Origin of the sequence: Glycomyces tenuis DSM 44171 (genome assembly GCF_000427885.1) — a bacterium.
Classification (GTDB): Bacteria; Actinomycetota; Actinomycetes; order Mycobacteriales; family Micromonosporaceae; genus Glycomyces; species Glycomyces tenuis.
Map to the genome: position 1 here is coordinate 1 of NZ_ATYW01000014.1, position 56712 is coordinate 56712.

Genomic DNA, 56712 nt, shown 5'->3' on the forward strand with positions numbered 1-56712 from the left:
CGGTGCCTGGATGTGCCGAACCAGTCGACGCAGAACGGGACGCAGGTGCAGATCTACGACTGCTGGAGCGGGTCGAATCAGCAGTGGACCTATACCGATGCCGGTGAGCTGACGGTCTATTCGGGGTCCTCGCGCAAGTGTCTGGACGCCGAGGGCGCAGGGACGGCGAACGGGACCTTGGCGATCATCTGGGACTGCCACGGCGGGTCGAACCAGCGTTGGAATCTCAATGCGAACGGTTCGATCACCAACGTCCAGTCCGGGTTGTGTCTGGACGTGTCGGGCTACGGCACGGCGAACGGGTCGCTGGTCCACCTGTGGTCCTGCCACGGGGGCACCAACCAACAATGGACCCACGGATAAGCATCGAAGGACAGTGATCTCTCATGTCATGGCTCGACCGCACCGGCACCCGCCGCACGGTCCTGGCCACCGGAGCGGGAATGCTCGCAGCGTCGGCTGTGGGCATCCCCGCGACCGGGGCCCAGGCCCAGCAGACCTTCACCAATCCGGCGATCTGGCAGGACTTCGCCGACGTCGACGTCATCCGCGTCGGCGACACCTTCTACCTGTCGGCCTCCACGATGCACTACTCGCCGGGAGCCCCGGTGCTGCGCTCGTGGGACCTGGTCAACTGGGAGTTCGCCGGCCATTCGGTGCCCCGGCTCGACTTCGGGTCCAAATACGACCTGAACGGCGGACGCGGCTACGTCCGCGGCATCTGGGCCTCCTCGATCGGCTACCGCCCCAGCGAGGGCCGGTACTACTGGATCGGCCAGATCGACTTCGCGAGCACCTACGTCTACACCGCCCCGGCCGCCGAAGGACCGTGGACGCGGCACGCGCAGATCGGGCGGTCGTACTTCGACGCGGGCCTGCTGTTCGACGACGACGACGCCGTCTACGTCGCTTACGGCAACACCGAGATCCGCGTCGCCCAGCTCAACGCCGGAGCGACAGGTCAGATCCGCGACCAGGCGGTCTTCCAGACCCCGGACCCGCCGGGCGTGCTCGAGGGCTCCCGGTTCTACAAGATCGGCGGGAACTACTACATCTTCCTGACCCGCCCCGCCAACGGCCAGTACATCCTCAAATCGACCTCCGGGCCGTGGGGGCCGTACGAGATGCGCCAGGTGCTGCTGAACCTGCCCGGCCCGATCGACGGCGGCGGCGTGCCCCACCAGGGCGGCCTGGTCGACACCCCGAACGGGGACTGGTACTACATGGCCTTCACCGACGCCTATCCCGGCGGCCGGATGCCGACGCTCGCGCCGATCACGTGGAGCTGGGACGGATGGCCCCAGCTCCAGACCGTGAACGGCGCGTGGGGGAGGGAGTACCCCTTCCCGAACCTGACGCCGCGCCCGACCGAACCGCTGACCGGCGTCGACACCTTCGACGGGGCGGCCCTGGCGCCGAAGTGGGAGTGGAACCACAACCCCGACGACGGCCGCTGGTCGACCGGCGACGGGCTGCGTCTGCAGACCGCCACGGTCACGAACGACCTGTACTGGGCGCGGAACACGCTCACGCACCGGATCCAGGGGCCCACGTCGATGGCCACGGTCGAGCTCGACGTCTCGGGCATGGCGAACGGGGACCGGTCGGGGCTGGCGATGCTGCGCGACTCCTCGGCCTGGATCGGCGTCGAACGCGAGGGCGGCGCGAACCGCGTGGTCATGGTGAACGGCATCGAGATGGACTCCGACTGGAACACGATCTCGACCGGTACCGAAGCCGCCGCCACCGGCCTGTCCGGCGGCACGGTGTGGCTGCGCGTCGAGGCCGACATCCGGCCCGGCTCGGGCCGCCAGGCCCTGTTCTCCTACAGCGCCGACGGGACCGACTTCACCCGTCTGGGACCGGGCTTCACGCTGAAGAACGCCTGGCAGTTCTTCATGGGCTACCGCTTCGCCGTGTTCAACTACGCGACCCGGTCCCTCGGCGGCGCCGTGACCGTCAGAAGCTTCACCGTCGCCACGCCCGACGGATCGGGCTCGTCCTATCCGGAGCCCGGGGTGTCCTACCACATGGTGGCGCAGCACAGCGGGAAGGCGGCCGACATCGAGGGCGTCTCCACCGCGCCCGGGGCGACCCTGATCCAGTGGTCGGTCCACGGCGGAACGAACCAGCAGTTCGACTTCCTCGACTCCGGCGGAGGCTACTGGCGCATCCGGGCCCGGCACAGCGGCCTGGTGCTCCAAGTGTCCGGCAACGGCACCGGCGCCGACATCACCCAGCAGCCCGACACCGGCGCCGCGAGCCAGCAGTGGGAGGTCGTCGACCACGGCGGCGGCACGGTCAGCCTGGTCAACCGTGCCAGCGGCCTTGCGATGGACGTCTGGAACATCTCGACGGCCGACGGCGCCCGCATCTCGCAATGGAACTACACCGCCGGCGCTCACCAGCGCTTCGCGCTGCAACGCGCCTGAGACCGCCCCGTGAGGGGTGCCGCCGAGGCCGGGAGCCCGCGTCCCGAGCCGCGGCGACCGGCGGCCCGCCGTACCGAGGCGGGCCGCCGAAACCGGGCCGACCGACCCTCACCTCTCGGCCGGCCCGGCCGATCCATCGACTTCTGAGAAAGGAGGCCTCACCGATGAGACGGACACTCCATGCCGCTTTGACGGCGGCACTGCTGCTGCCGCTCGCCGTCGCCGTACTGTTCCCGACCGCGGCCAAGGCCGACAACCCGATCATCCAGACCGTCTACACCGCCGACCCGGCACCGCTGGTGCACGACGGTCGCGTCTACCTCTACACCGGACATGACGAGGACGGCTCGACATGGTTCGACATGCGAGAGTGGCGCGTCTGGTCGTCCGACGACATGGTGAACTGGACCGACCACGGATCCCCGATGAGCATCGAGACCTTCGCCTGGGCGAGGCAGGACGCCTGGGCGGGCCATACCGTCGAGCGGAACGGCAAGTTCTACTGGTACGTCCCGGTCGTCAACGACGCGACCGGCCGGATGGCGATCGGCGTAGGCGTCGCCGACAGCCCCACCGGCCCGTTCGAAGACGCCCTCGGCCACCCGCTGGTCGAGAACGGCGAGATCGACCCGGCGGTCTTCATCGACGACGACGGCCAGGCCTACCTGTACTGGGGCAACCCGAACCTGTGGTACGTCGAACTCAACGAGGACATGGTGTCCTATTCCGGCGGCGTGAACCAGATCCCGCTCACCACCGAGGGCTTCGGCGAGCGGACCGGCGACAGCGAGCGGCCGACCCTCTACGAGGAAGGACCCTGGGTCTACCAGCGCGACGGCCTGTACTACATGGTGTACGCCGCCGAATGCTGCTCCGAGCACATCGCCTATTCGACGGCGCCCGGGCCCACCGGGCCGTGGACGTACCGGGGCACGGTCATGCCCACCCAGGGAAGCAGCTTCACCAACCATCCCGGCATCATCGACTACAAGGGAGGGTCGTACTTCTTCTACCACAACGGTGCCCTGCCCGGAGGCGGCGGCTTCACCCGCTCGGTCGCCGTCGAGCAGTTCGAGTACAACGCCGACGGCACGATCCCGACCATCGACATGACCGCGGCCGGGGCGCCGCAGAACGGCGTGTTCGATCCCTACGTCCGCCAAGAGGCCGAGACGATCGCCTGGTCGAGCGGCATCGAGACCGAGCCTTCCAGCGAGGGCGGCATGAACATCGGTTGGATCGAGAACGGTGACTACATCAAGGTCGAAGGCGTCGACTTCGGTGCGGGCGCGGCGACGTTCAACGCGAGCGCGGCCTCGGCCGGCGGTGGCGGCACGGTCGAACTCCGCCTCGACGGCCCCGAGGGCGCGCTCGTCGGGAGCTGCGACGTTCCGGTCACGGGCGGCTGGCAGACCTGGCAGGCGGTGACCTGCCCGGTGAGCGGCGCGATCGGGAAGCACGACCTGTATCTGCGGTTCACCGGCGGCAGCGGGCACCTGTTCAACGTGGACTGGTGGCGGTTCGAGCCGTCCGGGAGCGGCGGCGGCACCGGCGGCGAGGTCCTCGGGCTCGGCGCCGAGAAATGCCTCGACGTGCCGGATCAGTCGATCGAGCCCGGCACCCAGGTGCGCCTCTGGGACTGCTCGGGCGGTCCCGGCCAGCAGTGGAGCTACACCCCGGCGGGGGAGTTGAGCGTCTACTCGGGCGGCGACCGGCGGTGCCTGGACGCTTCGGAAGGCGGGACCGGCGACGGCACCGAGGTCATCATCTGGACCTGCCACGGTGGCGACAACCAGCAGTGGGACATGCGCTCCGACGGCTCCATCGTCGGCGTGGCGTCGGGCCTGTGCCTGGACGTGTCCGGGGCCTCGACCGCCAACGGCGCCCTGGTCCAGCTGTGGACCTGCCACGGCGGGAGCAACCAGCGATGGGACCTGCGATGAGACGCGGCACCGCGCGGCGCCGAAAGCATCGGATCCGGGCGTGACGACTTCAATCGAGTGAGGGAAAGAGCGGGTAGTCCGGGTCACCGGACTACCCGCTCGATTTCGTCATGAGCGGTCGCGCCGCGCCGCTCGCGGCCTCACTCCAGTGCCCACTGCTGATTGGACCCGCCGTGGCAGGTCCACAGGATCACCTGGGTGCCGTTGGCGGTTCCCGCGCCGTCGGCGTCGAGGCACAGGCCGGACTGGACGCCGGTGATCGAGCCGTCGGCGTTCACCCGCCACTGCTGGTTGGCTCCGCCGTGGCAGTCCCAGATGTGCACCCGCGTGCCGGGATCGGTGCCGTAGCCCTCGGCGTCCAGGCACTTGCCCCCGTACACCCGCAACTCGCCGGCATCGGTGGAGGCCCACTGCTGGTTGGCCCTGCCGTGGCAGTCCCACAGCTGCACCGCCGCGCCGTTGCTCTGCGAGGCGCCGGAGACGTCCAGGCACTTCCCGGCGGCGACGTTCGCCACCTCGCCGCTCGGGCCGGGCTCGGGCGGCTCGAAGTCGCCGAGCTGGGTGAAGAAGTTCCATATTTCGCCCTTGACCCAGCTGTTGGCGCCGCTCTCGCAGCCGGTGCACCCGTCGACCGGCCCCTGCTGGTGCCCGCCGTCGAAGGCGGCCCAGACCACCGGATAGCCTTCCTGGCAGCCGGAATAGGCCGTGGTGATGTGGGTGCCGGAGCCCGAGGCGGGCTCGGGCGGGTTCTGCGGGGTGCAGCCGTTGTTGCCCACGAACCTGTCGCGCATCGCCCGCGCCTGGGGCATGCTGTCGGTGACGCCCTGGATGCCCATGTAGGCGACCGGTTGGCCGCCGCCGTTGCATCCGCTGACCGGTCCGGGGACGGCGATGGCCGCGACCGCGCGGAACTCGTTCGGCCGCGCGCACGCGAGCGCGTAACTCATGGCGCCGCCGTAGCTGAACCCCAGTGAGAAGCGCTGCGACTGGTCGACGCACAGGGTGCTCTCGATTCGCTGGATCATGGCGTCGATGAAGGCCACGTCCCTGCCGCCCGTGTCGGGCCAGGCGTTGTCGATGCCCTGGGGCGCGACGAAGATCGCGGTGCCGTTCGCCTGCGCTTTGAGCCCGTAGTGGGCGTAGACGGCGCCGTCGCTGCCGCCCCCGGCGACCTGCTCGGCGGTGCCGCCCCACCAGTGGAGCCCGAAGATCAGCCGGTGCGCGTAGGTGTTGTCGTAGTTGTCGGGGACATCCAGGATGAAGCTGCGGTTGGTGCCGTTGACATTGATGTTGTGCGTGCCGCTCGACAGGTTCGGCGAGGTGCCGCATCCGGCGCTCTCGTTCGTCTCCTGCGCGGAGGCGCCGTTCGCGGTCGCCACGACGGCGAACGCCGTGGCCGCGATCGCGATCAAGGCGAGGATCCTCGATCGTATGCGCCGCCGCGGTCGCGGCACTGTCCGGGAGTATTCGTCTGGAGGCATTGTGGACTCCTTTTCCTTGTCGAACTGGGTGTGACACCCCTGGCGGGGTGGTCTCAGGCGCGTTGCAGGTTGAACTGCTGGTTGGCATCGCCTGTGAGGGTCCATTGGGAGATGCGGGCGCCGTCGTCGGTCGAGGCCTCCCACACGTCCATGGCCAGGCCGCTGGCGCGGTTGACCAGGCTGATGGTGCCGGCGCCGTGGTCGACGAGCTCCCATTGCTGGGCGGCGACTCCGGTGTCGGCCTGCTGGGTGATGTCGGCGCCGGTGCCGTTGCCCGCCGTCTGGAGGACCAGGCCGGAGTGGCGGGCGCGGACGCGGTAGTAGCCGCCGGATTCGAGGAACTCGAACTGCTGGTTGGTTCCGCCGTTCGCCGTCCATTGGAGGAGCGCGGCCCCGGCTCTGGTGGAGGCGCCCTCGATGTCGGCGGCCTTGCCCGAATGCTGCGCCACCAAGCGGTAGAACATGCCCGGCTCCACCGGTCCACCGCTGGGGGCGGTCTCCGTGGGCCGCCTGGCCAGCGCCATCGCCTGGCCGAGGTCCGGAAGCGGCTTGAGCCGGTAGGTGTAGGCGTAGTCGCGGTTGGCGAACAGCTTGTACTGGTCGTGGGGTTGCGCGCCCCAGCTGTTGTCGCCGCCGACGCCCGTCTGCTTGTAGTTCAGCCGCAGCACGACTTCCCCGCGGGGGCGCAACTGGTAGTCGTGCCGGGTGCCGACCGAGAGGTCCTCGGGGGTGAAGTGGGACGCGTTCACCTCCAGCAGCGGCTCGCCGACCGCGAGGAGGCCGCGGCCGCCGCCGTCGACGAGGGCCGCCCAGCGGACGTCGGTCTTGTTGCCGTTCTCCTGGGGCCGGATGTAGCCGGTCCACTGGTCCGTCACCGTCGAGGAGTGGACGCCGACATCGGTGCCGTTGTTGCGGTCCCAGTGGTTCTCCTCAGGGCCGCGACCGTAGTAGCGCAGTTGCTCCAGGGCACTGGGCAGGAACAGGATCGTGCCGACCTCGGGGATGTACGGCAGGCTGCCCGAGCCCGGGTGCAACGTATTGTCCACTTTGATCTCACCGTTGCCGTAGACCGTGTAGACCGTGGTGTAGGTCGACTGCACGCTCGTCGGCAGCGTGCCCTCGACGGCGATCCGCACGGAGCGGTCGGAGGGCCGTTCGACGCCGAACTCGGTCACGGTCCGGTCGGCGCCCGCTCTTCGCCAGGTGCCGTTGCGGTTCGGGTGGCCGTTGCCGCGGTCGTTGTCGGTGGGCGCCCGCCAGAAGTTCGGGATCGGGCCGGAGTCCACCAGTCGCATGCCCATCGCCTCGTACGCGGTGATCACGCCGGTGCTCTTGGAGATCGTGACGGTGAAGTCGGCGCCGGTCACGGTGACGCCGTCGGCGGTCTCCGAGGCGGCCAGCGTCGGCACCTCCGGGAGCGGGATCGGCTCGACCGGCGGGCTGTCGAAGTCGACCGGAAGCTGCTGCGCCGCGACTTCGAATCCGGCGTCGGCCCACCGCGTGGCGGAGGTGAGCTTGAACGACAACCGCAGGAAGTGCTCTTCCCCCGGGGCCGGGTCGGCCGGGCGCTGGAAGGGCACCTGGATCGTCTTGTCCGACAGCGGAGGGACGTCGAGCTGCTCGGGGGTGAGGGTGCCGCTCTGGACGGCTTCGCCGTCGGCGAGCAGCGACCACTCGCCGTCGAATTCGCTCACGTTGGTGAACAGGTGCTCGTTGGCGATCCGGACGGCGCCCCCGGCGATGTCGGCGCCTGCGGAGACGTTGATCGCCTGGTAGATCCGCTTGACTTCGGCGGCCTTGCCGGTCGGCTCCCGCTCGGTCGAGACGATGCCGTTGGCGCAGAAGTTGCCGTCGTTGGGGTCGTCGCCCCAGTCGCCGCCGTAGGCGAGGTAGCTCGCCCCGCCGCCGAGCGGGACCGGCCACCGCAGGCTCTGGTCCGCGAAGTCCCAGATGAACCCGCCCTGCAGGACCGGGTACTCCCGGATGACGTCCCAGTACTCCTTGAAGTTGCCGTTGGAGTTGCCCATCCCGTGGGAGTACTCGATGAGGATGTACGGCCGCCTGTCCCCGGTGTCCAGGGCGCGGTCCCGGATGCCGGAGGGCGTGTTGTACATCTGCGAGCGGACATCGCTGACCTGGGGCCGGTTGTCGCCCTCGTATTGGATGACGCGCGTCGGGTCCGCCGAGCGGATCCAGTCGCGCATCGCGACGAAGTTGTCGCCTCCGCCGGCCTCGTTGCCGAGGGACCAGATGACGACCGAAGGGTGGTTCTTGTCGCGGTGGAGCATCTGCGCCGCCCGGTCGATCACGGGCGCGGTCCACGCCGGATCTGAGGCGGGGTAGTCGTCCCGGACGCCGTGGGTCTCGAGATTGGCCTCGTCGATGACGTAGAGGCCGTACTCGTCGGCGAGGTCGTACCAGTCGGGGTGGTTCGGGTAGTGCGCGGTGCGGACCGCGTTGATATTGAGCCGCTTCATCAACGCGATGTCGCGGACCATGTCCTCGCGGGTCAGCGCCTGCCCGTGGTCGGGGTCGTTCTCATGGCGGTTGGTGCCGCGCAGGGAGACCGGCCGCCCGTTGATCCGCATCAGACCGTCGACGATCGCGAATTCGCGGAAGCCGATCCGCGCCGACACGATCTGGACGGCCGTGCCCGACGGGTCGCGCAGCTGGAGCACCGCCGTGTACAGGTGCGGATGCTCGGCCGACCAGAGCCTCGGGCCTTGGACGGCCTTGGCGCCCTGGGCGGTCGCGTCCCGTCCGGGCTGGACCGATCCGATGTCCACCTGCGTTCGCAGCGGCTCGGACCAGACGGGCTGCCGGTCGTGGTCGTAGAGCTGCGTCTCGACCGTGTAGGTTCCCGAGTGTCCGCCTTCGCCGTTGCGGACGGCCGCCGTGACCGCGAGGTCCGCATTGGTGAAGCCGTCCCGCAGCGGGGTGTCGAGTTTGAAGTCGCGCAGGTGCACGGTCGGGAGGGTGTAGAGGAAGACCGGTCGGAAGATGCCCGAGAGCCGGATCATGTCCTGGTCTTCCATCCAGTCGCCGTCCGGGAAGCGATAGACCTCCACGGCGATGAGGTTGGTCCCCGCGTGGACATGGTCGGTGACGTCGAATTCGGACGGCGTGTACGAGCCCTCGCGGTAGCCGACCTTGGTGCCGTTGACCCACAGGTAGAAGCCGGACTTGACGCCTTCGAAATGGAGGAGGACGCGGCGGCCCTGCCAGGCGGACGGCAGCTCGAACGTGCGCCGGTACTGGCCGACCGGGTTGAACCGCGTCGGGGCGAACGGCGGCTGGGCGTTCTCGTGCTCGCCGTTGGCGCCCCACCACGGATAGGTGAAGTTGGTGTAGATCGGGAAGTCGTAGCCGTCGAGCTGCCAGTTGGACGGCACCTGGACGGTGGCCCAGGAGTCGTCGTCGAGGTCGGTCCGCCAGAAGTCGGTGTCGCGGTCGGACGGGCGGTCGACGTGCTGGAAGCGCCAGTCGCCGTCGAGACCGAGTCGGTGCGGCGAGTCGGTCCGGTCCGCGTTCAGCGCCTGTTGGAGGTCGGCGTACGGCATGAACGTGGCATGCGCCGGTTCCGCGCCCACCGCGAAGATCCCGATGTTGTTGTTCCACTCCGGGTAGCCGTTCGGCGGATCGGTCCACGCCGGTGCGGTCTCCCCGGTCTCGGGCGACGCGGCCTCTTCGGGTTCCGCCGCCGCGGGCGTCGCCGCCAAGGGAAGTGAAGCGCTCCCAAAAGCGGCGAGACCGCCTCCGAGGACCGTCCGGCGCTGCACCCGCCGGTCTTGTTCAGGTGGGTTGGGCATCGTCTGCTCCTAACCGGATCAGGTGTGCTGGAGGGTGAATCGCTGGTTGGGATCGGCGGTGTAGTGCCATTGGGAGATGCGGGCGCCGTCGTCGGCGGAGGCCGACCAGACGTCCATGGCCAGGCCGCTGGCGCGGTTGACCAGGCTGACGGTGCCGTCGCCGTGGTCGATGACCTCCCACTGCTGGGCGGCGACTCCGGTGTCGGCCTGTTGGGTGATGTCGGCGCCGGTGCCGTTGCCCGCCGTCTGGAGGACCAGGCCGGAGTGGCGGGCCCGAATCCGGTAGTGGCCGTCTCCGGAGTCGAGGAAGTCGAACTGCTGGTTGGTCCCGCCGTGGAGCGACCACTGGATCAGGGCCGCGCCGGCGGCGGTGGAGGCGCCCTCGATGTCGGCCGCCTTCCCCGAGTGCTGCGCCACCAGCCGGTAGTGCACGCCCGGCTCCACCACCGATCCCGTTCCGAGCGAGGTCGCCCGGTAGGTGCGACCGAATTGGGCGGCGAACTCGATCAGACCGGATTCGAGCTCCTCGGCCTGGACCGAATCGCCACTGCTCTCGTCGACCAGTTCGTAGTCGCCGGTGAACATGCGGCTGCGGACCTTGACGGTGCCGTCCCGGTCGGCCTCGAGGGTGAACTCGTCGATCCGGCCGCCGCTCCAAGTGGCGCCGACGGTGTAGCCGCCGCGCCCGCGCAGGCCCGCGACGTTCCCGGTCGGCCAGGCGGAGTGCAGCGCGGGCAGCAGATGCAGCTCGCCGCTGTGGCTTTGCAGCAGCATCTCGGCGATCCCCGAGGTTGCGCCGAAGTTGCCGTCGATCTGGAACGGCGGGTGCAGGTCGAACATGTTGGGCGCGAGCCGCTCGGGGGTCACGAGCAGACGGATCAGGTCGTGCGCCCTGGTGCCCTCCTCCATGCGCGCCCAGTAGTTGATCTTCCAGGCCAGCGACCAGCCGGTGCCCTCGTCGCCGCGCAGCTCCAAGGTGCGGCGGGCGGCCTCGAACAGCTCAGGGGTGCCGCGCTTGGTGATCTGGTTGCTCGGATGCAGGCCGTAGAGATGCGAGATGTGCCGGTGGTGCGGGTCGGTCTCGATCCAGTCGTGGAGGAACTCCATGATGTTGCCGCGCGAGCCGATCCGCATCGGGGTCAGCCGGTCCCGGGCGGACAGGACCTGGCCGCGGAAGTCCGCGTCGACGCCGAGGACCTCGCTGGCACCGGCGCAGCCGTCGAACAGGTCCCGCAGGATCTGGTTGTCCATGGTGGGCCCGGCGCACACGGTCGCATCCGGGTGGTGGAGCATTTCCGGCGAGTTCGACGGGTTGGTCACCAGTCGGCCCGAGTTCGGATCCTCGACCAGGGTCTCCAGGAAGAACTGGGCCGCGCCTTTCATCGCGGGGTAGTTCGCCTCCAAGAACTGGAGGTCGCCGGTGAACCGGTAGTGGTCCCAGATCATGGTGGCGAGCCATGCCCCGCCGGTCTGCCACATGCCCCACCTGGCGTCGTCGACCACTGAGGACCCGCGCCAGCCGTCGGTGTTGTGGTGCGTGACCCAGCCGCCGGCTCCGTACTGGACGTCGGCGGTTCGGGCACCGGTGACCGTGAGGTCGTCGATCATCTCGAACACCGGCTCGAAGCACTCGGACAGGTTCGTCGAGTCGGCCGGCCAGTAGTTCATCGGCAGGTTGGCGTTGAGGGTGTACTTCGACTCCCACGCCGGGGTCATCGAGTCGTTCCACAGGCCCTGCAGGTTGGCCGGCTGGGTGCCGGGCCGCGAGGAGGCGATGAGCAGGTACCGGCCGTATTGGAACAGCAGGGCCGAGAACTGCGGGTCGTTGACGGTGTCGTGCCGGGAGATGCGGACGTCGGTCGTCTGGTCCGCCGCGGGGGTGCGGCCGAGGTCGATGGTGGTGCGGTCGAACAGCTCCCGATAGTCGGCCACGTGCCGGGAGCGGAGGTCGTCGTACGGGGCGTCCGTCGCGGAGTCGAGGTGGCCCCAGGCGATCGCCTGGTAGTCCCCGTTCACGTTCTGGTAGTCGACATAGCTCGTCCCGATTGAGATCAGCAGGGTCACGGTGTCCGCGCCGGAGACCTGGAGCGTGCCGCCGGAGCTGGATGCGCTCCCGCCTTGGACGACGGCCCGCGCCAGCGCGAGGAACCTGACCGAGCCGGCGATGCCGCGGTGGTCGCCCGATTTCCCGTCGAGGGCGATGGTGCGGGAGTCGGGGCTGGACTTCGACGCGTTCTGCGGGGTGTCGAATGTGGCGGTGAACGAGATCCGGCCGGTGGTGTCGGTGCCGAGGCGCACGGCGATGACCTGGTCGGTGGCCGTGGCGATGACCTCGCGCTGGTAGCGCACCCCGTTCGCGAGGTAGCTGACGCCGGTGGTGGCGGTGGTCAGGTCGAGCCACCGCTCGTACTCGGAGCTCCCGCCGATGCCGGGGAAGGCGAGGTCGAGGTTGCCGACGGGCTGGTAGGCGAGCTGGCCGGCGGGCCTGCCGAGCATGGTCTGGTTGATGAGGTCCTGGGCCTGGCTCCACTGGTCGGCGAAGACCAGTTGGCGGATCTGCTGGAGGGCGTCGGCCCCGGCGGGGTTGCCGTAGTCGTGCGGCCCGCCGGCCCAGAGCGTGTCCTCGTTGAGTTGGAGGCGTTCGGTATCGGTGTTGCCGAACACCATCGCGCCGAGTCGGCCGTTGCCCACCGGCAGCGCGCGCAGCCAGTCCGAGCCGGCCGATTCGTCATACCACAGCGCCAGGTCGTCGGCGGCCTCCACTGCGGGAGGCGCGGCCGATGCGGTGCCGGGGGAGGAGGCCCATTGGAGTGGAAGCGCCGCGACTCCGGCCGCTCCGTACTTGAACAATCGCCTTCGCGGCAGCTCTGCCATGTCGATCCTCCGGGGAGGCCGCCAACGCGGCCGTCACGATTTGTATCGACGACAGTCTATAAAGATTAGATCTATAGAGTCAAGACTGCGAATATTTGCCTGTATTAAAGTACTCTCCGAGAAGGAGGCGAGGTGAAACATCAGATCTATGACGCGGCACCCCACCGGAGCGTCATCGTGCGAGCCGGTCGGTCCCCCGTCCGCTTCGGCGGACGATCCAGGCCTCGGTGATGTGGGTGAACATCGCTTCGGCGGCCCCGCTCGGGTCGTGGTCGGCGATGCGCTCGTAGATGCGGCGGTGCCCGCGATTGGACGCCACGCACAGGGCGCGCTCGGTCCGGCCCACGTACCGGGCGGTGCTGGCCGCCTGGCTCTGCAGCGATCGCACGACGGCTCGGGCGATGCGGTTGCCCGAGGCCCGCATGACGGTGTCGTGGAAGTCCCGATCGTGCTCGTGGTAGGACGCCGTGTCGTCGACGAGCCGGTCCATCTGGTCGACCAGCTCGCACAGGCGGTCGAGCACCTCCTGGTCGGCGACTCGGGCGGCGACGTTGGCCATGTCGGACTCCAGCAGGCGCCGGGTGACGACGAGGTCGTCGAGCACCGTCAGGCCCTCGTCCTCGTCGATGCTCGCACCGAGGACGAGTTCGTCGAGCATGTTCCACGACGCCGAGGGCAGCACCATGGTCCCCGTGCCCTGGCGGATCTGGACCAGCCCCTTCTCCTGCAGGCTCTTCACGGCCTCCCGGACGACGGTCCGGCTCACCGAGAACGCCTGGCACAGCGCCGGCTCGGGCGGCAGCGCGCTGTCCGCCGGGTACTGCCCGCGGACGATCCGCTGCACCAGTTCGGCGGTGACCGCCTTGGCCAGATTCGTCGGCCGGCTCGCCCACGCCGGGGGCACAGGATCGCCCGCGTCGGATTGCCGCAATGCCGCCATGTTCTCTCCGCTCGCCTTCCACCGCAGGCAGGAGTCCTGGCCCGCTCGGTCAGTATACGTCATTTCATTGACATCAGACGTCATACGAGTTATGTTCACGCTATACGGCAGCGGTCGGGCGACCGGCCACCCCTTGGGAGTGATCCGCAATGAAGCAGCGAGCACTATCGGCGATCGCCGTGATCACGGCACTGGCATCGGCCGGCTGCGGCAGCGCCGCCGACCCCGGCTCCGACTCCGGCGGCTCGGGCGACAAGCTCGTCGTCTGGGATTGGAAGTCCGGCGACGAGGCCGCGGCCTCCTACATCGAGCGGGCGAAGGCCGACTTCGCCGAGCGGCATCCGGACGTCGAAGTCGAGTTCGTGGCCCAGCCGTTCGACCAGTACTACAACCTGCTGGGGACGGCCATCCAGTCCGGTGAGGGCCCCGACGTCATGATGTTCAACGGCGGCGGCCAGCTCCGGGACCGCGTCGACGCCCTCCTCCCGCTCGACGACTACGTCGCCGACGACCGCGAGCGGCTCGCCGGCTGGGAGGCGTTCAGCCAGGACGGCCACGTCTACGCGGCGCCGGTGACCTTGCAGGGCCACCCGATCTACTACAACAAGGCCCTCTACGAGCAGGCCGGTCTCGATCCGGAGGCCCCGGCGACCACTTGGGACGACCTGGCCGACGACTGCGAGGCCATCACCGACGCCACCGGCGCGGCCTGCTTCGCCCAGGGCAACAAAGAGGGCTACGGCATCCAGTTCTGGCTCTCCGGGCTGGGCTCGGGCGTGCTCACCGACGCCGAGTACGAGGCCTGGATCGCCGGCGAGCGGGACTGGACCTCGCCGAACGTGAGACGGGTCTTCGAGCTGTGGCAGGAGGCGGGCGAGACGGGCCTGTTCAACGACGGCGCGAACTCGACGGCGATGTTCAACGACATGTTCGCGGTCTTCGAGTCCGGCGAAGCGGCTCATGTCATCGGCCTGATGTCCGATGTCGGCCACTGGAAGGAGTTCAACGAGTTCCTCGGCGCCGAGAACGTCGGCGTCATGCCGGCGCCGGTCGTCAATCCCGAGTCGGCCCCGAGCCTGCCCTACGACGGCGGCATCGGCTACGGCGTCGCCGAGTGGACCGACGACCCGGAGCTCGCCGCCGACCTGGTCCGGTCGCTGACCTCGTCCGGCGCGCTCGAGGCGTTCTACGCCGACGCCGGTGCGATCGCCTCCGACACCACCATCGACGCCTCCGACGCCGGCCCGGCCGCTTCGGCGATCGTCGCCCAGATTCCGGACGGCGAGCCCGCTCTGCACGTCGCACTGTCCTCCGAGACACTCGAGTTGCTGGGACGGCTCTCCCAGCAGCTCCTGAGCGGATCGATCACCGTAGACGACGCCCTCGGCCAACTGGCCGAGAACGACCAGGCGGACTGAGCACATGCCCATCGGAAGCCCCCCGTCCTCGGTCCGCACCGCCACGGTCGGGCGGCCCGAGGGCCGGGGGGACGCGCAGGCTCCGAAAGCGCGGAAGCTGCGGGGCTCGCGCCGTCCCCTCGCCGACCGCCTCGCGCCGTACGTCCTCGTGGCGCCCGCGGTGCTCATCATCGCCGGGCTGCGGCTGTACCCGCTGGCGCTGGGCGTCAACTTCTCCTTCACCGGCGACGGCGACCGGAACGGGCAAGCGGTCGGGTTCGACAACTACGCGACCCTGTTCGACGACCCGCTGTTCCGCCAGGCGCTCCAGAACGTCGGCCTCCTGGTCCTGCTCCTGCCGGTCGCGGTGGCGATCCCGGGCGCGCTGGCGACGTTCATCTACCTGCGCGTGCCCGGCCATCGGCTCTACCGCAGCGTCTACTTCTTCCCGGCCGTGCTCTCGCCGGTGATCGTCGGCGCGATCTTCAACCTGCTGCTGGCCTACGACGGCACGGCCAACACCGTGCTCGGACTCGTCGGCCTCGGGCCGGTCGACTGGCTCGGCGATCCGGACGTCGCCATGGTCACGGTCGTGGGCGTCCACGTGTGGGCGACCTTCGGCATGGCGCTGGTGGTGTTCCTCGCCGGTTTCGCCACCCTGGACGCCTCGCTCATCGACGCCGCGCGGATCGACGGCGCCTCCCTGCCGCAGGTCATCCGGCACGTCATCGTCCCCGGCCTGTCCCGCACGATCCAATTCGTCTTCGTGACCACGATGATAGGGCTGCTGACGTCGATGTTCGGCCTGCTCTACGTCATGACCGGCGGCGGCCCCGAGGGCTCGACCTATCTGCCCGAGTACTACATCTGGGTCCAAGCCGGCCAGATGAACCGGCCCGCGCTCGCCTCGGCCGCCTCCACCGTCCTCTTCGGCATCATGCTCGTGGTGGGTCTGCTCCAGGCCGCGGTCCTGCGCCGCTCGGGGAGGGAGGACTGATGTCCCGCGCCCGCATCGCCCGATGGCTCATCGTGATTCCCATGGCGGCGCTCGCGCTGGCCACGGTCTACCCGCTGGTGTTCACCGCCAACGTCGCCTCCAAGACCCGGCACGAGTACGTCCTCGACCGCTTCTCGGCGGCCGAATCCCTGCGGTGGGACAACTTCGAGGCCGCGTGGAGCAGCGCCGGCATGGCGCGCTACTTCCTCAACTCGGTCGTCGTCGTGGCCGCCGCGGTCGCACTGCTGCTCCTGGTCGGATCGATGGCGGGGTTCGCATTGAGCCAGTTGCGGTTCCGCGGCTCGCGGGCGCTGTTCCTCGGCTGCCTCGCGGCGCTCTTCATCCCCTTCCAGGTGATCATGGTCCCGCTCGCCCGCACCATGGGCCAGACCGGCCTCATCGACACCTACCCCGGCCTGGTCCTCGCCTACACCGCGCAGTTCCTCCCCTTCACCGTCTTCTTGATGACCAGCTACTACACGGGCATCCCGGCCGAGATCATCGACGCCGCCCGGATCGACGGCAACTCGGTCTACGGCGTCTACCGGCGGATCATGCTGCCGCTCGGCCGGCCGGCGCTGCTGTCGGTGGGCATCCTCAACGCGCTGTTCTGCTGGAACGACGTGCTCATCGCGCTGCTGGTGATGCCCTCGGCCGAGCACCGCACCCTCATGGTCGGCGTCACCTCGCTGCGCGGCCAGTACTCCGCCGACATCCCGACCTTCGCAGCCGGAGTGCTCATCGCCGCGCTCCCGGTCCTGCTGCTCTACCTCTTCTTCCAACGCCAGATCACCGCGGGCGTCACCGTCGGCTCCACGAAGGGGTGACATGAAGATCACCGGGTACCGCACGTTGACCACCGTCCAGGAATGGGGCCGGCCCGTCGGCGACGCCAACGGCGTCATCGCCGACGGGACCGTCACCGTGCCGATCGTCCTGGTCGACACCGACGAGGGCGTCACCGGCGTCGGACTGGGATCGCACGTCGGCCTGGAGACCCTCTTCGCCGCCGTCGAGGGCGAGGACCCGCGCTCGGTGGCCTTCCTGTACGACCGCATGCTGCGATACACCTTCAAGACCGGCCACGCCGGGGCCCTGTTCGGCACCATCGGCGCGCTCGACACCGCCTTGTGGGACATCAAGGCGCAGGCGGCCGGACAACCGCTGTGGCTCCTCCTGGGCGGCCGCGACCGGATCGTCCCCGCCTACGCCTCGGGCCTCGACATCGCTCTGAGCGACGACGAACTGGTCGCGGCCTACCGCGACTACGCCGAGCGCGGCCTGCGCGCGGCCAAGCTCAAGGGCGGCCTCGACGTCGACCGGGACCGCTCACGGCTGAGCCTGGTGCGAGAGGTGCTCACCGAGGCCGCCAAGGGGGAGCGCCCGAGCCTCATGCTCGACGCGAACGAGTGCTGGACCCGCAAGCAGGCGGTCCGCCACATCCGCGAACTGGAGCGTTCCATCGACCTCACATGGGTGGAGGAACCCGTCCGACGCTGGGACGCCGAGGGCATGGCCGTCGTCCAGCGCGGCGTCCGGGCGTCGGTTGCCAGCGGCGAGAACCTCACCGGCCTCGAGCAGTACCGCCCGCTCCTGGCGGCGGGTGCGGTCGACATCGTCCAGACCTCGGCGGTATGGGGGGTCACCCACTTCCTGCGGGTCGCGGCCCTCGCCAACGCCCACGAGCTCCCCGTCAGCCTCATCGGCAACACCCCGGTGGGGCTGCTCCACGCGGCCGCGTCCGTCCCCAACCACCTCGCCGGCGAACTGCAGGGCCTCCTACCGCCGGTCGGCGTCTCGCTCGACCTGCACGTCGAGGGCGGCGCCTTCGTCCTCGGCGACGCACCGGGCCTGGGCGTCCGAATCGACGAGCGGACGATCGCCGCACTCGAACCCCGTCCGAGCGAACCCGACCCCGACGGACCCGCCATCCGACCGGAGACCGCGGGGCGGCGGCTGCACGCCGCCCCGCCGCCCGGCACCGACGCACCGAACCTCAACGAAACACGAGAGGAAAGACCATGAGACACTCACCCCCGAGTCGCGTACGCGCCGCCGCTCTGGCCGCGGCCGGCCTCCTGGCGGCCACCGGATCATTCGTCGGCCTGGCCGCCGACCCGGTGTACGCCCAGGCGGCCGAATACACGTTCTTCGTCGCTCCGAATGGCGATGACAGCGGCCCCGGCACCGTTGATCAACCATTGGAGACCCTCGAAGAGGCCCAGGAGCGGGCTCGCGCGGCCGCCGCCAACGGCGACGGCGACGTCGAGGTCAACCTCCTGGACGGGACGTTCCGGCTCGGCTCCCCGCTGCGATTCGACGCCGCCGATTCCGGCCGCGAGGGGCACACCGTGACCTGGCGGGCCGCCCCCGACGCCGCCCCCGTGGTGACCGGCGCCCAAGCCGTCACCGGCTGGGTCCTCGACGACGCCGGGGCGAACGTCTACCGGGCCGACGTCGGCACCGGCTTCGACACCAGGCAGCTCTACGTCGACGGCGTCCTGGCGCGCCGCGCCGGCCTCAACCTGTCCCCATCGGACATCTCGCTCAATTCGAACGGGTTCACCGTCCAGAACCAGAACCTCGGCTGGCTCTCCGGCCTGCCGGACCAGCAGCGCATCGAGCTCGTGGCGCACCTGACATGGACCACCCGGATCACCCCGGTGGACCACATCTCCGGCTCGACGGTCACGATGCAGCAGCCCGCCTGGGACAACAACACCTGGGGATACGACACGATCCAGAACTCGTACGTCGGCCCGCGGTTCTCCCTGAGCAACGCTCGTCGATTCCTCGACGAAGCCGGTGAGTGGTACCTGGACGCGAACGCCGGAACGCTGTACTACAAGCCGCTGCAGGGCCAGGACCTGGCGAACACGAGCGTCGAGATGCCCCGGCTCGAATCCCTGATCGAAATCGGCGGCACCTACGACCAGCCGGTCCGCGACCTCGAGTTCCAAGGGCTGACCTTCACCGGCACCTCCTGGCTCCACCCCAGCTCGTCCGACGGCTACGCGAACCAGCAGACCGGCACCTTCATGACCGGACACCAGCCCACCCGGCCCGGCGACGCGTTCAACTCGTGCTCGCGCGGCTGCTACGGATTCGAAGGCTCCCGCAACAACTGGTCGCAGACGCCCGCGGCGGTACAGGTCTCGGCGGCCGAAGGCATCGCCTTCGAAGGCAACACCTTCGTGAACCTCGGCTCGATCGGGCTCGGCATCGGCAATGACGCGAACGCCCACGCCACCGGCGTCGGCCTCGGCGCCCACGACGTCTCCGTCACCGGCAACACCTTCACCGAGAGCGCCGGCGGCGGCATCGTGGTCGGCGGCGTCCGCCCCGACGCCCACCACCCCTCCGACCGGCGCATGGTCAACCGGGACATCCTCATCAGCGAGAACAGCATCTACTCGACGGCGCTCGAGTACCTCGACAACGACGCGATCCTGGCCACCTACGTCACCGGGCTCATGATCGACCACAACTACATCGCCGACATGCCTTACAGCGGCATCGGCATCGGCTACGGGTGGGGTGCCAACGACGCCGGCGGCAGCCAGGAGTACCTCAACCGCGGCCTGTACGACTTCCAGCCGATCTACGACACGCCCACGACCCACACCGACGTCCACGTCGTCGGCAACCACCTGGTCGACACCGTGAACACGCTGTGGGACGCGGGCTGCATCTACTCACTCTCGGCGCACCCGAACAGCACGATCGAAGGGAACTTCTGCGACGGCACCGGCCAGCTCGGCATGTACTTCGACGAAGGCTCACGCTACTTCAACGTGACCGGCAACGTCATGATGGACACCGCCGGGCAATGGGCCCACGCGAACATCAACGGGGGCCACAACACCGGTGACCTCACCCTCACCGGGAACTACTCGACCAGTCCCGACATCACCGGCATCCCCGACGGCGAACGCGGCAACACCGTCCAGAACAACACCGTCTTCTCCGCCGGCGACATCCCGGCCGGGGCCGCCGAGATCATGGCGAACGCGGGCCCGACCGACGGCGGCCCCACGCCCGGCTCCGGTGAACTGCGCGGCGTGGGATCGAACCGGTGCCTGGACGTGCCGAACCAGTCGACCGAGAACGGCACGCAGCTGCACATCTGGGACTGCCACGGCGGAGCCAACCAGCAATGGACCCACACCGCGTCCGGCGAGCTGACGGTCTACTCCGGAGGTTCGCGCAAGTGCCTGGACGCCGAGGGCGCCGGGACGGCCAACGGCACGGCGGTGATCATCTGGAACTGCCATGGAGGGACCAACCAGCGTTGGGAGCTGGGCGCCGACGGCTCGGTCGCCAACGTCGCCTCCGGGCTGTGCCTGGACGTCTCGGCCTACGGCACCGCCAACGGCTCCCTGGTCCACCTGTGGTCCTGCCACGGAGGCGCCAACCAGCAATGGACCCTCACCTGACGATCGGGCCGAGGCTCGACCTCCGATCGAGCGGCGTCAGCGGTAATAGCGGTAGACGGCCTGGGCGACGCATGCCGGTTTGGGGCTGTGCTCGAGTTCCACGGTGAAGTCCAGCACCAGCTGGGCGCCGCCGTTGATCTGCTCGGCATCGACGACGTCGGCGTGCAGGCGGATGCGCTCGCCGACGCGCACCGGGGCGGGGAAGCGCACCCGGTTCAGCCCGTAGTTGACGCTCGCGGTGACGCCGTCGATCTCGAGGAGCTCGCCGAACATGGGGATGATCAGGGCCAGTGTCAGGTAGCCGTGTGCGATGGCGCCGCCGAACGGTCCGTCGGCGGCGCGCACCGGGTCGGTGTGGATCCATTGGTGGTCGTCGGTGGCGTCGGCGAACAGGTGCACCCGGTCTTGGGCGACCTCCCTCCAGCCGGTGCTGCCGAGGCCGGTTCCGGCCAGGGCGATGATCTCGGTGATGCCGTCGACTCGGCGGCTCATCGGTACTCCTCTCGCAGTGCTCTTCTGAGGATCTTCCCGGTGGCGGAGCGGGGCAGCTCCACGGCGAAGACCACGGACTTCGGGATCTTGTATCCGGCGAGCCTGCCGCGCAGGAAGCCCAGCAGCGCCGCGGCGTCCGCGTGGCCGGCGCGGGCGGGGACGACGATGGCCCTGCCGACTTCGCCCCAGGTGTCGTCGGGCACGCCGATCACCGCGCAGTCGGCCACGTCGGGGTGCTCACCCAGCGCCGTCTCGACTTCGGCGGGGGAGACGTTCTCGCCGCCGGAGACGATCATGTCCTTCGCCCGGTCGACGATGGACACGTAGCCCTCGTCGTCGACGGTGGCGATGTCGCCGGTGCGGAACCAGCCTTCGTCCAGCGTCGGTGCGGTGTCGTCGGAGCGCCCCCAGTACTCGCGCATCACGTTGGGGCCGGACACCACCACCTCGCCCCGACGGCCGGTCCCGACCGGTCGTGACCGGCCGTCGACGACGCGGGCGTCGGTGAAGAAGTGCGGCACGCCCGCCGTTCCGGCTTTGCGCGCGCAGTCGTCGCCGGACAGGAAGAGCACGCCCGGTGAGGTCTCGGTCATGCCGTATCCCTGGCTGAAGGCGACTCCGCGGTCGAGATAGGCGGCGATCGTGGTCGCCGGGACCGGCGCACCGCCGCAACTGACCTGGCGGAGGCTCGACAGGTCGGCGGCGCCCCACGTCTCGGACCGTGCGATCGCGTCGAACATGACCGGGACGCCGAACATGTACGTGACACGGTGGGCGCCGATGAGCTTCAGGGCGCGGTCGGGGTCGAACGTCTCCTCCAGGATCACTGTGCCGCCCTTGAGCAGTGTCGGCAGGCAGGTCATGTTCAGGCCCGCGGTGTGGAACAGCGGCGCGACGCACAAGGTGACCTCGTCGGAGGCGAGGTCGATGTCGACGAGGACGTTGACCGCGTTCCAGGTGACGTTGCCGTGCGTGAGCAGTGCGCCCTTGGGGCGGCCGGTGGTGCCCGAGGTGTACATGATCATGAAGGGGTCGTCGAGTGCGACCGTCTCGTCGATCGGCGTCGCCGCCGAGCCCGCCAGCAGCTCGTCGTAGCCCAGGGAACCCGTGCCGTCGGAACCGATCGCGATCGAGTGGCGCACGGTGCCCGATGCGATCGCCGCGGTGGGTCCGTGGATCAGCACCGTGCTGCCCGAGTCCGCCAGGCAGTGTTCGAGCTCCGGCGCGGCCAGGCGGGTGTTCAGGGGAACGAAGATCGCGCCGAGCGCGCCGCCGGCGAAGAGCGTCTCGATGAAGGTGCGGTGGTTCGGTCCGAGGTAGGCGATCCGGTCGCCGCGCCGGACGCCGAGATCTCGCAGCGCGTTCGCCAGCCGCCGCACCCGTTCGTTCAAGGCGGCGTAGGTGCAGTGCCCCTCCGAGTCGATGACGGCGGTCTTGCCTGGTGTCTTGCGCGCCCGACGTGCCGCCCATGACCCGATGCCGAAGTCGCGCATGGCTCATCCTCTCTCGGATCCGGGCAGGCCGAGGAGCCGGGCGGCGTTCTCCTTGAGGATCAGCGGCTGGACCTCGGGCTTGAGGTCGAGCTCGGCGAAGTCGGCCAGCCACCGCTCCGGGGTGAGCAGCGGGTAGTCCGATCCGAAGAGCATTTTGCGCTTGAGCAGCGAGTCGGCATAGCGCACCAGGATCGGCGGGAAGTACTTCGGCGACCAGCCAGACAGGTCGATGTAGACCGAAGGCTTGTGGACGGCGACGGCGAGCGCCTCCTCCTGCCAGGGAAAGGACGGATGGGCGAGCACGATGGTCAGATCCGGGAAGTCGGCCGCCACGTCGTCGAGCAGCATCGGGTTCGAGTACCGCAGCCGGATGCCGCCGCCGCCGGGCAGGCCGGCCCCGATGCCCGTCTGCCCGGTGTGGAAGACGGCGGGGAGCCCGAGCTCCTCGAGCGCCTCGTACAGCGGATAGGCCATGCGGTCGGACGGGTCGAACCGTTGCAGGCTCGGGTGGAACTTGAATCCTCGGACGCCGTGGTCGGCCGCGAGGCGGCGGGCCGTCGCCACTCCCGCGGCGCCTCGCCACGGGTCCACGCTGCCGAAGGGGATCAGCACGTCGGGATGGCGGCCGCAGGCCTCGGCCACCTCCTCGCTCGCGATCGGCGGTCGGCCGGTGGCGTGCTCGGCGTCGACGGTGAAGACCACCGCCGCCATGCGGCGTTCGCGATAGTAGGCGGCGATCCGGTCGATCGTCGGGCTCCGCTCCTCGGCCGACGAGAAGTGCGCGGTGGACGCCGCCATCAGATCGTCCGGCAGCGAGGTGTGCCCGCTCTCGGAGATCTCCGCGTGGACGTGCATGTCGATCGCGTCGAGGCCGTCGATCTCCATGGTCACGCCTCAGGGCCCTCGACGGCGGGGACGCCGTACGACTCGGCCGCGGCGTCGAAGGCGGCCGGCCACACGGCCGCGATCGCGTCCGCGTCCCACCCGCCGCCCCGGTAGGCCGTCACCGATTCCCGCGGATGCGACCACAGCGACAACCGGTCGCCACCGATGCCGATGGCCTGGCCCGTGACGGCGGCCGCGGCCTCGGACATCAGGAAGACCGGGAGCCCCGCGGCGTCCTCAGGCGTCCCGAAGCCGGCCCCGGCGCGGAGCCATGCCGGCAGCGGTTCGTGGCGCTCCTCCCATGCGCGCACGTACGGCTCGAAGACGGGGATGTGCTCGGTCATCGACGTCGCCGCCACCGGGATCAGGGCGTTGACCGCGATCCGGTCCCGCGCGCACTCCATGGCCCAGGTGCGGACCATGCCGACGATCGCCGCCTTCGCGGCCGAGTAGTTGGTCTGCCCGACGTTGCCGCGCTGCCCGGCCGGCGAGCCGACCACGATGATCCGCCCGCCCTCGCCTTGCTCCCGCATCCGCCGCACCGCCGCGCGCACGCAGGTGAAGGTGCCGCGCAGGTGCACGTCGAGGACCGTGTCGAAGTCCTCGTCGGACATCTTCCACAGGATGCGGTCGCGCAGCACGCCGGCGTTCGCGATCAGCCCGTCCAAGCGGCCGAACTCCTTGAACGCCCGCTCCGCGAGCGCCTCGGCCACCGCCGTGGCGCCGACGGCTCCGGGCGCGGCGACGGCCCGGCCGCCGGCTTCGGCCGCCACGCCTTCGGCCGCGGCCTCGTCGACGTCGTTGACCACGACCGCGGCGCCGGCCTCGGCCAGTGCCAGCGCGTACGCCCGCCCCAAGCCCTGCCCCGCGCCGGTGACGACCACGGCCTTGCCCGTCAGATCCATCAGTGCTCTCCTTCGTCCTCTTCGGGAATGGTCTCGAGTGTTTCGAAGGCGATGGCCCGGGCGGCGGGCTCCAGCTCGGCATGGAGCCTGCGGAAGAGCCGCTGTGCGCGCTCGGCGGGCCAGTCGGCGGGCAGGTGCCGAACGGGCAGGCGGGGGTCCCGCCGCAGGATCTGCAGCCACTCGGCGGTCAACAAGAGCTGGCGGGCCAACGCGTCGGAGGTCTCGGCCTCGGGCGGATCCGGTGCCCACCGGTCGATGAACCGGTGGTACGTCTTCGCGAGCCCCTCGACGTCCCAGGCGCTGTCGACCAGCTCGTCCACGTCGGTGGGGGCGACCGCTCGGGCCTGGAACACCTTGACGTGCTCGGCGGCCTCGATGCCGTCGAGCAGGCCGTTGACGTCCATCGGCGACGGTGCGATCCAGAGCCCGCCCTGGAGGCCGCCGAATCCGGCCCACAGCAGCCGGGAGCGAAGGAGGTGCCGCTGCCGCCGCTGCGACTCGGGCACGGTGAACCCGAGCAGCGTCCAGGTGCCGTCCCAGTGGTCGTTGGCGACCCCGATCCTCCATATCCGGACCTCGCCGTCATCGAGGATCTCCCGTGAGCGTGGCGTGAGCCCCAGGTAGACCTTGCGCCCGCGCCGATGCCTTCGCAGCAGGCCGTGTTCGGCCATCCGGCTCAACGTCGATCGGGCGGCGTGCTCGGCGATCCCGACGCGGGCGAGCACCTCCAGGACGCTGCCGGTGGAGACCCACACGCCCCGCCCGAGCAGGTGACCGCCGAAGAAGGTGAGCAGCAGCCCCTGCGGACGAACCTCGCTGATGTCACTCGTCATGAAATCATTATAGGTAAATCCTTGACTGTCGTCACATATTTACATAGATTAATTTCTATCGACCGGCCCTCGCCCGGAGCCCGACCGCCATCCCAACCGGAGGCACGCCATGTCTCGGATCGAATCGCCTACGGGGTCCCAGCTCCGCCGCGCGGTCTTCTCCAGCTACCTCGGCAGCCTGATCGAGTTCTACGACTTCCTGCTGTACGCCACCGCCGCCGCCGTCGTCTTCAACCGGGTCTTCTTCTCCGAGATGGAGCCTGTGGTCGGCACCGTGGCCAGCTTCGGCACTCTCGCCGCCGGGTACCTGGCCCGACCGCTCGGCGGCGTTCTCTTCGGGCACTTCGGCGACCGCCTGGGCCGCAAGCGGATGCTCGTCATCACCATGACCACCATGGGCGTCGCCAGCACCCTCATCGGGGCGCTGCCGAGCTCTGAGCAGGTCGGTGCCCTGGCGCCGCTCCTCCTGGTGGCCCTGCGCATCGTGCAGGGCATGGCGCTCGGCGGCGAATGGGGCGGCGCGGTGCTGCTCACCGCCGAACACGCCTCCTCCCGCCGCGGCCTGTGGGCGTCCTTCACCAATGCCGGCGCGCCGAGCGGCATGGTCGTCTCGACCGCAGTGCTGGCCCTGGTCGCCGCCGGCACGACCGAGGCGCAGTTCCTGGCATGGGGCTGGCGGATCCCGTTCCTGGCCAGCGTCGCCCTCCTCGCGCTCGGCCTGTTCGTGCGGCTGAAGGTCGCCGAGACCCCCGTGTACTCGCGGTCCGCCCCGGCCGAATCGGAACGATGGCCGCTGTTTGAAGTGCTCAGGCGGCATCCGCGGAACCTCGCGCTGGCCGTGGGCATCGGCTTCGGCGTGTTCGTCGCCCAGTCCACGCTCACCGTGTTCGTCATCGCCTACGCCGTCGAGGCCGGCTTCGACCGAGGCACTGTGCTGAACGCCCTCGCGCTCTCCTCCGCGCTCGCGGTGGTCGGCATTCTCGGGTATTCGGCCTGGTCGGACCGGGTCGGCAGACGCCCGATCGTGCTGGTCGGCGCACTGGTCATGGCGGCGGCCGCGTTCGCGCTGTTCCCCATGATCGACACCGGTTCCGTCGTCATGCTCACCATCGCCGTGGTCCTCGGACAGGCCGTCGTCCACCCGATGATGTACGGGCCGCTGGCCGCGCTCTACAGCGAGATGTTCGCCACCCGCACCCGCTACACCGGCGCCTCGCTCGGCTACCAGATCTCCTCGACCGGGGCGGGCGCCACGCCCCTCGCGTTCGCCGCGCTGCTCGGCGCGGGCGCGAGCCCTTTCGTGCTCGCCGTGCTCATCGCCGCGTGCTGCCTGATCACGGCGGTGTGCATCTGGGTGGCCGCCGAGACGCATCAGACCGACTTGACCCGGACAACCGCATAGCGACTCCATACACACCGCTGCCGATCGTCACGGATACGACGAATGACCTCGTCGGGTACGGGGGCAAGCCCGACACGAAAGGAAGTCAAGCACCATGAAACGAACCAGAACCGCCTTCGCGGCCGTCCTCAGCGGACTGCTGCTCGCGGCGGCGGGGGTCGCGTTCGCGCCCTCGGCCGCCGCCGCCTCGCTGACGGAGGTGACCGACTTCGGCGACAACCCCGGCAACCTGCGAATGCACATCTACGTGCCGGACTCCCGCCCGGACGACCCCGCGGTCCTCGTGGCCATGCACGGGTGCGGCGGCTCGGGCACCGGGTTCTACTCCGGCTCGGAGTTCGCCTCGCTCGCCGATCAGTACGGCTTCATCGTCATCTACCCCACCGCCACGAAGCAGACGGCGATGGGCAACTGCTTCGATGTGTGGTCGGAGGCCTCCAAACGCCGCGGCGGTGGCAGCGACCCGGCATCCATCGTCTCGATGGTCACTTATGCCGAGCAGCAGTACGGCGCCGATCCGCAGCGGGTCTACGTCACCGGCAGCTCCTCCGGCGGCATGGAGACCAACGCCCTCCTCGCCCTCTACCCGGACGTGTTCGCGGCCGGATCGGTGTTCATGGGCGTGCCCTTCGCCTGCTTCGAGAACGAGGCGGACTTCCCGCCCCAGACCAGCCAATGCGTGAACGGCGGCAAGGACGAGACGCCACAGGAATGGGGCGAGGCAGTGCGGCAGGCGTACCCGGGCTACAGCGGCCCGCGGCCGCGAGTGCAGCTGTGGCACGGCGACCAGGACCCGCTCGTGCCGTACCAGCTCCTGCAGGAAGAGGTCGACCAGTGGACGAACGTGTTCGGGCTCAGTCAGAACCCGACGTCCACCGACCAGCCTGGGCCGAACTGGAACCGCCGCAACTTCGCCGACGCGAGCGGCACCGTGCAGGTCGAGGCCATCACCGCCGTCGGCGCCGGACACAGCCTGCCGCAGGGCGGCATGGCACGGCTCGCCATCGAGTTCTTCGGCCTCGACCAGGCGCCGCCGGACGACGGCACCACCACCCCGCCCGACGACGAGACCACGCCGCCCGCCGGAGACTGCACCGCGACCATTCAGGTCGTCAACGACTGGGGCTCGGGCTGGCAGGGCGATGTCGACATCACCGCCGGAGCTGGCGACATCGACGGTTGGACCCTCACCTGGACGTGGCCCGGCGGGCAGTCCATCTCCAGCAGTTGGAACGCGCAGGTGGCCACCAGCGGGTCCACAGTGACCGCCAGCGATGTGGGATGGAACGGTTCGATCGCGGGCGGCCAGACCAGAAGCGCCGCCTGGGGCTTCATCGGTTCGGGTTCGTCCGCGGCTCCGGCGGTGTCCTGTACCGCCAGGTGATCACGGCCAGGGTGCCCTGCCGTGAACCCCGTAGCGGCCGAGTCGGCCTGTTCCGGGGCGAGGGCCTTCTGGTTCGGTGCGAAGCGCTGAAACCGCCGCATCGACCAGAAGGCCCTCGACGCCGCGTTCGCGGTGGAGGCCTCTTCGACCTCCGGGCGCGGCCCCGGCTGGGCGCCGGTGATCGTCCCGTCGGCGCTCAGCCGCCACCGCTGGTGGGCATCGCGGTCCCGTTGGCTGACCCCTTCTCCTCCGTTTCCGGACGCCGCCGCGAACCAAGCGCGGCGGCCATGACGGCGGTGAGCCGCAACAGGGCTTGACTTCGCCCCTGGGGCAAGGTCGAACATGGGGGAGGATTGAGCCGTGTTCGAGCATTCCGAGAACGGGCGTCGCCGGGCCGCTCGCCCGCTCGCCGCGTTGTCAGGCCCAGCTCCGACACACCCGGATCTGGAAGCCTTTCCGCCCTCCCGGCGGCGCTTGCGAGCTGTGCACCGGCACTGCGAGCGAACGAGCGGTCTCGGGCACCCGCCCCACCCGGGATGCCCGGACACGGCCTGGACAGGAAACCGAGGAGGACCATGACAGGTGATCTGACGGCGGGGGAGTTCGCGACGATGACCGGGCTTTCGGCGAAGGCGCTGCGCCTGTACGCCGAGCGCGGCATTCTCACGCCGGCCTCGGTCGACCCCGTATCCGGGTACCGTTCCTACGCCCGCTCCCAACTGCGGCACGGGATCACGACGGACCTGCTGCGACGTGCCCAGGTGCCGCTGGCCGAGCTCGTCGCCGCCTCGGACTTCGACTTCGAGGACTGGCGCGGCACGGTCGACCTGCGGCGAGGTCTCGAGGACTTCTACCTCGCCGTGGCCGAGCTGGTGAGCGCGTTCGATCCAGCCGGCTTCGTCGCCCACAGCGTCCCGGCCGGCGCCGCCGACTGGGTCGGCGCCGTCGTCGACCTCGACATCCCCGACGACGTCGAGGCCAAGGTCGAGTCCTTCGCCGCGCTCGCGGTCGACGTCCCGGCCGTGCTGACCGCTCTGGACGAGGCCCTGGTCGGGGTCGGCGTCGAGCCCGCGGAGTCGTTCTGGACCGGGGTCCCGGACTCGGCCGCCAGGAACGGCGCTGGTCAGATGTTGCTCGCGCTCCCGGTGCCCGACTCGCTCGCCCCGGCCGTGCGTGCACACCTGGCGGCGCGCGTCCGCGCCGACACCGGGCGGGACCTCGCCGTGATCGGCGGGACGCTGCCGCGACGCGTCGAGGTCACCTTCACCGGTGCCGACGCCGGCGACCTGACGCCGGAGCAGGAAGCCGCCAAGGGATACCTCCACCTCCTCGCCTTCGAGGACCACGTGCGGCGCCACGGGCTCAGGCCCATCGGGCCCAGCGCCCGGCAGGTCGGCAGTCGCGCGGCGCTGGCCGCCGGCGCGAGCGCCGCCGACGACCCGGTCAGCGTCTTCGACGCCCACCCTCCCGAGAGCGGGAAGACGGCCGAGCCGAGGCGCTGACCGCGTTCACCGGTCTCGCCGCTTTCCGGATCATGGCCCGCGGGGACCTGGCGCGCCTCGGGGGACGACCGTCCGTCGGCATGAACGTCACCGGTTCTCCTCGTCGAAGCGGGAGCGTGCGCGCTCGACTTCGGGAAGCCGCTCGGAACTCCAGGCCAGGAGCGCGTCGATCAGGTCTTGCAGCGTCTTGCCGAGCGGTGAGATGCGGTACTCGACGGCGACGGGGCGCGTATTCACGATCACGCGCGTGACCATCCCGTTGCGCTCCAGTCGGCGCAGCGCCGTCGTGAGCGACTTCTGGGTCACCGCGGGGATCGCCCGGCGCAGCTCGTTGAAGCGCAGCGACCGCCCGCAGAGCTGGTCGAGTATCTGCAACGACCACTTGTCGAGGGTCTGATCGAGCAATTCGCGGTGCGCGGCGGACAGTCGCGCGCCCGGGGAGGTTTCGGCCATGAAACCTAGTCTAGTTGAAGTTCCCTTCGTTCACTAGATATACATCAGATACCTGCAATCGCGAGCGAAGGAGCTTTCATGACAGTCAAGTTGCTGACCCCCGAGGGCATGTTCCGGCCCGTGCCCTACCACCACGTCTCCGTGAGCACCGGCACCCGTCACATTCACGTGGCCGGCCAGATCGCGCGCGACGGCGAGGGCGACCGGGTCGCCGCCGGCGACCTGCCCGGGCAGATGGCGCAGGCCCTGCGCAATACCGCCCGTGGCCTCGCCGGCGCCGGAGCGGGCTTCGCTGATGTCGTACGGCTCAGATTCTTCGTCACCGACTGGGAGCCCGAGAAGTACGGGGAATTCATGGCCGGCATCGAGCGGGTCGCCGAGGAGCTCGGGATGCCCCGGCCCTTGCCGCCGCTGTCGGTCATCGGCGTCGACTACCTGTTCGAGCCGGACGTCCTGGTCGAGGTCGAGGCGTACGCCGTGCTCGACTGACGGCGGTGCGAGGCGGCCCCGCGTTCACCGAATGCAGGGCCGCCCGCGGGTGCTCTCTGGCCCCGAGCCGTCGCGCAATGCCATCGAGCCGACGGCAGTGGCCGGGGCGCCGGCCCGAATGCCCGGTCAGATTGTCCGGTCGGGTCCGCGGAGAACGGTCGCGCGCCGTGTGCCGGTACGCCGGGTAGGTGTGATGTAGCCGGTGTCGCCGCCTCGCCTCGTCGTGCGGGGCGATCGGGAGGTTCCGGCGCAGCCGCTCGACGAGGTCCGGATTGGAGATGAAGGCGCGGCCGAAGCTGATCAGGTCGGCCCCCGAGCCCAACCGGCGTTCGGCCGCGGCCTTGTCGGCCTGCGGGAGTTCGCCGGGACGCGAAGGGGTGACGATCAAGGTGCCGGACCAGGCGTCGCAAAGGCCGACCAGGACCTCCTCGTCGGCCGCCGCCTCCAGGTGCACGTACACCAGACCGAGCGGCGCGAGCGCGATCTGCTGACCGGACGCGTCGTGGAACTCCTCCGCACCAGGGACACTCTGGACGGCCTCATCGGACACAATCGCAGGTACTCGGCCGCGAGGGAGAGCGGGCGCTCCGCCGCTTCCGTGGCCGGGTTGTCCTGCGGGCGCCTCTGGCCACGCTGACCGCCATCGCGGTGCGGCGGGTGGAAAGCCGATTGCGGTCGAGGGGCCCGGCATGTGAGGCTCGGGAGGTGCAGATGCATCCCGACCAATTGGACGTGTCGCCCTCCACGGTCCGGAAGCTGGTCGACGTGCAGTTCCCACAATGGCGGGGCCTGCCTGTCAGCCGCGTCGCCTCGCAGGGAACGGTCAACGCCGTCTTCCGCATCGGCGACGAACTCGCCGCCAGGTTCCCGCTGGAACCAGGAGATCCCGACCAGACCCGCCGGTGGCTCGAAACGGAGGCCGTCGCGGCGCGGGAACTGCTGGGCAGCACCCGATTCGCCACCCCCGAACCGGTCGCGATCGGCGCACCGGGGGCGGAGTATCCGCTCCCGTGGTCGGTGCAGACCTGGGTGCCGGGCGACATCGCCGACCGGGCCGACCCCGGCGGGTCGGTCGCGTTCGCGCGGGACCTGGCCGAGTTCATACGCGGCGTGCGCTCGATCCCGACCCGCGGCCGGGTCTTCACCGGACACGGCCGCGGTGGCGACCTCAAGGCCCACGACGCGTGGATGGCGACCTGCTTCGAGCGCAGTGAGCGGCTGCTCGACGTGCCGCGGCTGCGCCGCATCTGGGCGGCCCTGCGGGAGCTGCCGCGCGGCGCGACCGAGGACGTCATGAACCACAAGGACCTCATCCCCGGCAACGTGGTGGTGTCCGACGGGCGCCTGGCCGGAGTGCTCGACGTCGGTGGGCTCGGCCCGGCCGACCCCGCCCTGGACCTGGTCGGCGCCTGGCATCTGCTCCAGACCGAGCCGCGTCGTGCGTTCCGCGGGGCCCTGGGCTGCGGCGATCTCGAATGGGAACGCGGCAAGGCCTGGGCGTTCCAGCAGTCCATGGGAGTCGTCTGGTACTACGTCGACAGCAACCCGGCCATGAGCCGCATGGGCCGTCGCACACTGGAACGCATCGCGGCCGAGACTTCCTGAGAGGACATCTGCGATATAGCGGCGCAGCGTCGACGGCAGACCATCGCGCAACTCCACTGGTGCCGCCGCCTGCGCCTCCGCTGGGAACGACGCAGTGACCTCCACCAAGCCTTCCACGAACTCGGCTGCGCCCTCATCTGCCGGCGCCGCCTCCAGAAGAGTTAGGAACTTTAAGCCGGTCAGTTCCGTTGCCGGTACAAACTGACCAGCATGCCGTAGCGGTCGTCGCCTTCCGAGGCCGGTTGCAGGTTCTCGACGGCCGTCTCGAGTATGGTGCGCAGTTGTTCGGCTTGCTCCGAGGTGAGCCGTACGTGGCGAAGCAGCAGCAGCGGTTCGTCTTCGGCGGCCACGACCCTGGCGTCGACCGCCGATGCGCTCGTGCTCGACCTGCGCGAATGCCTGGGCGGTGACCCGGACACGGTCGCCCTGGTGTGCAGCTACCTGTTCGACGAGCGCGTCCACCTCAACGACGTGTACGAGCGGGAGGGGGACCGGGCCACCCAGTCGTGGACCCAGCCCTATGTTCCAGGAAGACGGTTCGGCGCTGGAGAAGCTCAAGGTCTCGGCCGCGTAGCGGACAGCGTCCCTTGCAAGTGATCTTCGTCCTGCTGTCTCTCGCAAATGGAACATCGGGATCTTCGCGGCTGGTCACCCGATGGGGCTCGTTCCCAGCGGTCGCCACCGGTGAGCGTGGCGGCCAGGGGCGCGCCACCGGCATCGGTGATGAGGTGGTGCCGGAGCCCGGCGGCCCCGATCTGCCGGGCTCCGAGCGGTGTCGGGCCGCCACGCAGCGCTCTCAGGTGGGAGGAACCGACCACGGCCCGTTCCAGGTCGAGTCGGCCTGACCGGCCGCTCGCGGACCGGCAGCAGCGGCTCGATCACCGCCCGCAGCTCATCATCGACGATCCACGGGCCCTGACTTCGCCGCTGCCGCGGCCCACGCCTCCCACACCTCATGTCATCGAAAGCGAGCCGAAGGCGAAGAAGTTGCGAGTGTTAAGCGGCCTGCTGCGGCTTCCACCAGGCGAGATTGGCGGCCACATCGGCCAACGCCTCGATGATCTCCCAGGCCTCGACGATCTTGCCGTCGTCGATTCGCCAGATGTCGATCACCGCGATGCCCGAGCGGACGTTCGGGAGCGAACGACGCGAGTAGAGCATCACGAAGTCGCCGTCCTCCATCACCTGGAGCGGCTCGATCTGCATGTCGGCGATAGGAGCCAGGCGGGCGCCGGCCAGCCACTCCTCCTTGGTCGAAGAGGTCGAGTCCGGCTTGTGGTGGACGAAGTCGTCGCTCAGATATGGCGCGAGAGCGTCGATGTCGCCCGCGGCGACGACGCGTTCGAGTGCTTCCTGGATCAGTTCCTTGTTTCCTGTGGTCATGTCCGCAAGTATTTCTGCGGCTCGGTTCGCCGTCAATGAACTCGCATTTCATGGCGCTCCGCCGTGAGCGCACTATCCTTGACCGCCATGTACTCGGTCGGGAACCTCCTGCGGCAGTGGCGCCATCGTCGCGGGCTCAGCCAATTCGATCTGGCGATAGCCGCGGACGTATCGGCCCGCCACGTCAGCCTGGTCGAGACCGGCAAGTCCAAGCCGAGCGCCGAGATGGTGCTCCGGCTCGCCCACCACCTCGACGTGCCCCTGCGGGACCGCAACCTGCTGCTCCTCGCGGCGGGCTTCGCGCCCAAGTACGCCGAGCAGCCGCTCCACGCCGACGCCCTCGCCGCCGCCCGCAAGGCGGTCGAGCGGGTGCTCCAGTCGCACGAGCCGTACCCGGCGCTGGTCCTCGACCGCCGCTGGAACATCGTGCGGGCGAACCGGGCGGTCGACGCGTTCTTCGCCGCTGTCGACCCCGACCTGCTGCGGCCTCCGATCAACATGCTGCGATTGGGCCTCGATCCGCGCGGACTCGCCCGCATGGCCGGCAACATGTCCCAGGTCCGTTCGGTGCTCCGCAACCGCATCACGCGCCAGCTGGCGGCCGCACCCGATTCCGAGCTGACCGCGCTGTACGAGGAGCTGCTCGGACCCGAGACGGCAGAGGATTCCGGCGAGATCCTGGAGTCGGACGTGGTGATCCCGATGGCCGTGCGGCTGGACGGCCGGGAGCTTCGACTGTTCTCGACCGTCACCACCTTCGGCACCCCGCTGGACATCACACTGGACGAGTTGACCATCGAGTCCTACTACCCGGCGGACGACGAGACCGCCGCCTACTTCAACGAATCTCGGAGCGACTGATCCTCCCCAGAAGGAGCCCTCATCGGAGTCCACGAGGCATTCCTCTGCCTCGATGCGCACTGTCCTGTCGGCGCCGCCTCGGAAAAGTCAGGGCCTTTCAAGTGGCGCGGGCCGATGCTTCGCCGACTCGATCCACGCAGGGGAGCCGCTCGCCGGTGTCGAGTCGCCCGGACGCTGCCGCCCACCCGCCGGTGGCGCAGCCTGACACAGGCCGCGTCGCTGAGCGTGATGCGGGTCAGCCCACCCGGGGCCGCGCTGTCCGCAAGGGGGCGCACGCGGCCGAGAAGCGCCGCTTGACCGCGCATTGGCGCAGGTCTGGTCGGCGTCGCGGGGCGAGTGGCGCCTCCTCCGGCCGGCCTGAGGCGCCGGCGTGGAGTGGGTGCACCCGGTTTCAGGGCCGAGGAGTACAGAAAGCGATTGACGGTCCGGTGGTGCCGCGGTTAGGTTCGGCCGATGCCAATGCCTCCGTCTCAGGATGTACTTGAAGCCTTCGCCGCGGTCGGCGAGCCGCATCTGCTCCAAGGCGGGCAGGGCAAGACTTGGCGGGTCGGCTCCGTCGTGTTGAAGCCAGCGGGCCTGGCAGCGGAGAGTCGGTGGCAGGCTTCGACCCTGGACGCGCTTCCCGACACCGACCGAGTCCGTATCGCTCGCCCGGTGCGCGCGGTCTCCGGCGACTGGCTGCACCAGGGCTGGGAAGCCTGGCACCACCTCGCCGGCCGCACCGATCCGACGCGATGTGATGCGGCCATCGAGGCCGGAGCGGTGTTCCACGAGCTGCTCGCCGCCGTACCGCGTCCGGACTTTCTCGACATCCGGGACAACTGGTGGAGCCGCGGCGATCGTATCGCGTGGGATCTGACCGCCGTCGCAGAAGCGCCGGTCATCAGGCGACTGATGAAGGCCCGAGAGCGGGTTTCGCTTGGGGAGCAATTGGTCCACGGAGACCTGCTCGGCAATGTCCTCTACGAGCCGGGACTGCCTCCGGCGATCATCGACTGGGCGCCCTACTGGCGTTCGCCTGCATGGGCCGCGGCGGTGGCGGTGATCGACGCGTTGTGCTGGCACGGCGCCGACAACGAGCTCCTCGAACGCTGGTCGCATCTCGCGGAATGGCCGCAGATGCTGTTGCGGGCCCTGCTATACCGCATGATCACCGACCTCGAGGCCTCCCGGGCGGCAGGCAGCGGTTGGCAGCCCCATCCGGCCTACGAACCAGTCGTGAAACTGGTTCTCACCCGCGCCGAGCTGGAATAGTCGTATCTCCTCGGCCGAGCGTCGGCCGGACATCAATGAAGCGCGTGAAATCATGCTCCTGTGGCAGATATGGCCAGTGCGGCGAATGAGATGATGGTTGAACGGTTTTCAATCACGCCCGAGATGCCCGGCGCCCACGAAGTGACCTGTACAGTTGCGCCTAAGGGCTGAGACCGGGGGCGGCACTGGAGGAAGCGAAATCTTGAAGACAACCGGAATCAGAAGCGAAGCACGACCATGGCGATAGCCGATCACGACGCCTACATCGCCGCAGCGCCCGAGCCGTTCCGGCCATCGCTGAACCGCTTGCGCGCGCTCTTGGCCGGCGCGCTGCCGGAGGCGGAGGAGATCGTGGCCTACAACATGCCGGGGTTCCGTATCAACGGCTCCGTCGTCGCGAGCTATGCGGCGTTCAGCAAGCAGTGCGGTCTGTATCTCCTTCCCAGTGTCATCGCCGATCATGCCGAGGAGATCGCGGCCCTCGGCTTCAAGGCGACCAAGACCGGCATCACATTCTCGCCGCGGAAACCGATTCCGGACGAGCTCGTCGAACGGCTGGTGCGGGCGTCGCGAAAGGCCGCCCGGGCCTGACCGCTCCGAGTACGATTAAGGGTTGTCCCTAGGTTGGTAAGCAGCCCAGTCGGGTCGGGTGTGGCTGAAAGGTTGTTGCCGCGATGGTGGCTTTGCAGGACTGGCCGCCCGGTCCGGCGAGGCGCTCCGGAATCTACCGGGGAAGGCGTCGAGGCTGCGCCTCTGGGAGTTCTTCGGTCAGGCTCGCCCTAGCAGCGAGTCAATGGCCGCAGCCGCGTTCGGCTCAATGCGGCTCGGTGCCGGACCGCCCGGCCAGGTGCGCCCGCGGTCGATCCAAATGGTGCTCAACCCCGCCGACTGCCCTCCACCGACGTCGGCTTTCGCACTGTCGCCGATCATCCAACCGCCGAGCGCGAGGTCGGCGCCGCACCGGCTCGCGGCAATGGCGAACAACTCCGTCATGGGCTTCTTAATCCCCTCGGCGCCCGACACCGCCCAACCATCGACGACCACGCTCAGCTGCGCGTGCATGATAGTGGCGACCTGCGTGTCCTCACGACCGTTGGTCACGATGCCGATCCGCCACCCGCGTTCTCGCAGCCGTGCGAGCCCTGCTTGGACACCAGGGTCGGGCTTGATCAATGACGGCTTCTCGGTCCGGTACCGCGCCCAGAGCTCCTCAACGCTCTCGCGCAGTCCGAACCGCTCCCTGACGGCCGCGAAATAGCGGTCCTTGGGGGTCAACCCGTCGCCATCCTCAGCGACCAACCACTCAATCGCCCCGGACCCGAGTCCATGCCGAGCAACCAGGCCTTCGGCCCACCGACGGTGCGCATCGGCCCGATCGACCAGTGTGTTGTCGAGGTCAAAGAGCGCGAGCAGTTGTGTCACATGAGGCATCCTAGACTGCTGACCATGTTCGGCCACTGGACACTGGGCTTGACGCTGCAATCCCCTGGGGCTCATGGGATCATGCGAAAGTGGCAGGTGTGATCAGCGTAGTGGATGGGGAAATGGTCGAGCTGTTCAGCGGATTGAACGCCCGGCAGTTTGCGAAGCCGGTACGCCGGCTGCGGCGCACAGGCGCCGACCCGGCGCTCAAGGGTCGTCCATGGGGACTGGCCTTCGAAGACAGGATGCTGCTGGTCGTCGTCTACTGACGCGCCAACCTGACCAGGCGACAGATCGCTGCCCTGTTCGGCACCTCGAAGTCCGCCGCCGACCGGATCATCGACGACCTGGCGCCGAAGCTCGCGCTCCGACCGCGACAGCGGCACTCATCCGAGGCAGTCCTGATCGTGGACGGCACGCTGGTGCCCACTCGCGACACACCCTTGGTGGCGAAGTCGAAGAACTACCGCTCCTCCACCAACCATCAAGTGCTCATCCACGCCGACACTCGACCGGTCGTCGCCGTCGGCGCACCACTGCCGGGCAACCGCAACGACTGCAAGGCGATCGGTGAAGGCGTCCACGACGAGCACGTGCATGACCGCGATGCCGACCGGCGGCCGATACGGCACGCTCGGCCTCTGATCGGAGGCGCCGAGTGCCGGTCGAGTTGCGGAGCGAAAATTTCGGTGCTTTCTCGGGCGGACGGGGCTCGTGGGATCCACAGAGCGACACGGTTGCTGAGGATTGCAACCGGGCGGCCGGCGCCGAGCGCGCCCTGTGGAGGACACTGTCCCTGACCTCAAGCTCAGGCATTGCCGCCTGCGGAAAGACTCGATGAGCACGTGGCGGACCGGCTCATCGCCCGGCTTCGCCTCACTGTTCCCCGCGCCGAAGCCGCAGCCGCCTCATCGCTCAGAGTTCCGCACCGGTCACCTGAAGAGATTCATTGACATCACAGCCTGACGCAATTAAGCTCTGGAAATTATCGGTAACAAGCTCGAAAATTTCGGTCGATGTCACGGTGTGATCGTGCACATCGGGCCGGGCGCTCGGGTGGAATACGGAACGATCTCAAGGAGGAGAGCCATGTCAGGCGCGTTCGGGCGGATGCCCATTGGAGCGACTCGTCGCGAGTTCATCGGTGTCTCGATCGCCGCGTCCAGCATGGTCGCGCTCGCGGCGTGCAGCAGTGACGACGGCAGCGAGGTGGACATCGACGAGCAGTCGAAGGGAGCGATGGACGACTTCGCCGCGGACACGCAGTTCACCGCGACGGAGCCGTTCACCCTCTCGCTGCTGTGGACGGAGTGGCCCGAACTCCCGATCAAGGACTCGTGGACGTTCTTCGACGAGGTGGAGCAGCGCACGAACGTGAAGTTCGAGCTCACGACCATCCCGTTCAGCGACGCGGTGGAGAAGCGAAGCCTCCTGATCAGCGCGGGGGACGCGCCCCAGGTCATCCCGCTGATCTACACGGGCGACGAGACCTCGTTCGTCTCCTCGGGCGCGATCCTCCCGATCAGCGACTATGTCGAGCACATGCCGAACTTCCAGAAGTACGTGGAGGAGTGGGACCTCGCGGACATGGTCGACAACCTGAAGCAGGCCGACGGCAAGTACTACATGCTGCCCGGCCTCCAAGAGGTCTCGGTGCCGGTCTTCACGCTGATCATCCGCAAGGACGTCTTCGAATCCGTCGCCGGAGGCATTCCCGAGACCTGGGACGAGATGCGCGAGGCCCTGGTCAAGATCAAAGCGGAGTACCCCGACTCCACGCCCCTCGCCGACGGGTTCGAGGCGCAGTCGATGCTGAACTACGCCTCGCACGCGTGGGGGGCGCGGGCCGGATGGGGCTTCGGACCCGGCATGGTCGACGACGGCGGCGGCAAGCTCGAGTACACCGCCGTCACCGAGGGCTACAAGCAGATGGTCGAGTACTTCCGCGGCCTCGTGGCGGACGGCCTGCTCGACACCGACTCGCTCACGGCGGCGAACGACGGCAGTGGCGGCGGGAGCGTGGCGGAGAAGTTCGCGAACGAGACCGTGTTCGCGGCATCCGGATCGAACGGGACGGCGATCGAGTTCGCGCAGGCCCTGAACGAGACGGTCGGCGAGGGCAACTACGAGGTCCTCCAGATCGCTCCGCCCGGCGGCCCGGCCGGCCAGGTGGTCGAACCGCGCAACTTCTGGAACGGGTTCATGCTCAACTCCGAGATCACCGAATCCGAGCATTTCCTCGCGACACTCCAGTTCCTCGACTGGCTCTACTACAACCCCGAGGCCCGCGAGCTGCTCCGGTGGGGCGTGCTCGACGAGACGTACACGAAGGACGCCGACGGCAAGATCGAACTCAAACCGGAGTACTCCCTCAACGCCTTCAACATCAACCCGGACGGGGAGACGGACATCCAGGAGGATCTCGGCTGGTCGAACTCCGTGTTCGCCGACTCGACCGAGTCGCGCGCCCTCAAGGAGTCGTACAACCCGTCGGAGTTCGTGGCGTACATCGACGCCGTGCTCTCCACCCGCACGCCGCGCGACCCCTATCCGCCGGCGCCGCTCGACGAGCTGGAGCTCGAGCAGTCGTCGCTCCTCGCCACGCCGCTCAAGGACACGGTCGACACGAACACGTTGAAGTTCATCACCGGCGACCGCGACATCGCCGAATGGGACGACTACGTGGCCGAGCTCGAAGCCCAGGGCCTCGCGGAATACGTCGACCTCATGAACGCCGCTCGCGACCGCTTCGAGGAGGAGAACTCCTGATCCGCCTGTCGGGGCGCCGCCCCCGACGCGGACGGGAGGGAGTGCACATGCCCCTCACGCAAGACGAGCAGTCCCCGTGGCGGACGACCCTCGAATCGCCCGATGACGCCGCATCCGACAGGCCCGTGAGCAGCCCTGCGACGACGCAGCCCGGCCCGCGCCGGCTGTCGAAGCGGAAGCGGAAGACCTGGCGAGAGGCGTTCCGACGAGACTGGCAGCTCTACAGTCTCGCCCTGCTGCCCCTGATCTTCCTCGCGATCTTCAAGTACGGTCCCATGATCGGAAACGTCATCGCGTTCCGGAGGTTCCGCCCCGGCGGGAACATCTTCGGCGACGAGTGGGTCGGCCTCCGATACATCGAGCTGTTCATCAACGACCCGACGTTCTGGCACGTGTTCGCGAACACGGCGATCCTGGGCGGACTGACCCTCGTGGTCGGCTTCCCGCTCCCCATCGTGCTCGCGCTCATGCTGAACGAGGTGCGGAAGAAGTACTTCAAGAAGATCGTGCAGTCGATCTCCTACCTGCCGCACTTCCTCTCGGTCGTCATCGTCGTCGGCATGCTCATGCAGCTCCTGTCGTTGCAGGGGACGGTCAACCAGATCATCGCCGCGTTCGGCGGCGAGGGCATCCCGTTCCTGCAGCGGCCCGAGTGGTTCCGCGCCGTCTACGTCGGATCCGAAGTGTGGCAGACCGTCGGCTGGGGGACCATCCTCTACCTGGCGGCGCTCACCACGGTCGACGACTCCCTGTACGAGGCGGCGAGGATCGACGGGGCGGGCCGGTGGCGCCAGACCTGGCACGTCACGATCCCCGGCATCCGCCCGATGATGATCACGCTCCTGATCCTCAACATCGGGACGTTCCTCAACGTCGGCTTCGAGAAGGTGCTGCTGCTGTACAACCCGCTGACGTACGAGACGGCCGACGTCATCTCGACGTACCTCTACCGGGTCGGCCTCGTGTCGAACAATCTCAGTTATGCGGCGGCGATCGGCCTGTTCCAGGCGCTGATCGGCCTCGTGATGGTGCTTTCCGCGAACCTGATCTCGCGGCGGATGGTGGGGACGAGCCTGTGGTGAACGATGTGATCTCGAAGAGCGAGGCGAAGCCGGCGGGCGGGAGGCCGCGGCGGACGAAGGAGTCGACCGGCGTGCGCGCCTTCGGCGCCGTCAACGCGACCCTGCTGGTCCTCCTGTGCGTGCTCATGCTGTACCCGTTCATCACGGTCCTCGCCCAGTCGTTCAGCTCGGCGGGAGCGATCAACGCTGGCAAGGTGAGCTTCTGGCCCGTCGGCTTCAACGTCGACACCTACGCCGCCGTGATGTCCGACGGCACGTTCTGGCGCAACTACGGCAACACCGTGCTCTACACCGCGGTCGGGACGACGATCGCCATGGTCCTCACCACGACCTACGCGTACGTCCTGTCGAAGAAGCACCTCAAGGGCCGGAACGTCCTCATCGGAATCGCCGTGTTCACGATGTTCTTCAACGGCGGCCTCGTGCCGAACTACGTCCTCATCTCGTCGCTCGGGATGAAGAACACCATGTGGGCGATCGTGCTTCCCAATGCGATCTCGGTGTTCAACCTCCTGGTCATGAAGTCGTTCTTCGAGAACCTGCCGAAGGACCTCGAGGAGGCCGCGCAGATCGACGGACTCGGCTGGTACGGCATCTTCGGGCGGATCGTGCTGCCCCTGTCGAAGGCGGTCATCGCCACGATGGTGCTCTTCTACTCGGTCCAGTACTGGAACGACTGGTTCGCCGCGTTCCTCTACCTCGACAAGAGCGAGCTGTTCCCCGTCACGCTGTTCCTGAGGAACCTCATCGCGGGGGCCTCCACCACGGCCTCCGAAGGCGCGGCGGCCGCGGGGACGACGACCGCGCTGGTCTCCACGAACATCCAGGCGGTGACGATGGTCCTCACCGTCATCCCCATCCTGTGCGTCTACCCCTTCGTGCAGCGCTACTTCGTGTCGGGCGTCATGCTGGGATCGGTCAAGGGATGACGGGGACCGGCATGAACACGACACCCGCCGACGAGATCGGCTCGGGCCCGCTCTCCCGCTTGGCCGCGGCGGTCTACCGGCATCTCGTTCTCGGAGTGTTCCTCGCGGTCTGCGGCCTGCCGACCCTGCTGCTCTGGATCCTGCTGTCTCCCGAGCCCTCGAACGTCGCGCTCTTCGTCGGCGCGCTCCTGCCCGCCGCGCCCGCGCTCTCGGCGGCGTTGTACGCGCAGCGGGCATGGTCGACCGAGCCGGACCTGAGCCCGGCGCGGCCGCTGCTCCGCGGGCTGCGGCTGAACCTGCGGGACACGCTTTCCTGGTGGGTCCCCGTGCTCGCGTGCACGACGGTGCTCGCCGTGAACGTCCTCTTCGCCGATCGGGTCGCCGGAGGCGAGATCCTGCGGCCCGTGTGCGTCGTGCTCATGGTGGTGCTCGCCGTGTGGTCGGGACACCTGCTCGTGGTGACCTCCTTCTTCTCCTTCCGCGCCCGGGACGTGCTCCGCGTGGGGGCGGCCGAGTTCTTCCTCTCCTGGAAGTCGTCCCTCGGCATCCTCTCGCTCCTCGTCGTGGCGACGGCCACCGTGGTCCTGAGCTCCGAGGCGCTGCTGCTCCTCCTGGGATGGGCGTTCGCCGCCGCGCTGTGGCTGGTCGTCCGGCCGGTCATCGCTGACATCACCGAACGATTCACGATTCACGACTGACGTCGACGGCGTTCGAGGCTTGCGACGTTAGACTTTCGCGATGGCCCCCATTGACGCAAGCGCTTCCCAAGGCGACGCTCCGCAAGGCGAACCCCTCACCATCGCGCAGATCGCCGAACTCGCCGGGGTCTCGACGGCCACGGTCTCCAAAGTGGTGAACGGGCGCGTCGACGTCGCACTCGAGACCAGGGGGCTGATCGAGGAGCTCATCCGCCGCCACGGCTATCGGAGGCAGAAGCGCCCCAGCAAACCGACGGCGCTGCTCGAAGTGGTCTTCCATGAGCTGCGCGGCCTGTACGGCATCGAGATCCTCAACGGCGTCCACCCGGTGGCGCGGCAGCACGGTCTCGGCGTCGTGGTCTCCGAGCTGGAGGGCCGGCACACGCCCGGACGGGGATGGGTCGAGGAGGTGCTGGCCCGTCGGCCGACCGGCGTGCTCTCGGTGTTCGCCGGGCCGACCGTCGACCAGAGCGAGCAGCTGGACAGCCGCGGGATACCGCTCGTGTTCGTCGATCCCACCGGCGAGCCGAGCCACCGCTTTCCCTCGGTGGGCGCGAGCAACTGGAACGGCGGACTCGCCGCCACGCGGCACCTGCTCGAACTCGGCCACCGCCGCATCGCCGTGATCACCGGTCCTGAGCACATGATCGCCAGTCGCGCCCGACTGGACGGCTACCGGGCAGCCATGGACCTGGTCGGCGTTCCCGTCGATCCGGGCCTGATGCGCGTCGGCGATTTCGAGATCGCGAGCGGGCGGGAGCTGGCCCGCGAGCTGCTGCGCCTGAGCGAGCCGCCGACGGCGGTGTTCGCCTGCAACGACGGCATGGCCCTCGGGGTGTACCAGGCCGCGACCGAGGCGGGGCTGCGCATCCCCGACGACCTCAGCGTCGTCGGCTTCGACGACCTGCCGCTGGCCGAATGGCACATTCCTCCGCTCACCACCGTCCGCCAGCCGCTCCACGAGATGGCCGCCGCGGCCGCGAACATGGTCGTCGCCGTCGCCGAGGGAAAGGCATTGCACCGGCACCGCGTCGAACTGTCCACTGAACTGATCGAGCGCGCCAGCACGGCCCCGCCTCGCCGGACGGCGTTCCGGTAGACGGCGTGGCCGTGGCCGTCGGCGGGGTGCCGCCGACCGGTGCGGCGGCCCGGCAGGGCCCGCTCGCAATAGTCGAAGTACGCCGCGTTTCCCGGGGAGAGGCGGTGGTCGGCACGGACGTCGCAGAGCAGCCGGACGACGACGATGAAGCGCAGGGAAAGGCTCACCGGCGGCCGAGGTCGGTGCGGTTCGCGGCCGCCGGTGAGCGCGCTGCCCGGCGGGTGCCGCCGCCTTCAGTTCAATGCGGCGAGCACGGCGGAGTACGCCTCCTTCTTCTGGTAGTCGCCGTCGAAGAGCAGCGGCGTCTCGTCGGATCGCCAGGAGTACTTGTCGGTGATGCCCCAGACGGTGATGCCGGTGCACCGGTCGACGGCCATGCACGCCTCGGTGACGGTCCGGTACACCTCGGCCTGAGCCGACCCCGAGCCGCCGACGTCGAGCTCGGTGATCTCCACGTCCACGCCCAGGTCGGCGAAGCGCTGGAGGTTCGCCTGGTAGGTCGACAGGTCCGCGCCGGTGGACAAGTGCGACTGGAAGCCGACGCAGTCGATCGGGACGCCGCGTGCCAGGAAGTCGGCGACCATGTCGTAGATCGCGGTGCTCTTGGCGTTGATCGCGTCGGTGCCGTAGTCGTTGTAGCACAGTTTCGCGTTCGGATCGGCCTGGTCGGCCGCCCAGAACGCCTCCTCGATCCAGCCGTCCCCGAGCTGCTGCTGGAGGTTCGACTGGCGGCGCGAGCCGTCCCACTCGAAGGCCTCGTTGACCACGTCCCACGAGGAGATGTCCCCCGCGTAATGGCCCGCGACCCCGGCGATGTGGTCGAGCATCGCCTGCCGCAGATCGTCGCCGGTCAGGCCCTGGACCCAGCCGGGCTGCTGGGCGTGCCACACGAGCGTGTGGCCGCGCACCTCCATGCCGTTGGCCTGGGCGTGGGCGACGAGCTGGTCGCCGCCGGAGAAGTTGAACTGGCCCCGGTTCGGTTCGGTGGCGTCCCATTTCATGACGTTCTCGGCCACGATCGAGTTGAACTCGGCGTTCAAGGTGTCGACGTACCCGGATTCGCCGAGGTGGTTCGGGACGACGGCGGCGCCGAAGTAGCGGCCGGACTCGGCCGCCGAGGCGCCGAGCGTGTCCGCGGCCTGGGCGTTGTTGGTGAATGTGAGCGCGGCGGCGACGGCCAGGCCGGCGGCCGCCGCGGTGGCGAACGCCGCCCGGACGCGGCCGCGGGCGCCCCGTGCGAGGTGATCGTTGAACATTGATGCTCCTTTCGGATTGCGGTGGTCTCGAAGCGAGGGCGCTGTCCGGTCAGCCGAGTTCGGATTCCCAGACGATGCCCTCGCCCGAGGCGTCTTCGGGCAGGCGGTCGCGAGCGGCGGTGTCGCCGTACAGGCTCCAGCGCATCCAGTCCAGGCTGGTCGCGACGGCCTGGTCGTAGGTCGGGCCGTCCCAGATGAACTCGTCGTGGCCGACCCCGGTGTGGGTCATGAACGCCTTGACCGGCGGCAGTTCGTCGTAGGCCTGGCGGGCCAGGGCGTAGTCGCAGATCGGGTCCTGGTCGCCGTGGACGAACAGGACCTTCGCCGACACCTGCGGCGCCGGGTCGCCCATGTCGACGCAGGCGAACGGGATGGCGGCGACGACGCGGTCGTCGGGCCAGGCGGTGAGCAGGCCGTGGGTGGTCATGCCGCCCAGGGAGTGTCCGGCGACGCCGACTCCCGCGGCGGTGTCGATGCGACCGGCGAAGGCCGCGTCGGACTCGTTCAACGCCAGCGTGCGGGTGATGACCTCGGAGACGTCCATGGACTGGTTGCCGTTGTAGACGTCGCCGATGTCGCCCTCGGTGCCGGTGGAGGTGGTCGGGAAGACCGGCGCGGGCACGATGAACCCGGCCTCGGCCAGCGGAAGGATGTGCGGTGCGTAGCTCCCGGGGTTGCCGCCGAGCCCGTGGCTCCATTCGACGACGGGGAAGGGGCCGTCGGCGATCGGCGCGTCGTCGACGGGGACGCCGGTCGGCTCGCCCGTGGACGGGTAGAAGACCCGCGTCACCAGGCGGCGGTCGCCGCGGTTCCATTCGTATTGGCGCACGCCGATGCCGAACGGCTCGGTCGGTGCGGTCTGCCGGGGCGTCGCCGGCTCGGCGTGCGCGGAGGCGAGGACGGTGCCGGTGGCGGCCGCGGCGCCGGCCGCGGCCGCGAGGCCGAGGAATGCGCGTCGTCGTACGGACATGTGTGGCTCCTTTGCGGATATCGGGGTGGGAGGCGGCCGACGGGCGTCCGGCTCGCGGCCGCCTCCCTGGGACGGGTCGGCGGTCGGTCTCAGCAGGCGGGGCCGGTCATGTCGGCCAGCCCGAGCCGGTACGGCAGTTGTGAGTAGTCGCCGCCGGCCGAGGGGTCCACGCCCTGGTAGAGCAGCTGCAAGTTGCACGGGTCGATGGTCATGGTCTGGTCGTGGCCGGAGCGGATGAGTTCGCCGTGGCTGATGTCCTGGGTCCATGCGCCGCCGGGGAAGGAGACGTTGCCGGCCCGGGCGAACGGGTTCGCCTCGGTGTCGGCCAGGGGCTGCCACTGGCCGTTCAGGCCCTGGGAGGTGAACGACCGGTACCAGCGCCGCCCGTCGGAGCCGATGGCCTCCATGATGAGCAGGTAGGTGTCGCTCTCGCCGACCCGGTAGACCGCTTCGCCCTCGAACAGGTTGTTCTTGGTGTCCTGGAGGACGATCTGGGTGTTGTCGAAGCCGCCCGGGAACTCGCCCACGCTGGTCTCGGCCCGGTAGAGGTGGCCGTTGTCGTCGGCGGAGAACAGGTAGCACATCGCGTCGTCGCAGACGACCCAGTAGTCGAGCCAGTGGCCGTCGCCGATGTTGTCCTCGACGATGTCGGGCATGGAGTCCTGGAAGTTCCTCGGCGCCGACCAACTGTGCGGGTCCGAGATGTCGGTCGTGGTCGAGTAGGAGGGCAGGCCGGTCTGGTAGACCAGGTACCACAGCCCTTCCGGTTCGAAGTAGAACACGTGCGGCGCCGCCGCGTAGCGCGAGCCGATGTTCGGGTTGGTGTCCAGGAAGGTGTGCGGGGCGCTGGATGCCTGCGACCAGTCGGAGAAGCTCGTGTACGCCAGGCTCCAGGCGCCGGCGGTGTTCGCGGTCGTGAAGAACACGTGCCACTGGCCGTCGTAGTGCACGACCGTGGGGTCCTTGGTCGAGACGACGTCGTGGCCGCCGTCGGGCTTCGGTCCGATCAGTGCGCCGCTGGATTCCCACTGGAAGCTCGACGGGAGCTCGTCGGCCTGCGCCGGGGAGGCCGGCGGCTCGGCGGTGGCGGTGAGCGACGCCGCGGCGAACGCGCCGGCCAGCGCGACCGCGACCACCGCGATCCGCGATCGTGTCTTGAAAATCCTCTTCATCATCCGCCTTTCAGCTTGGGGGACCGAGCGAAGTTATCGTTCACAACCTGACGGCTGCGAGCGCTCTTCGCGCTGTCCGCCAGGGGTGAATGCTCGGATGGGGAACATGAACTCGAATATATGAATATCTACGCATGCGGGCGGTTGCTCGGCTCCGCCCTTGCCGAAACTTACGGAGCTTGTTCCGAAAATTTCGATCCTCAGACTATAGATATGGATCGATATGCTGTCAAGGCCCCCGAAAGGGGCGATCACGTTCATTTCAGCGGTCCATGCCCCGCCGCCGGCCTCGCGATGAGTTCGACAGGCTGGAGACGGTCGCCGACCGACCGAAGCCGAGACGAGTCTCGCTCAAGCCGAACGCCGGCGCGGGTCGTCTGGAGCCCCGGCCCAGCGCCGCCCGGTCAGTCGGCCTGGGCCGGTATCGCCGTGCGCGGCGCCGAGCGCCGCCGCATCCGGTGCCGTGTCGGCTTGGGCACCGCCGGCGGGATGCCGTGCGCGCCGGTGGAGGTCATGGCTGCGAGCGCATTGCCAGGCATCGGCGCACTTCTCGCATGCGGTAGGCGATGTGGTCGGCGGTGTCGAGCTCGGCACTGCCGTTGCTGTGCGCGAGGCCGGATGCCCAGAGGCAGTGGGCGGCGTGGCGGGCGGCCATGAGCACCGGCAGGTGCGCCTCGAACGCGATCGGCAGGGCGCGGACGGATCGGTACCCCTGGAGGAAGGCGGTTCGCAGCTGCCCGAAATGCCGGTAGTCGCTGAGGTTGCCCATGATCGGGGCGAGGTCGTACAGGAAGTGGCCCCAGCCGCAGTCGTCGAAGTCGATCACGCCCGCACTCCAGCCGCTCCCGGTGCGGACGGTGTGGCAGTTGCCGAGGATGAAGTCGTAGTGGATGAGCCCGAACGTCTCACGGTCGCGGCCGAGGGTCTCGAAGACCTCGGCGGTCAGCTCCGCTGTGGTGGCGAAGGCCGATCGGTCCTCTCTGGTGAGGAATTCGTGGAAAGGGCCGGGGCGGTAAGGAGAGTGTTCGGTGAACATGGCCTGAGCATCCCAAGTGGGCAGTTGGAATCCGTCCGGCGGCGCGAAGGACTCGGCGGCCCGGTGGAGGTGCGCGAGAACGCGGCCGAGCCGATGCACCCCGCGCGGTCCCAGACCGGTGCCGGGGCGGCGCACCTGTCCGTCGACCCAGGTGAGCAGGTCGCAGTGGACCTGTTGCGACGCGTTCCCGCCGGGATCGGGCAGTGTGACGGTCACCGTCAGCGCATCGTTCGCGGCCCGGAACGGCCTTGGGATCCGGATGCCGACCTCGGCCAGGGGCCGGTGCACGGCCTCGAGGAAGACCAGTTCGGCCAGGGTGTGCTCGGGACGCCGGTAGCGGGGCCGGTGCAGCCGCAGCACCAGTCGCTTCCGCTTGGCGGCCGTCACGGCGAAGACGGCGTTGTTGAGCATCCGGATCGGCTCGGCCGTGACCGGTGCCGGCAGGTCGTAGCGCGTCAAGGCCGCATCGGCCGCGGCGCGGGCGGCATCGGCGTAGGACTGGCCGTCAGGGGGCAAGGCGGCTCCTTCGGTGCGGCACCGGCCGGTGCCGGTGGACCCGTGTCATCACAGCAGACTTCCCCCACCGCGGCAACCGGGTATCGACCCCGACGCCGGTACTCGTACGCCGAGGGCCGCCACTCAGGACTGCGGGGTGTCAGCACGTCCCCGGCTCGGGCGATGCGCCCGGCCTCCCGGGGCCGGAGCGGGCGTGCCCGCGCGGCTATGCGGCTTCGGCGAGGACATCGGCGATCATCCGGTGGCCCTGCGCTTCGAAGTCCTGGTCGCCGACTCGGTAGGACCAGCACGCCGTGCCGATCGCGGCGCGGGCACGCCCGCGGAACCAGGCATCGGGCTCGCGCGGGTCCATGCCGTAGCCGGACAGGAACGCCTCCTCCGCGCCGGGGTGCCAGGCGAACTCCTGGACGGCCAGGCGCTCGAAGTCCGCGGCCGCCGGTCGCAGGCCCGCGCGCCCCAGGTCGATCACCCGCAGGACCCCATCGTCGTGAAGCCAATTTCGGCCTTGCCAGTCGCCATGCGTCGGAACACATGTGACGGCGGTCGACGGCCAGGACCGGACCATGGCCGCCAGCTCGTCGGCGAGCTCCGGCGCGATCCGATGCGGTCCGTCCAGCCACGCCAGCGCTTTGGCGTTCATCCGCGACTCGTAGTCGGAGTCCTCGACCGCCACCTGCGAGTGGTAGGCGCGCAGCAGCTCACCGGCCTGCACGTAGGTGTCCGTCTCGGCGGCCGCCGCCGTTCCCTGGACCAGAGCGCCGGGCAGGTATTCCGTCACCAGGATCTCGGCGTCGACATCGGCGTGCAGCATCCGGGCGGCCCGGCCGCGTCGAACCCACGGCCCGGTCCACTCGCGATGCGCACGGATCTCCCGTTCGGTGTGATGGTCCGAAGTGCGGCCCGCCTTGACGACGACGAGCTGCTCGCCCGCCCTTGCTCGGAGTACTGCGGTTTCGGCGGACTTCCAGCTCATGTCGGCTTCGATCTCGATACCGGGCAGCCAGGCTTCGATCAGTTCGCGCTGTCGAGGAGCGAGCGCGCTCAATGGATGGGTCACCGAGGCGAGCATAGTGCTCGACGGTGGCGGCCGGTTCGGCCCGCGGTTCACCGAGCGGATCGACGGCAGGCGGCGCCGGCCGATGGCCCCGGTGCCCGGCTCGACGCGCTTCTTGCGGGCCGCGGGATGCCGAAGCGGCCACGGTGGCGCAGGCGGGCCGTCGTCCAGCGCGTGTGCCTGGAGACCGACCGGTGCGCCGCCTTCGCGCGACGGGCCTCAGGCGGCCCGGCGATAGTGCATGGCGACCGCGCCGTTGCCGAGCGGATCGGCCGAGATCAGGTCGAGGTTTCGGGTGCCGGGCAGTCCGTCCTGGTACAGGGTGGGGCCGTGGCCGGCGATCATGGGATGGACGAGGAACTTGTACTCGTCGATCAGGTCCAGTCGGTCCAGCGCCGTCGCGAGTTTGCCGCTGCCGAGGAGCACCCCCTCGGGAGTCCGGTCCTTGAGTTCCTGGACCGCCGTGCGCAGGTCGCCCTCGACGTGGTGGCTGTTGGTCCACGGGAAGTCGCTCCGCGTCGACGACACGACGTACTTCGGCTTGGCCTCCAGCTTGAGCGCCCACGCGCGCATCGCCGGCGGCGCGTCGACCTCGCCGCGGGCGACCTTCGGCCAGTGGCTTTCCATCATCTCGTAGGTGGTGCGGCCCCAGAGCATCGCGCCGCTCTCGTCCATCAGGCGAGTGAAGTGCGCGTGCGTCTCATCGTCGGCGATGCCCTCCTCGTGGTCGACGCAACCGTCCAGAGTGAAGTTGATGCTGAACGTCAGAAGCCCCATGCGGCGGATTCCTCCTCTGATACCGGCTCCTGCGTCGCAGCAGCGGGCGAATGGATGTACACGGCGTATACATCCACTGTAAAGTGGTCACGAGCGACGCGTCAAGCGGTCAGGGGTGGTGCGAGGTGGAGAGGGCGGCACGGACCGGCTACCACCACGGCGACCTGCGATCGGCACTGGTCGAGACCGGGCTGGAACTGACACGCCTGGGCGGTCCGGAAGCGCTGAGCATGCGGGAGGCCACGCGCAGGACCGGAGTCACCGCGCGTGCGGCCTACCGGCACTTCGCCGATCGCGATGCGCTCTTGGCGGTGGTCGCCGCGAGGATTCAGGACAAGATGGCCCAGTCCATGCGCGAGCGGATGCCGGACGGCGAGGGCGATGGTCCGGCCAATCGGGCCGTCGCCCGGTTGCGGGGCGTGGGGTTGGGGTACGTGGAGTTCGCATTGCACGAGCCCGGATGGTTCCAGGTCGCCTTCTTCGCGCCGGATGGGATCACGCGTCCCGACGGCCGTACGCCGCCGCCCCTGGTCATGCTGCGGGAGGCGCTCGACGGCCTCGTCGAGTCCGGCTCGTTGAGCGTCGGACGGCGCGCCGGGGCCGAATGGTCGTGTTGGTCCACCGTGCATGGCTTTGCCGAGCTCGCCATACAGGGGCCGTTGCGAGGCCGCGACCCGGCGGTCCTCCGCCGGTTCGCCGAGCAAGCGGTCGACGACGTCATCGCGGGCATCTGCCGAGGGGCGGGCACCGCATGATGCAGATCGGCTCCCGATGCCGCAGACCGGACATGCCCTGGCCCGCGCGGGACGTGGACGAGGCGACGACGGCCGCCTCGCCGCGGGCCGCCTCGGCGGCCCCGTGTCCGTGCGGTCAGCGGAGGAACGGGAACCGCCGCACCAGGGCCGAACCCCTCCACGGCCTCCCCAGCCCGAAGTCGTCACCGGCGTCGGTGGCGGCCAAGAGGACGAGCGCGGCCATGTAGACGAGGTGCTCGTCCATGAACGGGTTGTTCTCCGGTTGGAACATCGCCGCCCACAGCGAGAGCAGGAGGAGGCTCCCGCCGAAGGCGGCCAGGCGCATGCCCATGCCGAGCAGCAGGGCGATGGCCAGTGCGGCCTGCGCCCCCATGAACAGCCAGTCGACCCACGCCTGCCCGGCCAGCGCCTGGAACGCCCCGCCGAAGGCGCCGTCGCGGCTGGCGAGGAAGCCTCCTGTGGGGCTGCCGCCCGCGGTCCAGGCCCGTTCCGGCGGCGTGGAGAAGCCCAGGCCGAAGATCTTGTCGAGCAGGGACCACAGGAAGATCCACCCCAGGGACAGCCGCAGGAGCACCAGCGCCGTGCGGGCCGAGGGGCGCAGGATTCGCGGCTCGGCGGTCCGGGCCGCGCGCAGCGGCACGGCCTCGCTGAACGGCGTCGTCACCACTCTTCCGTTGCCGCGCGCGCTCATCGGAGTGCCCTTGCCGACGCGGCCGGCTCGGAGCCGTTCCCGGCCCCGTCGGCCGCTCGGATGGGTCCCGAGACCGCGCCGGGCATCTCGAACGGCTCCTCCGGCGTACCGCGGGCGATCGATCGTCTTCTCATGGGTTCGTCCTTCGCGTCGAGGAATTGCCTCCACTGACTGATACGGACGCCGGGCCCCAATAGATTTCGATGTACGTCGATTTATTCAGCGATCGGGCAGGGAGGCCGTCAGCGTGGTCCCGTCCGGGGCCACCAGCAGCACCTCGCCGATCTCACCGATATCGGCCTCCACGGTCGCGCCCGCGCCGCACGAGGTGGACGCCACCTCGCACGAGCCGACCGTGGCGGTCCACTCGTCGGTGGTCACGATCAGGTCGTACGAGCCGGGCTCGGACGCCTCGCCCAGGACCGCGAACACCCACGACGGCTCCCCCTGGTACAGGAACACGTGGCCGACCTGCACGCCGTCGTCGAGGATCGGCGCGGCGGTGAAATAGCGGCCGTCGGCGACCGCGAGCGTGTGCTCGTAGCGGTCCGCCAGCTCGCGTTCGTCCGCGGTGACGGTCCAGACCGTCCCTCCCGCGGCGGCTGCGATCACCACAGCGGCGGCCACGGCCGCCAACGGCCTCAGGGCCCGGTGCCGCCACCGCGCTCGCGCGCGCACCGGACGCTCGGCTCCGGCGCCGCCTTCGGACCTGATGCGGTCGAAGACGGCGCTCTCGAAGCCCGCGGGCGGCTGGTGCTGCGGAGCGATGAGCAGCACCTCGTCCGCCACCCTGGTCAACTCCTCGAGCTCGCGGCGGCAATCGTCGCATCCGGCCAGGTGGGCGAGGACGCTGGCGCGGTCCGGCCCGCTGGCCGCGCCGGTGGCGAGCTCGGCGAGGCCCTCCTGGAACTCGTCGCAGCGTGTCGACTCAGTCATGGCGCACCTCGAGGATCTTGCGCAGTCGTGTCAGGCCGGTGCGTATGCGGGTCTTGGCGGTGCCCAGGGGGATCCGCTGCTGCTCGCCGATCTCCCGCGCGGTCAGTCCGAAGTGTACGGACAGCACGACGGCCACGGCCTGCTCCTTCGGCAGCGCCCGCAGCGCGGCGGTCACGTCGTCGGAGTCGTCCACGCGGTCGCCGTCGTCGCCGCGCGCCATCATCAGCTCCGCCATCGCCACCGGCTCGGTCGCCAGCTCGCGCCGGACCCGCAGGACGTCGATGGCGACGTTGCGGGTGATCGTGAGCAGCCACGTCGAGGCCTGCGCCCGTCGAGGGTCGTAGTTGCCCGCGTGCCGCCAGGCGCGCACGAAGGCCTCCTGTGCGACCTCCTCGGCCACCGCGGGCACGCCCACCACGGAGAGCGCCATGCCGTAGACGCGGGCCTGGTGGCGCCGGACGAAGGCGGCCATGGCGTCGGCGTCGCCGGTCGCGACCCCCGCGAGCAGTGCCTCGTCTGACACTTCCATATCAGTTCTACGGAACCACACGCCGAATGGATTGCGCCGGAGGCCGCCCGATCCGAAGATTCGCCCGACCCGCCGCAATCCATTCGCCGCTCCGCTTCGTATCACATGGTGAGACCACGACGAGAGGAGTGGAGACATGAAACCCAAGCTGTTGGCCCTGTCCGCGGTGGGCGTCCTCGCGCTGGCCCTCGCCGCCTGCGGAGAGGACGCCGAGGACGGCGGCGCCTCGGGCGGCGACGGCCCCACGGTGGCGATCGTCCAGCCGGCCGACGGGGACGCCCTCAGCGCGCCGTTCGCGTTCGAGGTGGACTCGAGCGAGGACCTCGGACCCACCGACACCGGCGCCCACCACGTCCACCTGTACGTCGACGGCGACGACAGCGTCTACGAGGTCATCGAGGCGGGCAACGGGGAGGAGGTCGAGATCTCGGCCGATTCGCCGATCCTCGAAGGGCTGGAGGACGGCGAGCACACGCTGAACGTCTCGCTGCGCCACGCCGACCACTCCGCGGCGGGAGCCGAGGACGAGATCACCGTCATGTTCGGCGAGGCGGGCCCGGGGAACGCCGATGACCCCGGCGACGTCGGCGATGGCTACTGAACCCGGCCGGACCGTCGAGCGCAACAGCGCCCGTGCCCGCTGGTTCCACGCCGCCGTCTACCTGACGGTGCTGGTGCTGATGGGCACGGGCTGGTGGCTCACGCTGGGGCAGGAGGGCAGGCCCAGCCCCTTGGCCGCCGTGACCGGCCTGCCGGACGCCGAGATCCACACGGCCGTCGGCTGGGCCCTCACCGCGATCGCCGTGGCGGGCCCGGCCCTCGGCCTCCGCGGCGCGAAGGCGCTGCTCGTCGACTCCGCGCGGTTCCGGCGCTCGGACCTGCACTGGGCGGCCGGCTGGCCGAAGGCCGTGTTCACCGGCCGCTTCGCCCGCCACGAGGGACGTTTCGACCCCGGTCAGCGCATCGCCAACCTCGTGATGGTCGCGCTGCTGCTGGCCCTGATCGTCAGCGGGATCGGACTGTGGGCCGTCTCGGGCGGCCCGGCGTTCGTCTGGTTCAACCGGATCCACCGGTGGGCCACGTACGCCATCACGCCGGTGATCCTCGGGCACATCCTCATCGCGGCGGGCGTGCTGCCCGGTTACCGGGGCGTCTGGAGGGCGATGCACCTCGGCGGGCGGCTCCGCCGCGGCGACGCCGCACGAGTGTGGCCCGGCTGGCTGGAGCGCACGACCCGAGGCCGGTGAACCGGCGGCGGGAAATCGCTTCAGCGCCCGCCCGCGGCGTCCGGAGGCGGTCGACATTCGCCACGTCTGCTCTGCCTGAACGGCGCGTTCTTCGCGCACGGTGACATCTGACATACTTCGTGGCCGAACGATGCGGCCGAGCTCGCCGCCGCGGCTATCGTCGGAGGCGAATCTTCGGCGGTGGGGCCCGCCGACCCCGAAGGGGGCAACCGCAGCGCCGCCAACGGTCCCTACCAGCACCGCACGCCCGCGCCCTGGTAGGAGCATCCATGACGCAACCCGACGCCCCCGCATCCGTGATCGACCCCGACGTCGATCTGCGCGTTCGATCCCAGCGCCGCGAGCTGCGGCGCGCCCCTTGGGCCGTGCTCGGCGTCATCGGCCTCGGCGGCGCGGCGGGCGCGCTGGCCCGCCACGGCGTCGACGCGGCCCTGCCGCACCGGGCGGGGGAGTTCCCGTGGTCGACGCTCGCCGTCAACGTCACCGGCTGCCTGCTCATCGGCGCTCTCATGGTCCTCATCACCGAGGTCTGGGCCGCGCACCGGCTGCTGCGGCCGTTCCTCGGCACCGGGGTCCTCGGCGGGTTCACCACCTTCTCGACGTACATCGTCGACGCCCAGCACCTCGCCGCCGCCGGGGCGGCGCGCACGGCCCTGGTCTACCTGTTCGCGACCCTGATCGGCGCGCTGTTCGCCGTCTGGGCCGGGGCCGCGGCGACCCGGGCGCTCGCCGTCGGCCGCGCGGCGAAGGAGGAGCGGCGATGACCGTCCTGCTCGTCGCCGTCGGGGCCGCGGTCGGCGCCCCGCTGCGGTACCTCGTCGACCGGGCGGTCCAGTCCCGCCACGATTCGCTGTTCCCCTGGGGCACCTTCTGCGCCAACACGACCGGATCGTTCATCCTCGGCGCCCTGGCCGGCGCCGCGCTCGCCGGGGCGTCCTCGGACCCGGTCACGGCCCTGCTCGGGACGGGGCTGTGCGGGGCCCTGACCACGTACTCCACCTTCGGGTATGAGACGGTCCGACTCATCGGGGAGCGCGCCCGCCTCATCGCCGTCCTCAACGCGGCCGCCAGTGTCGCGGGCGGCCTGGGAGCCGCGCTCGTCGGCCACACCCTCGCCCAGGCGGTCATCGCATGACCGCGCCTCGGCCGCTGGAGATTCGTCATCGCCTTCAGCGTCCGTGGCACCGCAGGCGCCGCAGCGCTAAAATCGGCTGTGGCGGACCTGCCATCGGCGACTGCGGTGCCGCCCCGCCCGTAGGCGTCACCGGTCGTCGAGGCGACGACACTGGATCCCGGTCCGCCGTGCCTCGCCCCGCTTGCGGTGGATCATGCAGCTCCTGTGCCCGGGCGGCGCTGTCGCGATGACGTTCAAGGGAGGGCAATGACCCCTGCGGCGATCCACGAGACGAAGGATCGATTCGAGCACCCCGCGCTGTTCTACTCCGATGAGCACGAGTACCTGGCCGGCACGATCCCGTTCATCGAGGCGGCGCTCACCGCCGACGACCCCGTGGCGGTGGCCGTCCCCGGACGCAATCTGGAATCCGTGCGCAGCGCCTTGGGGTCCTCGGCCGCACGTGTCCTGCTGACCGACATGACCGTGGCCGGCGCCAACCCGGGGCGGATCATCCCCGGCGTGCTGCGCGCCTTCGCCGACGCCCACCCGGGGCGCCGCGTGCGCATCATCGGCGAGCCGATCTGGCCCGGCCGCACCGAACTGGAGTACCCCGCCTGCGTCCAGCACGAGGCGCTCATCAACCTCGCGTTCACCGGCCGCACCGTCTCCATCCTGTGCCCGTACGACACCGAGCGCCTCGACCGGCAGGTGATCGCCGACGCCCGGGCCACTCATCCCGTGGTCGTCGACCACACCGGGCACCACCGCTGCGAGCAGTACGACCCCGGCCGCATCCTCACCGACTACAACCGGCCGCTCCCGCCCCCGCCGCGATCGGCCGTCGAACGCGCCGCCGACCACGCGACGCTCGACAATGCGCGCTGGTTCGTCACCGCGTACGGGCGGAGACTCGGCCTGAGCGCCGAGCGGCTGGTCGATCTCGAGATCGCCGCCACCGAGTTGCTGACCAACAGCATCATCCACGGCGGCGGCATCGGCACCTTCCGCGTCTGGTCGGATGACGAGCTGCTGATCTGCGAGGTCAACGACGCGGGGCGGATCGACGACCCGCTCGCGGGGCGGCGCCCGAGCGGCGAGGCCGAGGACCACGGCCGCGGGCTGCTGCTGGTCAACCAGCTCGCCGACCTCGTCCGCATGCACACCGGCCCGGACGGCACCACCGTGCGGATCCACCTGCGACTGCCCGAAGCGAGTTCCCGCGCGGTGGGATGACCCCCGCGGCCGGGCCGCACTGCCGCTGCCACGGCCCCGGCCGAGCCCTGACCGGGCAAGATGCCGCCATGCCCGGGAGATCGGCTCCAGCCGCCCCTCGGAGGGGCACCGAGCGTCCGCCCTTGCACAGGTCATCGAATAAGCCGTGAACAATCACGACGGTCTTGCTCTCTC

General features: G+C 69.6%; 50 protein-coding genes and 2 pseudogenes. 30 read left to right on the top strand and 22 right to left on the bottom strand.

Translation table 11 applies throughout. From position 1 onward, the window contains the following. From YWW_RS30725 to YWW_RS30735, 4 genes and pseudogenes are all read left to right on the top strand, one after another. On the top strand, positions 1-363 hold a 363-nt coding region (locus YWW_RS30725; protein ID WP_035704595.1), incomplete at its 5' end, for an RICIN domain-containing protein. A 23-nt stretch (positions 364-386) separates the two neighbouring features. Beyond that, positions 387-1985, top strand: a pseudogene (locus YWW_RS30730) (glycoside hydrolase family 43 protein); the annotation flags it as partial. A gap of 45 nt (positions 1986-2030) precedes the next feature. After that, complete coding sequence (locus YWW_RS38000) at positions 2031-2432, top strand: RICIN domain-containing protein (protein ID WP_342673575.1); 402 nt, start codon at positions 2031-2033, stop codon at positions 2430-2432. A 164-nt stretch (positions 2433-2596) separates the two neighbouring features. Continuing rightward, positions 2597-4375: a family 43 glycosylhydrolase gene (locus tag YWW_RS30735; protein ID WP_081687480.1), complete on the top strand. Its 1779-nt coding sequence runs from the start codon at positions 2597-2599 to the stop codon at positions 4373-4375. 140 nt (positions 4376-4515) lie between these two features. Here YWW_RS30735 and YWW_RS0115105 read toward each other — a convergent pair whose 3' ends face one another. The 4 genes from YWW_RS0115105 to YWW_RS0115120 form a co-directional block, all read right to left on the bottom strand. Next, the gene (locus tag YWW_RS0115105) at positions 4516-5856 is read right to left on the bottom strand and encodes an RICIN domain-containing protein (protein ID WP_051325870.1); all 1341 of its coding nucleotides are present in this window, start codon (positions 5854-5856) and stop codon (positions 4516-4518) included. A gap of 53 nt (positions 5857-5909) precedes the next feature. Continuing rightward, on the bottom strand, positions 5910-9665 hold the full coding sequence (gene lacZ / locus YWW_RS0115110) for a beta-galactosidase, LacZ type (protein WP_026930760.1): 3756 nt from the start codon (positions 9663-9665) through the stop codon (positions 5910-5912). Between the two features lie 18 nt (positions 9666-9683). Next, the gene (locus YWW_RS0115115; RefSeq protein ID WP_026930761.1) at positions 9684-12539 is read right to left on the bottom strand and encodes a glycosyl hydrolase family 95 catalytic domain-containing protein; all 2856 of its coding nucleotides are present in this window, start codon (positions 12537-12539) and stop codon (positions 9684-9686) included. A 172-nt stretch (positions 12540-12711) separates the two neighbouring features. Continuing rightward, positions 12712-13479, bottom strand: a complete 768-nt coding sequence (locus YWW_RS0115120; RefSeq protein ID WP_081687481.1) for an FCD domain-containing protein — start codon at positions 13477-13479, stop codon at positions 12712-12714. Between the two features lie 149 nt (positions 13480-13628). Here YWW_RS0115120 and YWW_RS0115125 point away from each other — a divergent pair, with 149 nt between their 5' ends. Genes YWW_RS0115125 through YWW_RS37805 form a run of 5 tightly spaced genes read left to right on the top strand, consistent with a single transcriptional unit; the run spans position 13629 to position 20309 of the window. Then, positions 13629-14897 carry an ABC transporter substrate-binding protein gene (locus tag YWW_RS0115125; protein WP_026930763.1) on the top strand — a complete coding sequence of 423 codons (1269 nt, stop codon included), beginning with the start codon at positions 13629-13631 and terminating at the stop codon, positions 14895-14897. Positions 14898-14901: 4 nt separating this feature from the next. Then, on the top strand, positions 14902-15873 hold the full coding sequence (locus YWW_RS0115130) for a carbohydrate ABC transporter permease (RefSeq protein ID WP_026930764.1): 972 nt from the start codon (positions 14902-14904) through the stop codon (positions 15871-15873). Beyond that, entirely contained in the window at positions 15873-16700 is an 828-nt protein-coding gene (locus YWW_RS0115135; RefSeq protein ID WP_026930765.1) for a carbohydrate ABC transporter permease, read from the top strand. The genes YWW_RS0115130 and YWW_RS0115135 overlap by 1 nt, the downstream gene beginning before the upstream one ends. Position 16701: 1 nt before the next feature. Next, entirely contained in the window at positions 16702-17898 is a 1197-nt protein-coding gene (locus tag YWW_RS30740; protein WP_035701207.1) for a mandelate racemase/muconate lactonizing enzyme family protein, read from the top strand. Further along, complete coding sequence (locus YWW_RS37805) at positions 17895-20309, top strand: RICIN domain-containing protein (protein WP_026930766.1); 2415 nt, start codon at positions 17895-17897, stop codon at positions 20307-20309. The genes YWW_RS30740 and YWW_RS37805 overlap by 4 nt, the downstream gene beginning before the upstream one ends. 36 nt (positions 20310-20345) lie before the next feature. On the opposite strand, the gene YWW_RS0115150 is transcribed toward YWW_RS37805, so the two are convergent. The 5 genes from YWW_RS0115150 to YWW_RS0115170 are packed head-to-tail and all read right to left on the bottom strand — an operon-like array spanning position 20346 to position 24917. Beyond that, positions 20346-20801: a MaoC family dehydratase gene (locus YWW_RS0115150; protein ID WP_026930767.1), complete on the bottom strand. Its 456-nt coding sequence runs from the start codon at positions 20799-20801 to the stop codon at positions 20346-20348. Next, positions 20798-22294: an acyl-CoA synthetase gene (locus tag YWW_RS0115155; protein WP_026930768.1), complete on the bottom strand. Its 1497-nt coding sequence runs from the start codon at positions 22292-22294 to the stop codon at positions 20798-20800. The genes YWW_RS0115150 and YWW_RS0115155 overlap by 4 nt, the downstream gene beginning before the upstream one ends. A gap of 3 nt (positions 22295-22297) precedes the next feature. Beyond that, entirely contained in the window at positions 22298-23179 is an 882-nt protein-coding gene (locus YWW_RS0115160) for an amidohydrolase family protein (RefSeq protein WP_026930769.1), read from the bottom strand. 2 nt (positions 23180-23181) lie between these two features. Continuing rightward, positions 23182-24084, bottom strand: coding sequence for an SDR family oxidoreductase (locus YWW_RS0115165; protein ID WP_026930770.1), 903 nt, complete (start codon positions 24082-24084; stop codon positions 23182-23184). Next, entirely contained in the window at positions 24084-24917 is an 834-nt protein-coding gene (locus YWW_RS0115170) for a PaaX family transcriptional regulator (RefSeq protein WP_026930771.1), read from the bottom strand. Before YWW_RS0115170 ends, YWW_RS0115165 begins: the two co-directional genes overlap by 1 nt. Before the next feature lie 109 nt (positions 24918-25026). On the opposite strand from YWW_RS0115170, the gene YWW_RS30745 reads away from it, so the two are divergent. The 3 genes from YWW_RS30745 to YWW_RS30750 all read left to right on the top strand — a co-directional run bounded on the left by YWW_RS30745 (position 25027) and on the right by YWW_RS30750 (position 29205). Then, positions 25027-26319: an MFS transporter gene (locus YWW_RS30745; protein ID WP_051325871.1), complete on the top strand. Its 1293-nt coding sequence runs from the start codon at positions 25027-25029 to the stop codon at positions 26317-26319. Positions 26320-26413: 94 nt separating this feature from the next. Next, positions 26414-27703, top strand: coding sequence for an extracellular catalytic domain type 1 short-chain-length polyhydroxyalkanoate depolymerase (locus YWW_RS0115180; RefSeq protein ID WP_026930772.1), 1290 nt, complete (start codon positions 26414-26416; stop codon positions 27701-27703). A 575-nt stretch (positions 27704-28278) separates the two neighbouring features. Beyond that, positions 28279-29205, top strand: a complete 927-nt coding sequence (locus YWW_RS30750) for a MerR family DNA-binding transcriptional regulator (protein ID WP_051325872.1) — start codon at positions 28279-28281, stop codon at positions 29203-29205. Positions 29206-29292: 87 nt separating this feature from the next. Here the strand turns inward: YWW_RS30750 and YWW_RS0115190 are convergent, their stop codons facing one another. Continuing rightward, positions 29293-29658 (bottom strand): winged helix-turn-helix transcriptional regulator, encoded by a 366-nt coding sequence (locus tag YWW_RS0115190; protein ID WP_026930773.1) that lies wholly within the window; start codon positions 29656-29658, stop codon positions 29293-29295. Positions 29659-29736: 78 nt separating this feature from the next. On the opposite strand from YWW_RS0115190, the gene YWW_RS0115195 reads away from it, so the two are divergent. After that, positions 29737-30147, top strand: coding sequence for a RidA family protein (locus tag YWW_RS0115195; protein WP_026930774.1), 411 nt, complete (start codon positions 29737-29739; stop codon positions 30145-30147). Between the two features lie 711 nt (positions 30148-30858). Continuing rightward, positions 30859-31752, top strand: coding sequence for an aminoglycoside phosphotransferase family protein (locus tag YWW_RS0115205; protein ID WP_026930776.1), 894 nt, complete (start codon positions 30859-30861; stop codon positions 31750-31752). Between the two features lie 179 nt (positions 31753-31931). On the opposite strand, the gene YWW_RS36000 is transcribed toward YWW_RS0115205, so the two are convergent. Further along, complete coding sequence (locus YWW_RS36000) at positions 31932-32102, bottom strand: hypothetical protein (RefSeq protein ID WP_155830195.1); 171 nt, start codon at positions 32100-32102, stop codon at positions 31932-31934. Between the two features lie 28 nt (positions 32103-32130). Here YWW_RS36000 and YWW_RS0115215 point away from each other — a divergent pair, with 28 nt between their 5' ends. Next, entirely contained in the window at positions 32131-32349 is a 219-nt protein-coding gene (locus YWW_RS0115215; RefSeq protein WP_026930777.1) for a S41 family peptidase, read from the top strand. A 399-nt stretch (positions 32350-32748) separates the two neighbouring features. Here YWW_RS0115215 and YWW_RS0115220 read toward each other — a convergent pair whose 3' ends face one another. Beyond that, positions 32749-33135, bottom strand: coding sequence for a nuclear transport factor 2 family protein (locus YWW_RS0115220; protein ID WP_026930778.1), 387 nt, complete (start codon positions 33133-33135; stop codon positions 32749-32751). Positions 33136-33222: 87 nt separating this feature from the next. On the opposite strand from YWW_RS0115220, the gene YWW_RS0115225 reads away from it, so the two are divergent. The 3 genes from YWW_RS0115225 to YWW_RS0115235 all read left to right on the top strand — a co-directional run bounded on the left by YWW_RS0115225 (position 33223) and on the right by YWW_RS0115235 (position 35841). After that, positions 33223-33996, top strand: a complete 774-nt coding sequence (locus YWW_RS0115225) for an MmyB family transcriptional regulator (RefSeq protein WP_026930779.1) — start codon at positions 33223-33225, stop codon at positions 33994-33996. A gap of 453 nt (positions 33997-34449) precedes the next feature. Then, the gene (locus YWW_RS0115230; RefSeq protein WP_026930780.1) at positions 34450-35250 is read left to right on the top strand and encodes a TIGR02569 family protein; all 801 of its coding nucleotides are present in this window, start codon (positions 34450-34452) and stop codon (positions 35248-35250) included. Between the two features lie 237 nt (positions 35251-35487). Beyond that, positions 35488-35841 carry an iron chaperone gene (locus YWW_RS0115235; RefSeq protein ID WP_026930781.1) on the top strand — a complete coding sequence of 118 codons (354 nt, stop codon included), beginning with the start codon at positions 35488-35490 and terminating at the stop codon, positions 35839-35841. Between the two features lie 177 nt (positions 35842-36018). On the opposite strand, the gene YWW_RS0115240 is transcribed toward YWW_RS0115235, so the two are convergent. Continuing rightward, positions 36019-36672: an HAD family hydrolase gene (locus YWW_RS0115240; protein ID WP_026930782.1), complete on the bottom strand. Its 654-nt coding sequence runs from the start codon at positions 36670-36672 to the stop codon at positions 36019-36021. A gap of 89 nt (positions 36673-36761) precedes the next feature. Between YWW_RS0115240 and YWW_RS37385 the strand changes: the two are divergent. The 6 genes and pseudogenes from YWW_RS37385 to YWW_RS0115270 form a co-directional block, all read left to right on the top strand. After that, positions 36762-37238, top strand: a pseudogene (locus YWW_RS37385) (transposase family protein); the annotation flags it as partial. 523 nt (positions 37239-37761) lie between these two features. After that, on the top strand, positions 37762-39441 hold the full coding sequence (locus tag YWW_RS0115250; RefSeq protein ID WP_211228574.1) for an ABC transporter substrate-binding protein: 1680 nt from the start codon (positions 37762-37764) through the stop codon (positions 39439-39441). A gap of 47 nt (positions 39442-39488) precedes the next feature. Next, on the top strand, positions 39489-40523 hold the full coding sequence (locus YWW_RS0115255; protein WP_081687484.1) for an ABC transporter permease: 1035 nt from the start codon (positions 39489-39491) through the stop codon (positions 40521-40523). Then, the gene (locus tag YWW_RS0115260) at positions 40520-41452 is read left to right on the top strand and encodes a carbohydrate ABC transporter permease (protein WP_211228575.1); all 933 of its coding nucleotides are present in this window, start codon (positions 40520-40522) and stop codon (positions 41450-41452) included. Before YWW_RS0115255 ends, YWW_RS0115260 begins: the two co-directional genes overlap by 4 nt. A gap of 11 nt (positions 41453-41463) precedes the next feature. Then, positions 41464-42150: a DUF624 domain-containing protein gene (locus YWW_RS30765; RefSeq protein WP_051815864.1), complete on the top strand. Its 687-nt coding sequence runs from the start codon at positions 41464-41466 to the stop codon at positions 42148-42150. A gap of 40 nt (positions 42151-42190) precedes the next feature. Next, positions 42191-43249 (top strand): LacI family DNA-binding transcriptional regulator, encoded by a 1059-nt coding sequence (locus YWW_RS0115270; RefSeq protein WP_051325874.1) that lies wholly within the window; start codon positions 42191-42193, stop codon positions 43247-43249. Positions 43250-43482: 233 nt separating this feature from the next. On the opposite strand, the gene YWW_RS0115275 is transcribed toward YWW_RS0115270, so the two are convergent. From YWW_RS0115275 to YWW_RS0115305, 6 genes are all read right to left on the bottom strand, one after another. Then, a complete protein-coding gene (locus YWW_RS0115275) occupies positions 43483-44505 on the bottom strand; it encodes an endo-1,4-beta-xylanase (RefSeq protein ID WP_026930787.1) in 1023 nt (340 codons plus the stop codon). Between the two features lie 49 nt (positions 44506-44554). After that, positions 44555-45475 carry an alpha/beta hydrolase family protein gene (locus YWW_RS0115280; RefSeq protein ID WP_026930788.1) on the bottom strand — a complete coding sequence of 307 codons (921 nt, stop codon included), beginning with the start codon at positions 45473-45475 and terminating at the stop codon, positions 44555-44557. Positions 45476-45564: 89 nt separating this feature from the next. Next, positions 45565-46647 (bottom strand): glycoside hydrolase family 62 protein, encoded by a 1083-nt coding sequence (locus tag YWW_RS30770; protein ID WP_211228576.1) that lies wholly within the window; start codon positions 46645-46647, stop codon positions 45565-45567. A 511-nt stretch (positions 46648-47158) separates the two neighbouring features. Then, a complete protein-coding gene (locus YWW_RS0115295; RefSeq protein WP_026930789.1) occupies positions 47159-48199 on the bottom strand; it encodes a phosphotransferase enzyme family protein in 1041 nt (346 codons plus the stop codon). 205 nt (positions 48200-48404) lie between these two features. Further along, positions 48405-49256: an aminoglycoside phosphotransferase family protein gene (locus tag YWW_RS0115300; protein ID WP_026930790.1), complete on the bottom strand. Its 852-nt coding sequence runs from the start codon at positions 49254-49256 to the stop codon at positions 48405-48407. A gap of 216 nt (positions 49257-49472) precedes the next feature. Then, entirely contained in the window at positions 49473-50030 is a 558-nt protein-coding gene (locus YWW_RS0115305) for a dihydrofolate reductase family protein (RefSeq protein ID WP_026930791.1), read from the bottom strand. A gap of 83 nt (positions 50031-50113) precedes the next feature. Here YWW_RS0115305 and YWW_RS0115310 point away from each other — a divergent pair, with 83 nt between their 5' ends. After that, entirely contained in the window at positions 50114-50785 is a 672-nt protein-coding gene (locus YWW_RS0115310) for a TetR/AcrR family transcriptional regulator (protein ID WP_211228577.1), read from the top strand. A 115-nt stretch (positions 50786-50900) separates the two neighbouring features. On the opposite strand, the gene YWW_RS0115315 is transcribed toward YWW_RS0115310, so the two are convergent. The 3 genes from YWW_RS0115315 to YWW_RS0115325 all read right to left on the bottom strand — a co-directional run bounded on the left by YWW_RS0115315 (position 50901) and on the right by YWW_RS0115325 (position 52941). Next, the gene (locus YWW_RS0115315; RefSeq protein ID WP_026930793.1) at positions 50901-51476 is read right to left on the bottom strand and encodes a DoxX family membrane protein; all 576 of its coding nucleotides are present in this window, start codon (positions 51474-51476) and stop codon (positions 50901-50903) included. A gap of 219 nt (positions 51477-51695) precedes the next feature. Continuing rightward, positions 51696-52412 carry an anti-sigma factor family protein gene (locus YWW_RS34190; RefSeq protein WP_026930794.1) on the bottom strand — a complete coding sequence of 239 codons (717 nt, stop codon included), beginning with the start codon at positions 52410-52412 and terminating at the stop codon, positions 51696-51698. Continuing rightward, the gene (locus YWW_RS0115325) at positions 52405-52941 is read right to left on the bottom strand and encodes a sigma-70 family RNA polymerase sigma factor (protein ID WP_026930795.1); all 537 of its coding nucleotides are present in this window, start codon (positions 52939-52941) and stop codon (positions 52405-52407) included. Before YWW_RS0115325 ends, YWW_RS34190 begins: the two co-directional genes overlap by 8 nt. A 136-nt stretch (positions 52942-53077) precedes the next feature. Here YWW_RS0115325 and YWW_RS0115330 point away from each other — a divergent pair, with 136 nt between their 5' ends. The 5 genes from YWW_RS0115330 to YWW_RS0115350 all read left to right on the top strand — a co-directional run bounded on the left by YWW_RS0115330 (position 53078) and on the right by YWW_RS0115350 (position 56538). Then, on the top strand, positions 53078-53542 hold the full coding sequence (locus tag YWW_RS0115330; RefSeq protein ID WP_026930796.1) for a DcrB/PsbP domain-containing protein: 465 nt from the start codon (positions 53078-53080) through the stop codon (positions 53540-53542). Further along, positions 53532-54188, top strand: a complete 657-nt coding sequence (locus YWW_RS0115335; RefSeq protein ID WP_026930797.1) for a cytochrome b/b6 domain-containing protein — start codon at positions 53532-53534, stop codon at positions 54186-54188. The genes YWW_RS0115330 and YWW_RS0115335 overlap by 11 nt, the downstream gene beginning before the upstream one ends. A 269-nt stretch (positions 54189-54457) precedes the next feature. Then, complete coding sequence (crcB, locus tag YWW_RS0115340) at positions 54458-54952, top strand: fluoride efflux transporter CrcB (protein ID WP_026930798.1); 495 nt, start codon at positions 54458-54460, stop codon at positions 54950-54952. Next, the gene (gene crcB, locus YWW_RS0115345; RefSeq protein WP_026930799.1) at positions 54949-55323 is read left to right on the top strand and encodes a fluoride efflux transporter CrcB; all 375 of its coding nucleotides are present in this window, start codon (positions 54949-54951) and stop codon (positions 55321-55323) included. Before crcB (YWW_RS0115340) ends, crcB (YWW_RS0115345) begins: the two co-directional genes overlap by 4 nt. A gap of 246 nt (positions 55324-55569) precedes the next feature. After that, positions 55570-56538 (top strand): sensor histidine kinase, encoded by a 969-nt coding sequence (locus YWW_RS0115350; RefSeq protein WP_026930800.1) that lies wholly within the window; start codon positions 55570-55572, stop codon positions 56536-56538. Positions 56539-56712 lie beyond the last annotated feature (174 nt).

Bases quoted from the DNA above. Each gene is read 5' to 3' on its own strand.
- YWW_RS38000 (WP_342673575.1), top strand. From the start codon at position 2,031: ATGGTGGCGCAGCACAGCGGGAAGGCGGCCGACATCGAGGGCGTCTCC.
- YWW_RS30735 (WP_081687480.1), top strand. From the start codon at position 2,597: ATGAGACGGACACTCCATGCCGCTTTGACGGCGGCACTGCTGCTGCCG.
- YWW_RS0115105 (WP_051325870.1), bottom strand. From the start codon at position 5,856: ATGCCTCCAGACGAATACTCCCGGACAGTGCCGCGACCGCGGCGGCGC.
- lacZ (WP_026930760.1), bottom strand. From the start codon at position 9,665: ATGCCCAACCCACCTGAACAAGACCGGCGGGTGCAGCGCCGGACGGTC.
- YWW_RS0115115 (WP_026930761.1), bottom strand. From the start codon at position 12,539: ATGGCAGAGCTGCCGCGAAGGCGATTGTTCAAGTACGGAGCGGCCGGA.
- YWW_RS0115120 (WP_081687481.1), bottom strand. From the start codon at position 13,479: ATGGCGGCATTGCGGCAATCCGACGCGGGCGATCCTGTGCCCCCGGCG.
- YWW_RS0115125 (WP_026930763.1), top strand. From the start codon at position 13,629: ATGAAGCAGCGAGCACTATCGGCGATCGCCGTGATCACGGCACTGGCA.
- YWW_RS0115130 (WP_026930764.1), top strand. From the start codon at position 14,902: ATGCCCATCGGAAGCCCCCCGTCCTCGGTCCGCACCGCCACGGTCGGG.
- YWW_RS0115135 (WP_026930765.1), top strand. From the start codon at position 15,873: ATGTCCCGCGCCCGCATCGCCCGATGGCTCATCGTGATTCCCATGGCG.
- YWW_RS30740 (WP_035701207.1), top strand. From the start codon at position 16,702: ATGAAGATCACCGGGTACCGCACGTTGACCACCGTCCAGGAATGGGGC.
- YWW_RS37805 (WP_026930766.1), top strand. From the start codon at position 17,895: ATGAGACACTCACCCCCGAGTCGCGTACGCGCCGCCGCTCTGGCCGCG.
- YWW_RS0115150 (WP_026930767.1), bottom strand. From the start codon at position 20,801: ATGAGCCGCCGAGTCGACGGCATCACCGAGATCATCGCCCTGGCCGGA.
- YWW_RS0115155 (WP_026930768.1), bottom strand. From the start codon at position 22,294: ATGCGCGACTTCGGCATCGGGTCATGGGCGGCACGTCGGGCGCGCAAG.
- YWW_RS0115160 (WP_026930769.1), bottom strand. From the start codon at position 23,179: ATGGAGATCGACGGCCTCGACGCGATCGACATGCACGTCCACGCGGAG.
- YWW_RS0115165 (WP_026930770.1), bottom strand. From the start codon at position 24,084: ATGGATCTGACGGGCAAGGCCGTGGTCGTCACCGGCGCGGGGCAGGGC.
- YWW_RS0115170 (WP_026930771.1), bottom strand. From the start codon at position 24,917: ATGACGAGTGACATCAGCGAGGTTCGTCCGCAGGGGCTGCTGCTCACC.
- YWW_RS30745 (WP_051325871.1), top strand. From the start codon at position 25,027: ATGTCTCGGATCGAATCGCCTACGGGGTCCCAGCTCCGCCGCGCGGTC.
- YWW_RS0115180 (WP_026930772.1), top strand. From the start codon at position 26,414: ATGAAACGAACCAGAACCGCCTTCGCGGCCGTCCTCAGCGGACTGCTG.
- YWW_RS30750 (WP_051325872.1), top strand. From the start codon at position 28,279: ATGACAGGTGATCTGACGGCGGGGGAGTTCGCGACGATGACCGGGCTT.
- YWW_RS0115190 (WP_026930773.1), bottom strand. From the start codon at position 29,658: ATGGCCGAAACCTCCCCGGGCGCGCGACTGTCCGCCGCGCACCGCGAA.
- YWW_RS0115195 (WP_026930774.1), top strand. From the start codon at position 29,737: ATGACAGTCAAGTTGCTGACCCCCGAGGGCATGTTCCGGCCCGTGCCC.
- YWW_RS0115205 (WP_026930776.1), top strand. From the start codon at position 30,859: ATGCATCCCGACCAATTGGACGTGTCGCCCTCCACGGTCCGGAAGCTG.
- YWW_RS0115220 (WP_026930778.1), bottom strand. From the start codon at position 33,135: ATGACCACAGGAAACAAGGAACTGATCCAGGAAGCACTCGAACGCGTC.
- YWW_RS0115225 (WP_026930779.1), top strand. From the start codon at position 33,223: ATGTACTCGGTCGGGAACCTCCTGCGGCAGTGGCGCCATCGTCGCGGG.
- YWW_RS0115230 (WP_026930780.1), top strand. From the start codon at position 34,450: ATGCCAATGCCTCCGTCTCAGGATGTACTTGAAGCCTTCGCCGCGGTC.
- YWW_RS0115235 (WP_026930781.1), top strand. From the start codon at position 35,488: ATGGCGATAGCCGATCACGACGCCTACATCGCCGCAGCGCCCGAGCCG.
- YWW_RS0115250 (WP_211228574.1), top strand. From the start codon at position 37,762: ATGTCAGGCGCGTTCGGGCGGATGCCCATTGGAGCGACTCGTCGCGAG.
- YWW_RS0115255 (WP_081687484.1), top strand. From the start codon at position 39,489: ATGCCCCTCACGCAAGACGAGCAGTCCCCGTGGCGGACGACCCTCGAA.
- YWW_RS30765 (WP_051815864.1), top strand. From the start codon at position 41,464: ATGAACACGACACCCGCCGACGAGATCGGCTCGGGCCCGCTCTCCCGC.
- YWW_RS0115270 (WP_051325874.1), top strand. From the start codon at position 42,191: ATGGCCCCCATTGACGCAAGCGCTTCCCAAGGCGACGCTCCGCAAGGC.
- YWW_RS0115275 (WP_026930787.1), bottom strand. From the start codon at position 44,505: ATGTTCAACGATCACCTCGCACGGGGCGCCCGCGGCCGCGTCCGGGCG.
- YWW_RS0115280 (WP_026930788.1), bottom strand. From the start codon at position 45,475: ATGTCCGTACGACGACGCGCATTCCTCGGCCTCGCGGCCGCGGCCGGC.
- YWW_RS30770 (WP_211228576.1), bottom strand. From the start codon at position 46,647: ATGAAGAGGATTTTCAAGACACGATCGCGGATCGCGGTGGTCGCGGTC.
- YWW_RS0115305 (WP_026930791.1), bottom strand. From the start codon at position 50,030: ATGGGGCTTCTGACGTTCAGCATCAACTTCACTCTGGACGGTTGCGTC.
- YWW_RS0115315 (WP_026930793.1), bottom strand. From the start codon at position 51,476: ATGAGCGCGCGCGGCAACGGAAGAGTGGTGACGACGCCGTTCAGCGAG.
- YWW_RS34190 (WP_026930794.1), bottom strand. From the start codon at position 52,412: ATGACTGAGTCGACACGCTGCGACGAGTTCCAGGAGGGCCTCGCCGAG.
- YWW_RS0115325 (WP_026930795.1), bottom strand. From the start codon at position 52,941: ATGGAAGTGTCAGACGAGGCACTGCTCGCGGGGGTCGCGACCGGCGAC.
- YWW_RS0115330 (WP_026930796.1), top strand. From the start codon at position 53,078: ATGAAACCCAAGCTGTTGGCCCTGTCCGCGGTGGGCGTCCTCGCGCTG.
- YWW_RS0115335 (WP_026930797.1), top strand. From the start codon at position 53,532: ATGGCTACTGAACCCGGCCGGACCGTCGAGCGCAACAGCGCCCGTGCC.
- crcB (WP_026930798.1), top strand. From the start codon at position 54,458: ATGACGCAACCCGACGCCCCCGCATCCGTGATCGACCCCGACGTCGAT.
- crcB (WP_026930799.1), top strand. From the start codon at position 54,949: ATGACCGTCCTGCTCGTCGCCGTCGGGGCCGCGGTCGGCGCCCCGCTG.
- YWW_RS0115350 (WP_026930800.1), top strand. From the start codon at position 55,570: ATGACCCCTGCGGCGATCCACGAGACGAAGGATCGATTCGAGCACCCC.